This is a genomic window from Streptomyces sp. NPDC005266, assembly GCF_040607655.1.
GTDB lineage: Bacteria > Actinomycetota > Actinomycetes > Streptomycetales > Streptomycetaceae > Streptomyces.
Window position 1 is genome coordinate 141,010 of sequence record NZ_JBEXHC010000011.1, and the last position, 43,929, is coordinate 184,938.

A 43,929-nucleotide genomic window follows, 5' to 3' on the forward strand; every position below is an offset into this window, starting at 1 on the left:
CCTCTCCCGCAGGGAATCCGCACGGCTGAGTTACTTCTCCCGCTGCCTGCGCCAGCGGATCCCCGCTTCGAGGCTGCGCTTGCTGCCTCTCCCGCAGGAGATCCGCACGGCTGAGTTACTTCTCCCGCTGCCTGCGCCAGCGGATCCCCGCTTCGAGGCTGCGCTTGCTGCCTCTCCCGCAGGGAATCCGCACGGCTGAGTTACTTCTCCTGCTGCTTCCGCCAGCGGATCCCCGCTTCGAGAAAGCCGTCGAGCTCCCCGTCCAGAACCGCCTGCGGGTTGCCGACCTCGTGCTCGGTGCGCAGGTCCTTGACCATCTGGTACGGGTGCAGGACGTACGAACGCATCTGGTTGCCCCAGGAGTTGCCGCCGTCGCCCTTGAGCGCGTCCATCTTGGCCTGCTCCTCCTGGCGGCGGCGCTCGAGCAGCTTCGCCTGGAGGACGTTCATCGCGGTCGCCTTGTTCTGGATCTGCGAGCGCTCGTTCTGACAGGAGACGACGATGCCGGTGGGGATGTGGGTCAACCGCACTGCGGAGTCGGTCGTGTTGACGCCCTGGCCGCCGGGGCCGGACGAACGGTAGACATCGACGCGCAGCTCGGACTCGTCGATCTCGATGTGGTCGGTCTGCTCCACGACCGGCAGCACCTCGACGCCCGCGAAGGACGTCTGGCGGCGGCCCTGGTTGTCGAAGGGGGAGATCCGCACCAGCCGGTGGGTGCCCTGCTCGACGGAGAGCGTCCCGTAGGCGTACGGGATCTGCACGGCGAAGGTGGTCGACTTGATGCCGGCCTCCTCCGCGTACGACGTCTCGTAGATCTCGGTCTTGTAGCCGTGCCGCTCGGCCCAGCGCAGATACATCCGCTGGAGCTGCTCGGCGAAGTCGGCCGCGTCGACGCCGCCCGCCTCGGCGCGGATGTTGACGACCGCCTCACGGGCGTCGTACTCACCGGACAGGAGAGTGCGCACCTCCATCTCGTCCACGGCCTTGCGCACGGCCTCCAGCTCGGTCTCGGCCTCGGCGCGCGCGTCCGCGTCGCCCTCGGCCTCGGCGAGCTCGAAGAGCACCTCGAGGTCGTCGATGCGACCGCGCAGCTCCTCGGTCCGGCGCAGCTGCCCCTGGAGATAGGAGAGCTTGCTGGTGATCTTCTGTGCGTTCTCCGGGTCGTCCCACAGGGACGGGGCCGCCGCCTGCTCCTCGAGCACGGCGATGTCGGCCCTCATCTTGTCGAGGTCCAGGACGGCCTCGATCGACCCCATGGTCGAGGAGAGGGACTTCAGCTCTTCGGATACATCGACGACTGCCACGGCACCAGCGTAACCGCTATGGAAGAGTGACCGGCCCCGGTCATCGGGTACCGGCGTCCTGGGACGACGAGTGCTGGCCGCCGCCCGGGGCGTCGCCGCCGTCGTCACCGTCCGTCGCGAGCCATCCACCGACGCCCACGACGAGGAGCGCCGCCGCCGAGATCACCGCGACCTTGATCCTCCGGCGGCGCACCGCCTCCGAGGGCCGGTTACGGGCCGAGCCGGCCCGTCGCTGGCCGTGCACGCGCGGGGCGCGCGCGGTGCCGTGGGCGCCGCCCGCGAGCTCGTCCGCGCTGGGCACGCGCATGCTGGTGTGCGTCTCGCGGCTGGAGTCGGGCACCGCGCCGGGGACCAGGGGCACCGCGCCGCGCCGACGCCGGGAAGCCTCGGCGGAGGCTTGGGCGCGGTGGCCGGGCTCCTCGTAGGCGCTCTCGCGCTCGCCGTCCTGCTGCTCGTCCGGCTCGTCGATGTCCAGCGGCGGCAGTCCGGCCAGGCTCGGCAGCACCTCGCGCAAACGCGCCGCCAGCTCGGAGGCGCGCAGCCGGGAGGCGGGCGCCTTGGCGAGGCACTGGAGGAGCGGCTGCCACAGCTCGTCGGGGATCCCGGGCAGCGGGGCCACGGTCTCGGTCACATGGCGGCGCAGAATCGCGCCGGGGTGGCCGCCGCCGAACGGCGTGAAGCCCGCCAGCAGCTCGTAGAGGACCGTCGCGAGGGCGTACACATCGACGCTGGCCCGAGGCGGCAGTCCCTCGATGATCTCGGGGGCGAGATAGTCCGGGGTGCCGATGACGCTGCGCGGGTTCGGGGAGCGGCCCTGTCCCGGCTGCTGGGCGCGGCCGGGATGCGCCGCGCGGATCGGGGTCGGCTCGTCGACCAGGCGCGCGATCCCGAAGTCGGTGAGCAGGGCGGGGTGCGAACCGCCGGGGCCGAGCGGCCCCTGCATGTCCAGCAGCACGTTCTCCGGCTTGACGTCGCGGTGCACGACCCCGGCGGCGTGCGCGGCGGCCAGCGCGTCGGCGACGTCGGCGGCGATCGCCACCGCCGCCTCCGGGGAGAGCCGGCGCTCGCGGTCGAGCCGGGTGCGCAGATCCGTACCGCGGATCAGGTCCATGACGAGCGCGAGGTCATTGCCGTCGACCACGAGCTCGCGCACCCCGACCACCCGGGGGTGGTCGAGCCCGAGCAGCGCCGTGCGCTCCTGGACGAAGCGCTCCACGAGCTCCTGATCGGAGGCGAGATCCTCACGCAGAAGCTTGATGGCGACCGGGCCCTCGGGCCCTTCGCCCAGCCACACCGTGCCGGCGCTGCCGCGTCCCAGGAGCTGATGCGCGGTGTACCGACTGCCGATCTTCCGTGACAAGACTGCTCCGAATCCTCCGACAAGGGGGGCACGTTGGCGACAAAGCTACGCGGCTACCGGGGCGTTCGGTGCACCGGACGGCGTCAACTGTCACTTCTGCGGCGGAAAACACCCTTCGGATGTCGACAAATCGCCGGAGTCGGAGGCACGGAGGCAGGGACAACGGTGGACGCGGCGGTGGATCCGCCGGGCCACACCGCGACGGATCAGCTGGGACCGCCGAGGTCCGAGATGAACTTCTTGACGTCCTTGGCCCAGCCGGATACCGCGTCCCAGTAGCTCTGGCCCTCGGCGATCCAGTCCTTGAGCGGGGTCAGCTCCCAGACCAGCCACGAGCCCACGATCAGTATCACGATCATGAACAGGCAGCCCTTGAGGCACCCCAGGCCGGGGATCTTCATCCGGTTGGCGCTCCGCTGCCGCGGCTCGCTGCGGCGCGGCTCCGGCTGCTGGGGCGGCGGCGCATAGCGCTGCGGCTGGGGCTGCTGGGGGCGCTGCGGTGCCGGTGCGTACTGCTGCGGCTGCTGCTGCCCGTACGGCGGCGGCTGCTGGCGGCGCTGCTGGGGCTGCTGGTACGGCTGCTGGGGCGCCTGGCGGTGCGGGCGGCGGCGCAGCGGGTCCTCGCTCGGGTCGAGGTACTGCACCTGCGTCTGATCGTTGCGGTCGCGCGCCGCGCGCAACTGGTTCTGCCACGGGTGCGGATCGTCCTGGCCGGGCGCGCCGGGCGGCACGGGTGGCATCGCGCGCGTCGGGTCGGCGCCGGGGCCCTGGCCGGCGCCGCTGGGCAGCACCTGGGTGGGGTCGGCGTTCGCCCCGGTGGTCGGCATCACGTTGGTGGCCGCCGCCGGGTCGTAGGAGGGTGCGTTGGTCGGCAGCACCTGGGTCGGGTCGGCCGCGCCCGCGGGCGCGGTGTCCGGCACCGGAGCGGGCGCCGGGTCCGGCGCGAGCAGCGCGACGACGCCGAGCGCCGCCTCCGCCTGCGCGGGCGTGGCGTGCACCCCCACACCGGCCGCCACCACGCGCAGCGAGCGGGCCAGGCTCTCGGCGCTGGGCCGCTCTTCCGGCTTCTTGCGCAGACAGCGCTCTATGACGGTCCACAGCGGCTCGGGCACCGTCGAGGGGCGCCGCGGCTCCTCACTGAGGTGGCGGTGCAGCACCTCCAGCGCCGTGTTGCCCGCGAACGGCGGACGCCCGGTGACCAGCTCGTACAGCAGGATGCCCGCGCCGTAGATGTCCACCGCGGAGGTCTGCGGGCGGCCCTCGGCGGACTCCGGCGCCACATAGGCGGGGGTGCCGACGAACTCCTGGGTGCGGGTGAGGCCGGGCGAATCTGCAAGGCGCGCGATGCCGAAGTCGGTCAGCATCGGGTGCATCTCCTGGCCCTCGCCCGTGCCCGCGAGCAGCACATTGGCGGGCTTGAGATCACGGTGCACCACACCGTCGGCGTGGCTGGCGGCCAGCGCGTCGGCGATCTGCGCGGTGAGGAGGGACGCGGCGACCGGCGTGAACGGGCCGTTGCGGCGCAGATAGTTGTGCAGGTCCGGGCCGTCGACCAGATCCATGACCAGGGCGAGCAGATCACCCTCGACCACCAGGTCGCGGGTGCGGACGATATTGGGGTGGGTAAGGCGGAGCAGCACGGAGCGCTCGCGGAGGAAGCGCATCACGATCTCCGCGTCGTTCGCGAGCTCCTCCTTGAGGACCTTGATCGCGACGGTCTCGCCGGGCTGCCCGGCCACGGCCGCCTCGGAGCCCGCCGTCTCCCGCTGGCGGGCTCGCCAGACGGTGCCCGTGGCTCCGCGTCCGAGCGGCTCCTCGAGCAGGTACTTGCTGCCTACCGGCCGCACGTCATGCGCTCCCTGATCGTGGTCATATCACTTGCTGCGTCGTCGACTGCCTATGGTGCACGTCCGACCCACTCTAATGGGGACGCACGAGCTGCCCTATCCGATCACCACACGAGCCGGCCGGGCGTGCTGGTGGCCGCCTCGCTCGGGGGGAAGACGTGTGATCCGGACAGTTGGTTGCCGTGAGCCGGTCCCGTGCGCGCCGCACGGGACCGTCCGGTGTCACAACGGCGGCTGTTCCGGTCGCAAACAACCACTTTCGGCCGACTGGCCGACCAATCAAGATCATGTAGCGCCGGGTGGCGGGCGAAGTGTCAGTGGCAGGTGCGAGGATGCACGCAGCACGGAAGCGCCGAGCGTCGGGGGGCTCACGCTCCGTGACCCGTACGACCCCGTACGGACCTGTACGTGCCGAAGGGCCTGGGGGCGGTGGTGGGGCTGGCACCCCTGCCCGGCCCCCCGGACAGAAGGGACCGTTGACGGCGATGCAGATTCGGCTGACCGTCCTCGGGCCGCGCAGCGCCCACCCGGGCCGTTCCGGCCATCCTGCTCCCGCGCCCACGGGTGCGCTCGCGGATTCGCCCGCGGGCTCGCGCGCGCCACGGGCGCACGGTGTCACTCAGAGTGCGCACACCCGCGCCTGCGCTGTCGACGTGCTCGTGACCGCCCCCGTCGGCACGGCCCTCGCCTCGGTCGCGAGCGGGCTCTCCGCCGCGGTCGCCGCCGCCGGGTACGACGCGGGGGGCGGCAGCGGAGCGGTGGTGCTGTACGCGGGAGGCGAGCGGCTCGACCCCCAGCGCCGGGTGCTCGGCGAGCCGCCGCTGATCGACGGCGCGGTGCTCTCCCTCCACGCCCCGGCCGACGACGACCACTACCCCGGCTATCCGGGCTACCCCGGGCTGCCCGAGGCCGCCGTCTCCGACGCCACCGTCCACCTCGACGTGGTCGCGGGCCCCGACGCGGGCGGCGTCCATCTGCTCCACGGCGGCCAGGTCCGCATCGGCCGCTCCGCCGACGCGGACGTCCCGCTCGACGACCCCGACGTCTCCCGGCTGCACTGCGCGGTCACCGTCGCCGAGGACGGCCGGGTCACCATCGCCGACCTTGGCTCGACGAACGGCACCGCGGCGGACGGCGCCCCGGTCGGCCCCCACCCGGTGCCGCTGGCGCCGGGCGCGCTGCTGCGGATCGGCGAGTCCGCCCTGCGGCTGCGGACCCCCTCCGCGGCCCCCTCGTCCCCCGCCGTCCTCCCCGCCCACCCGGACGGCGAGGGCCACCTGCGCGTCACCCCCCGGCCCGACCCGGGGACGGTCACCCACACCGAGGGCCCCTGGACCGGCGCCCCCCGGTCCCCCCGCACCCACACCGCCGAGGGCACCTGGACACCCCCCGCCCACCCCCCGGGCACGGGCTGGACCCGGGTGACGGGCGCGGACACCCCGCCCGCCGCCCCGCCGTACGAGGCCCCGGCCGCCGCCCCCGGCGGCGGGGACCCTGGCGCGCAGCCGGCATCCGGTGCGCGCGGAGGGCCCGGCCAGGGGCCGGGCCACGACGCGGGCGGCCCGTGGCCGGGCCCTGGCCAGGGCCCCCGGCCGACCGGCGCCCGTCCCGCCGACGACGGGCCGGACCACCGGCACGCGGCCCACGGGCCGGGCGGCGGCGCGGCGGGCCCAGATCCCACGGGCTACGACGCCATGGGCTACGGCGGCGCCCCCGCGCGTGGAGAGCGCGCCGCCCGCCCCGGCGCGCAGCCCGGGGCCGGGGCGCGTGGCGAAGCGGGCGGATACCGGCCAGGGCAGGGTCAGGGCGACGCGGGCGGCCAGGGCTCCTGGGCGACCGGCGACGCACCGGACCACCGGGACGCGACCCAATGGCCGGGCAGCTACCCGGCGGACCCCGACGCCACAGGCCACGGCCGGGCCCCCGCGCGTGGCGAGGCGGGCGGATACGGGCCAGGGCAGGGCCAGGGCGGCGCGGGCGGCGGGGCCCCCTGGCCGACCGGCGACGGACCGGACCACGGCCGCGCCCCTGAGGGGCCGGGCAGCGGCCTGGCCGGAGGCCCGGCGGGCCGCGGCGGCGCGGCGCCGGGCGGCGGTCCGGCGGCCCACGGCGGGGCGCGGGCCGGGGCCGGGGGCGCGCCGTACAGCGGCCCAGCGCCGTACAGCGGCCCAGCGGCGGACTCCGGCCCGCGCGGCGAGCGGGACCGGCAGCCCGGCGCGCGGCCGGGGGCCGCGGCGCGTGGAGAGAGGGATCTCACGCACGCGCATCCACAGGCGTACGCCTACGACGCCCCCGGGGCGCAGGCCCGGCGGCGCGGGATAGGGGCCTGGATGCGGCAGCTCACCGGCGGGTGGGCCGCGGCGGAGCGGGGCGAGGGGCCGGAGGACGGTCTGGCCGAGGGCGCGGCGGAGCAGGCGGCCGCCGAGGCCGAGGCGTTGCAGCGGCGGTGGCCGGATGCCGCCACCGTGCTGATGACGGCGCTGGGGCCGGGCCCGCGGTTGTGGGAGCGATCCCAGGGGCATCCGGACGCGCTCACCGTGCGGCTCGGCTCGGCCGACCGGCGGGCGGCCGGCGGCGGGCTGCTGCCAGCCGCGCCGGTGACCGTGGATCTGCGGTGGGCCGGTTCGCTGGGCCTGGCCGGTCCGCGGGACCGGCTGGACGGGCTCGCCCGGTCCGTCGTGGCGCAGCTGGCGGCCCTGCACTCCCCCACCGCGCTGGAGATCGTCCTGCTGAGCAGCGAGGAGCGGCTCGCGGCGTGGTCCTGGCTCGGCTGGCTGCCCCATGTGCAGCCGTTGCGCGGGCAGGACTGCCGGCTGCTGCTCGCGTACGACGGGGAGCAGGCCGCGGCGCGTACGTCCGAGCTGACGCGGCGGATGGACGACGGGCCGCTGGGGCCGGGCTGGACGACCGCGTCCCCCGCCACGGTGGCCTCGGCCACGGCCCGGCACGCCGGGCCGTACACGGTGGTGATCGTGGACGGCGACCCGGCACCGGCCGCGCTGCGCGAGACGCTCGCGGGGCTGGCGGCGAGCGGCCCGGCGGCCGGGATCCATCTGCTGTGTCTGGCCGAGGTTCCCTCCGCCTCGCCCGCCTCCCCGCTGCCGATGAGCCATGAGGCGGCCTGCTCCGCGTCCGCCGCCTTCGCGGCATGCGGGGTGGCCGCCCTGCTGAGCGGCGATGTGGCCACGGGGCTGCAGATCGTGCGGCGGGACGCGGCGGCGAGCGGCACCAGCGGGGTCACCGGCGCGGCCGGTGCCATCACGACCGTGACCGTGGACGCGGTGTCGGCGGCGTGGGCCGCGCGGTTCGCGCGGGCGATGGCGCCGCTGCGCCCGGCCGCCTCCGCGCAGGGTGGGATGGGTGGCCCGGGGCGCCGGCCGGCCGCGCCGCTGCCGAACTCGGCGCGGCTGCTGGACGAGTTGGGGCTCGCGCGGGCCACACCCGCCTCGCTGATGGCCCGTTGGGCCGCCGCGGCGGACGAGGTCCCCGCCGGTGGCCGGGCGCTGGCGGTGCTCGGCGCCGGACCGCGCGGCCCGCTCGTGGTCGATCTGGCCGCCGACGGACCGCATGTGCTGATCGACGGCGCGGCGGGCACCGGCAAGACGGAGCTGCTGCGCTCGCTCGCCGCCTCGCTCGCGGCGGCCGAGCGGCCGGACCGGCTCGAGCTCGTGCTCCTGGAAGGAGAGGGCGCGGGAGGGGGCGCCGGCGCAGGTGCCGGTGCGGGCGCCGGTGGCGGTGAGGGCTTGCGGGTGTGCACCGATCTGCCGCATGTCTCGACCTATCTGACGGCCTCGGACCCGGTGCGGATGCGGGAGTTCGCGCAGGCGCTCAGCTCGGAACTCAAGCGCCGCGCCGAGGTGCTGGGCCGACTGGACTTCACCACCTGGCACAGCCGGCTGCTGAGCGGCGAGGCCGAGCCCGACGGCGGCCCGGCCCCGCGCCCCTCCCCGGGCGGCACGTCCCCGTCCACGGGCGGCACGGCGCGCGTGGTCGCGCCCCGGCCGCCGGGCGATATCGACCCCCCGCCCAGCGACACCCTGCGCACGCTGAATCTCCGCGCCCAGCGCTCGACGGGGGCCGCGGCGGCGCCGGAGGCCGCCTCCGGCGCCCGGCTCCGTCCGCTCCCCCGTCTGGTCGTCCTGGTGGACGACTTCGACGCACTGGTCGCCCCGGCGCTCGGCAGCCCCGGCCGCCCGGCGGCCGGTTCGGTGGTGCGTGCCCTGGAGGCGATCGCCCGCGACGGCGCGCATCTCGGGGTGCATCTGGTGGCTGCGTCCGGCCGCCCGGACCGTACGGCGGACACGGCGGCGGTCGAGCGCGCCGGGCTGCGGATCACCCTGGAGCCGCGCCCGGTGGGGACCGGTGGCACCGAGGCCTCCGAGCGGCCCGAGGAGCCCGAGAAGTGCACCGACCCGGGCGAGCCCGCTCCTGGCCGCGGCCGTCTCTTCCGTCCCGACGACTGCGAGGTGACCCCGTTCCAGGGGGGCCGGGTGACCGGGCGGATACCGCGGACCACGACCCAGCGGCCCACCGTCGTCCGGCTCGAATGGCAGCGGATGGGCGACCCGCCGGCCCGCCGGCCGCTGCGCGAGCTGGGCAACGGCCCGACCGATCTGGCCCTGCTCGCCAGCGCTCTGCAGCGCGCCGCGCAGTCGGCGGACGCGCCCACCGCTCCGGCGCTGATCTGACCGCCCCCGCCCTGCCCGGTCGCTGACCGATGCATCACGGCACGGTCACGATCCGTGAGTGAGTGACGACGGCGGTATTGCGACGTCCGGTGACCGGGCGTAGGACTACTCGCACGGGACACGGCCGCGCGGGGGCGGCCGACAGCGGAGGGGAACGGGGATGCAGGCATCGCTTCGTAGGAAGCGTTCCACACGGACCGCGCTGGCCCTGTTAGCGGCGGGATCGCTGATGCTCACCGCCGCGGGCTGCGGCAGCGACGACGGGGACACGGTGAGCGGCAGCCCACCGCCCCGCACCGTGCGACTGCCCGACTTATCGGGGCAGAAGCTTCAGGTCACCGCGGTCTGGACGGGCACCGAGCAGGAGAATTTCACCAGGGTCCTGGACGAGTTCGAGAAGCGGACCGGGGCCAAGGTCTCCTTCGTGCCCAGCGGTGACGACATGGCGGGCTTCGTCGGCTCGAAGGTCGCGGGAGGCGCCCCGCCCGATGTCGCGATCGTCGGCCAGGTCGGCGTGGTCCGGGAATTCGCCCAGAAGGGCTGGGCCAAGCCCTTGGGCGCCGCCGCCAAGGCACAGCTCGCCAAGAACTTCGCCAAGGGCTGGCAGGATCTCGGCTCGTACCAGGGCACGCAGTACGGGGTCTATTTCAAGGCCAGCAACAAATCCCTGATCTGGTACAACACTTCGGCGTTCGACTACGCGGGCGCCAAGGAGCCGAAGACCTGGAAGGACTTCCTGGCCCAGGCCCAACTGCTCTCCGATTCCGGCACCGACGCGATCGCGGTCGGCGGACAGGACGGCTGGACGCTCACCGACTGGTTCGAGAATGTCTATCTCTCCCAGGCGGGGCCCAAGAAATACGACCAGCTCGCCCGGCACAAAATCAAGTGGACGGATCCGTCCGTCACCCGGGCGCTCACCACGCTCGCCCAGCTGTGGGGCACCAAGGGCCTGGTCGCGGGCGGCCGTGGCGGCGCGCTGCAGACCGCCTTCCCGGACTCCGTCACCAAGACCTTCGGCAACGCGGCGGAGCCGGAGGCGGGCATGGTCTTCGAGGCGGACTTCGTCGCCGCCAATGTCGCCGACGCGGGCGCGGAGCTCGGCGCCGACGCCAAGGTGTTCCCCTTCCCGGCCGTGGGCGACAAGGCTCCGGTGGTCACCGGCGGCGACGCGGCCGTGGCGCTGAAGAACAGCAAGGCCGCGCAGGCGCTGCTGACCTTCCTCGCCTCGCCGGACGCCGCCCATATATGGGCCAGGGCCGGGGGATTCATCTCGGCGAACAAGTCCCTTGATCTCGGCGCCTACCCCAATGCCCAGCTGCGCGACATCGCCAAGGCGCTGATCGACGCGGGCGATGACTTCCGGTTCGACATGTCCGACCAGGCTCCGGCCTCCTTCGGCGGAAAGCCGGCCCAGGGCGAGTGGAAAGCGCTCCAGGACTTCCTCAAGAACCCGAGGAACGTCAAGGGCACGCAGGCCCAGTTGGAAGCCGACGCCGCCAAGGCGTACAAGAACTGACGACCCGACCGGGAGATCCCCTATGTCGACCGCGACAGCGGACGGCGCGGCCACACCTGGCCGGGCACCGTCCGTACCACCGGCGAACGCGACCAAGACCACCAAGAAGAGCATCCTGGGCACCCGGCCATGGCTGGTGGCGGTCTTTCTGCTGCCCGCGCTGGTGCTGCTCGGGGCGCTGGTCGTCTATCCGATCGGCTACTCCGTCTACCGCAGCTTCTTCGACGCGAGCGGCAACGGCTTCGTCGGCCTGGACAACTACCAGGAGATGTTCTCCGACGACGCCACCAAGACAGCGATCAAGAACAACGTCATCTGGCTGGTCCTGGCCCCGACCGTCTCCACCGCCCTCGGCCTGATCTTCGCCGTGCTCACCGAGCGGGTGCGCTGGGCCACCGCCTTCAAGCTGATCGTCTTCATGCCGATGGCGATCTCGATGCTGGCGGCGGGCATCATCTTCCGGCTGGTCTACGAGCAGGACCCGGACAAGGGCGTGGCCAACGCCATGTGGGTGAGCGTCCATGACTCCTTCAGCGAGTCACCGCCCTTCCCGGGCGCCCATCCGCGCCCGGCCGCCGGGCTGACCGAGTCCTCGAACGGCTCGTTCACCACCAAGGACACCGCCCGCACCGGCTCCCCGGCCGCGCTGCCGCTGGTCGCGGCCAAGCGCGACGACATCAGCGGGGCGCGGGAGGCCAAGGCCGCGCGACCCGAGCCCGGGAAGGTCACCGGCACCGTCTGGTTCGACTTCACCAAGGGCGGCCTCGGTGAACAGGGCGTCATCGACAAGGGCGAGAAGGCGATGGCCGGCCTCAGGGTCGAGGCGGTCAAGGACGGCAGGGTCGTCGCGAAGACGACCTCGGCGGCGGACGGTACGTACGCCCTCCCGAGCCAGGCCGAGGGCGCCCGGCTGCGGCTGCCCGCCTGGAACTTCTCCGAGCCGTACAACGGGGTGGAGTGGCTCGGCCCCACCCTCGTCACCCCGGCCATCATCGGCAGTTACGTCTGGATCTGGGCGGGCTTCGCGATGGTGCTGATCGCGGCGGGGCTCGCGGGTGTGCCGCGTGAGCTGATGGAGGCCGCGCGGATGGACGGCGCCAATGAGTGGCAGGTCTTCCGCCGGGTCACGGTGCCGCTGCTGGCGCCGGTGCTCTCGGTCGTCGTCGTCACCCTGATGATCAACGTGATGAAGATCTTCGACCTGGTCTACATCATCGCGCCCGGCCCCTCCCAGGACGACGCCAACGTCCTGGCCCTCCAGCTCTTCCAGTCGTCCTTCGGCACCGATGTCAACCAGGGCCTCGGCAGCGCCATCGCCGTACTGCTGCTGCTTCTGGTGCTCCCCGTCATGTTCGTCAACATCCGCCGGATCCGAAGGGAGAGCCGCCGATGACCAGCGCGGACACGGTCGTACAGGCGAAGCGGCCCCTCGTCGCGCGGATCGCGGCGCGCGCCGGCGGCGGGGTGATGCGGGTCGCCCTCGTCCTCATCGCCCTCTTCTGGCTGATGCCGACCGCCGGGCTGCTGCTGTCCTCGCTGCGCGACCCGGCGCAGGTGGACATCTCGGGGTGGTGGAAGGTCTTCTCCGACCCCGGGCAGCTCACCTTCAGCGGCTATGACCATCTGCTGAGCAATCAGCAGATCACCGACTCGCTGTGGACCACTCTCGGGATCACCGTCCCCGCGACGCTGCTGGTGGTCATGGTCGGGGCGCTGGCCGGCTACGCCTTCGCCTGGATGGACTTCCCCGGCCGCGACTGGTGGTTCCTGATCGTCGTCAGTCTGCTGGTCGTCCCGGTCCAGGTCGCGCTGATCCCGGTCGCCAAGCTCTTCGGCGAGATCGGGATCTTCCAGACCACGACGGGCGTGGTGCTCTTCCACACCGCCTTCGGCCTGCCCTTCGCGATCTTCCTGCTGCGGAACTTCTTCGCGGAGATCCCCCGCGAGCTGCTGGAGGCGGCGCGCCTGGACGGCGCGGGCGAGCTGCGGCTCTTCCTGCGCGTCGTGATGCCGCTGGGCGGCCCGGCCATCGCCTCGCTCGGCATCTTCCAGTTCCTGTGGGTCTGGAACGACATGCTGGTCGCGCTGATCTTCGCGGACAGCGGCAACCCGCCGATCACGGTCGCGCTCCAGCAGCAGGTCCGGCAGTTCGGCAACAACATCGACATCCTCGGCCCCGGCGCCTTTGTCTCGATGGTCATCCCGCTGGCCGTCTTCTTCGCCTTCCAGCGGCAGTTCGTGGCCGGTGTGATGGCGGGCGCGGTGAAGTAGGCGACCGCGTCATCCACAGGTCCTCAGCTGACGACCGGCCGCGGCCTCTGATCCGGCATGGCGGGCCTCGATCTGAACGGCGCGTACTGGCGCACGAGCAGCTACAGCAATCAGGCGGGCGGCAACTGCGTCGAGGTGGCGGGCCTCGACCTGGACGGCGCCGCCTGGCGCAAGAGCAGTTACAGCAATCAAGAGGGTGGCAACTGCGTCGGGGTGGGCGACATGGCCAGGGTGGTTCCCGTCCGTGACAGCAAGAACCCCGACGGTTCCGTGCTGGTCTTTCCGGTGGCGTCCTGGGCCGCATTCCTACGTGAGTTGAAGACCGACCACCGTCCCTGAGTCGGCCAGGAACCGGTCGGCGTCGTCGTTCCGGGCCCGCCGGACCCTCGTATGCGGGGGTCCGGCGGGCCACGAACTCCCCCAAAGAACCGGGTTGAAGAACTACCCGCCCACCCACCCTTCCGACTGGTCACCCGTACGAGTGACCAGCTTGCGGACGAAGCATGCCGGTCGTTACGTTCACGGCAACACAACCGCAAACAGACGACGGCCCCCGGCCGGGACGGCAATCCCGATCGAGGGCCTGACCGATCAGGAAGAAACAGGCTTCCCGATGGCTGACCCGCAGTCTAACGCGCACCCGTGCGCCGACGCCGGAGCTCCGACCTCCGGCGTGATCCACGTCCGCACCCGCCTCACCGCCGACTTCACGGTGATCGCCAACGCCCTCGCACAGCGACGCGGAAGCGCGGTCACCATCGGCGTCGCGGCCTACATCCTCTCCCTGCCCGACGGCGCGCCCGTGAGCATCGCCGCGCTGTGCGAGCACTTCACCGAGGGCGAGATCCTGATCTCCCGGGCTTTACGGGAGTTGGAGTCCGCCGGCTACCTGGAGCGGCGACGCGAACGCGGGCCCGGGGGCGTCATCCGTACCCGGACCTACTTTTACGACGTACCGGGCGGTGGCGTGCCCACCCCACCGCGTCCCCGGAGGCCCCGACCGAGCGTGGCGCAGGAGGCACCCACCGCGCGTACGGCACCGCAGACGCCCAAGCCCGAAGCCGCTGCCGACACCAGCCCCACCGCGCCCCCGCCCCCACCCCCACTCGCCGAGGCCGACGAGCAGGCCGTCGCCGTCCTCGCATCGCTGCGCCTCGCCGACCCCCGGCTGATCCTGTCCCGCCGGGACGTCGCCGAACTCGCGCCCGCCGTCGCCCAATGGCTCTCCACCGGGGTGGGGCCCGCGCAGATCACGCGTGCGCTCACCGCACGGCTCCCCGACCGCCTACTGACCCGCCCGGCCCGCATCCTGGCCTTCCGCCTCAGCGAACCTCCCCTGCCCGCACCCACCCCGGTCGCCCCACCCAGCCCACCGCCCGTCCTCCCCTGGCGGACCTGCGACGGCTGCGACCGCGCCTTCCGCTCCGCGGACGGCGGACGCTGCCGCGACTGCCGAGCAGCGTACGACGTACCCACGGCCACCGCCTCGGGCGAGGATCTGCGGACGGCCTGCTGAGCGGATCGAACTCTCCGCTGGAGTCACTTCAACTCACTGCAGGGTTTGTCATCGCCCCACCTACACGACCACCTACCCCGCCCGTAAGCGTGACCGCATACGCACCCGCATCGCAGGTCCCGGAAGGCGGGCAACAAGTGGAGCCAGGCCCAGCGAAGGAAGACCGGGCTGCATATATGTAGCCGGTCACGCAGCGACGGCGTGAACAAGGAGTGTCCCGATGTGCCCCAGGTGTGGTGCGTCGAGGACCCGCGCGTCGGCGGTACCGAACCCGGCTCGGGTGAGCAGGCGCTCCCACACGGCCGGTCGGTAGCTGTAGCGGTAGGTGAACATCGCCTTGCCGGCGAAACCTCCCTTGTACATGCCCTGCGGCCCGTACGCGCCGGGGATGGCCGGAGGCTGCGAGAAGGCGAAGACGCCGCCGGGATTGAGTCGCTGGCGGACAAGGGGGAAGAGACGGGCCGGGTCGGTGAACCAGGCGGCTCCGAAGATCGAGTAGACGGCATCGTATGTGTCCTCGTGCTCGCTCAGGTACTCCAGGACCTCGGCGCACACGACCTCCGCGCCGGTGCTGGCCCACTTCGCGGTGGTCTTCTTGACCATGACGGGAGACAGGTCCACGCCCCGAGCCGCGATGCCGCGCTGCGCGAGGAAGGCGAGGGCACGGCCGGTGCCGCAGCCGATCTCCAGGACGGAGCGCGGGTCGCCGAGTAGTTCCGGGCCGGGTCCGTGACCGGCGTACTGGGTCCAGCAGAAGCTCGGCTCCGCGTCGTCCTTGAAGGCGGACGCGGCGAAGGTGTCCCACAGCTCCGTCTCGGCGGCGATGTCGTGTTGTGCGGGCAAGGCGATTCCTCTTCGAAAGGGCTGGCCCCTGTCCTGCGGGGGGACCGAGGGCAGGGGCCAGGGTAGAACCGTTCAGTGGCTGTCGGGGACCTTGTTGTCGCACGGCGAGCAGTCCGTGCCGTCGATCGCCCACAGCTCCTCGTCGACGCCGAAGCCGATGAACTTCAGGAAGTCCGCCGTGCGCAGGCACAGGCCGTCGTGGCGGCGCTCGATGAACGGGGCGTGATGCTTGTAGGCGCCGCCGTTGTAGAGGCGGCAGATGCCGAACCAGACCGGGGTATCGAGGATCAGCTGATGGACGCCGATGTCGACGAGCTTGCCGACGCCCAGGTGAACCTCGGGGTGCTCGATGCAGCCGATGGTGTACATAACGGCGTTGCCGAGGATCCGCTCCGCCATGTCGCGGACCATGGTGTGGTCGCGGAGCAGGAGGGCGATCTCCCGGTCCCACAGGCTCATGCCGGAGTCGGAGACGTTGACGGTCAGCTCGGTGATGTGCGGGGCGACCGCGTTGAGGAGTTCCTTAGGATCCCGAGTGCGGGTGCTTGTGGGCTGTTCGAGAGTGACGGTCATGGACTTTCCCTTCCGGGGGTGTCGTGCCGTACTGAGGGGCCCGCCCCAGGCCTCGACCTGTCCAGGGTGTGCACCTGGGACGGGGGTTGGCACCCGTCCCGCCGGGCTTTCCGGAACGCCGGCAGGACGGGAGTCGTGGGTGCGGCCTGTCCGGAGGCGACCACCAGGAGGCCCTTTACGCCGGGGCGGGTGGGAGCGCAGCGGCGGGGCCGCGGCGGGCCTGCCGGTACTCCTGGTACAGCTGCTCGGCGATCGTGCAGATGTTGGTGGCCTCGCCTGCGTCGTTCACGGTCAGGCAGGTCCGACACGCTGCGCAGTGGACCATCAGGCGCCCGTACGCCGTGCTCTCCGAGTCGTCATCGTGGACGACGACGAGCTGTTTGTAGGCGGGGCCCGAGCCCCGGTCCTGAAACCGCCACTCGGTCCGGGACGCCATGTCAGCTGCTGCCCAGATTCTCGTAGTGGTCGCACAGGGCGTTGACAGAGCGGGCAAGACGCTGGGCGTGGGCAACGCCAGCGGGCAGGGTGCGGCCGGGTTCGAGGTTGAGGCGCATGCGGGCCTCGCCGACGCACGCGAAGGCGCAGGCGCGCGGGATGTCGTCCATGGGGAGCCTTCCGGCTGCGGCCTCGACTTCGGGGATGGCCAGCATGATGTGCTCACGCAGTTGGAGGGTGAGCGTCTCCAGTTCCTCGACGGAGGGCAGTTCGGCGTCTTCCGCTAGGAGCCGCCGCGCCCTGGCACGCATCACGTAGATGCCGAGGGGGAGTTGGCCCGGTTCTTCGCTGGCTGGCGGATGGGCTGTAGCTTGCCTCATGTTGGCGCTCCTCAGCAGCGTCGGCCACGCCCCGGGAGGCTCCGCCGCCTCGCCGGGGTTTCTCGTACCCGCCGACCGTAGGAACCCCCTCACCAACCTGGCTACGAAGTTGCACCGAATTACACGCCAGTTGGACGTCCCCGGCCATGGCCAACATGTGCTCTTGACCATGTGCCGCATAGGCGCGACGGTGGTGTAAATCGCTGCAACCGACTAGCGCGGGAGGCCAGCCAGCATGAACATTCACTTCGTCGGAATCGACCCCGAGACGGACGAGGACGGATGCCCCACAGTCTGGGTAGACGCGGACACGGAAGACCTGCTGATCCAGGGCTACCAGGCCGACGAGGAGACGACGACCACATGTGACGCGCTGTCTCCCGCCCGGGCGCCGATCCCACCCGGCGAGACCGTGGTCAGGATCCCGAAGCGAATGATCCCCATCATCAGGAAGGCATGCGATGAGCTCGATCCCGGAGTTCTCTGAACTCCTCGCCGTTGCCAGCAAGTCGGCTGTCCACCTGGAGATGCGGGACGCCTACTACAGCAACCCCCGCTTCGAAAGCTGGCAGCGCGGCCAGCGCGTCGACTGGGACGACCGCGCCTCCTGGTGGCGCCCCTTTCACCAGGACATCGCGGACGCCATCGCCCGCGGCGTCCAGGTGCGGCGGGCCCGGATCGTATCCGAGCCGGTGACCGACTACATCCGCTGGGAGCACTACCAGACCCGCGCCAACGTGGAGGCCGGGGAGCAGGTCCGCTGGCTGCCCCGACACCGGACCTGGGACCTGCTGCTGCCGGGCAGCGACTTGTGGATCTTCGACGGGCGGCTCATGCGCGTCCACCACTTCTCCGGAGACGGCGACTGGGTCAGCAAGGAACTGTGCGATGACCCCGCCGTGGTGGAGCAGCACGCGGCAGCGTTCGAGAAGATCTGGGATCGGGCCACCCCGCACGACCAGTACGAGGTCAAGTAACCAGCCATGCCCACGTTCCCCACGTCCAACGTGCAGGAAGCGCGCGCAGCTCTCGCATCACGTCTGCGCGAGCTGCGCCTGGACGCGGGCATCACCGGCAAGCAACTCGCGCGGCTGTGCGACTGGTCCGTCGCCAAGTCCTCGCGGATCGAGAACGCCGTCACTGCCCCGTCCGATGCGGACATCCGCGCATGGTGCACGGCCTGCGCTGCCGACGGCCAGGCGGACGACCTCATCGCGGCGAACCGGCAGGCCGACTCCATGTACCTGCAGTGGAAGCGGCTGCAGCGCACCGGCATGAAGCAACTGGCGGAGACGTCAGCCAAGCTGTACGAGCGTACGCGCCTGTTCCGCGTGTATGCCTCCCACGTGATCCCCGGCTACCTGCAGACGCCCAGCTACGCGACGGCTCTCATGCGCACGATCGCCGGCTTCCGTGGCACGCCCGACGATGTAAGCGAGGCGGTCGAGGTACGCATGCGCCGTGCCCGGGTCATCCACGAAGGAGACCACCGGTTCGCGACGCTCATCGAAGAGAACGTGCTGTACCACCGGGTCGGCGATCCCGAGGTGATGGCCGGTCAGCTCGGGAATCTCCTCGCCGCCATGAGTCTGCCGTCCATGTCGCTTGGGATCATTCCGGCTGCGGCCGCGCGGGAGCAGGTCATGTGGCCGCTTGAACAGTTCACGGTCTTCGACGACGCGCGCATCCACGTGGAGTTGTTGGCGGCAAAGGTGACTGTGACAGCCCCCGGGGAGCTGGACATCTACCTGCGTGCGTTCGCAAGGCTGGCAGAGATGGCGGTGTACGGCGCCGAGGCGCGTGCCCTGATCGTGAGGGCCATCGATGCCCTGCGGTGACCCCCGGCTACAGTAGGGGCGCCAGCTGCGCAGCGGTGCTGGCCACGGGCACAACTCCTTGATCGTTACTTTCCGTCGATGCTGCCGTTGATCGAGCCGTCGTCGTAATAGTCGAGGGTGTCCCGATCCTTCTTGGACATGTCGTCGAGCGCATGCTTCAAGGTCCAGTCCATCAGGAGGGTGCCGTAGTCATCCTGGCTCAGGCTCTTGCAGGCGTCGGGCCGATGGGTCTTGGTCGACGACGAGTTGAGGGCCTTCTGTCAGTCGGCTTGCTTCTCTGCCTCTGACTTGCCGCACGCGGTGGCGGCGAGGACTACGGCGACGATGGCGACGGCTCTGCGGGCGTTCATGATCCCCCCAGTGGTTCAGGTGCTGAGAGGCATCATGCGCCGCGTGATGGCTGCGTGTGGACGCTGTGTCGAGGTTGTGACCACGGATGGTCAACTGGCGCGGGTTCGGCCGTCTCGTTGCGGCCGTGCTCCTCTACCACTTCACTGACCGCGGCCAGTGGCCGCCGATACTTGGCTCCGGCGCCATCGACGCCACCTGGAAGCGATGGGAGGCAGCACCCCCAATCGTGAATCTCACGGAAGAGCGTCGGACTGTTCGACTGATCGCGATTGTGGCGACCATGGGTGTCATCGCGACGACCCTGGCTGTGATCGCCAGCGGCGTTTCTGTGAGGATCGGCTGACCGGCACCGAACCCGGAACTCGCCGTAGCGCCACACAGCACCTATACAGGGTCTCGGTCGAGTAGATCGGGACCCTTCGCTGCAGGCACAGCGCACCTCTACCCGAACACTGGACGAGAGCCGCACGAGCGGCGTGACTGAGGGGGATGCAGGGAGAAGCCGGGTGCGTTGCGCCGTACGGGGGTACTTTGCAGGGCACTCCGCCATGCCGCCATCCCATCCGGCGGGCGTTCAGATGATGGTGTGAGAAACCATCCGTGCCGCGTCGACCGATGGGATGCGCCGTGCCCCGGTTCAGCGTCATCGTCCCCGCCTACGAGGTCCAGCCGTACCTCCAGGACTGTCTGCGGTCCGTGCTGGACCAGGACTTCACGGACCTTGAGCTGATCGCGGTCGACGACCACTCCCCCGACGCATGCGGCGCCATCATCGACGAGACCGCGGCCCACGACCCCCGGGTGCGCCCCGTTCATCTGCCGGAGAACGCGGGGCTGGGCAGGGCCCGGAACGCCGGGATCCGCCGCGCCACCGGCGACTATCTGCTCTTCCTCGACGGCGACGACACCCTCGCCCCCGGCTCCCTGCGCGCCATCGCCGACCGGCTCGCGCACACCGAAGACCCCCAGGTGCTGGTCTACGACTATGCGCGGGTGGACTGGACGGGCCAGGCCGTGCGGAACGTACGTGCCGGGCTGCTCCGCCACGGCGACGGCCCCCAGGTGTTCCGGCTGGACCAGCGGCCCGAGCTGCTGCGGCTGCTGATGGTGGCCTGGAACAAGGCCTACCGCCGGGACTTCGTGCGCCGGGAGGGCTTCGCCTTCCCGCCCGGCTTCTACGAGGACACCCCCTGGACCTTCCCCGTGCTGCTGACCGCGGAGTCCATCGCCGTGCTGGACCGGGTGTGTGTGCACTACCGGCAGCGGCGGCGCGGTGGGATCCTGCGCACCACCAGTCGTCGCCATCTGGAGGTGTTCGACCAGTACGACCGGGTGTTCCGCTTTCTCGACGGCCGGCCCGAGCTGGCCCGCTGGCGCCCGGCGCTGTTCCAGCGCATGCTCGACCACTTCGTGGTGGTCTACTCCGCGCCGGGCCGACTGCCCCCCGGGGCGCGCGCCGAGTTCTTCCGCCGGGCGGGCGCACACCACCGCCGCTACCGGCCCCGGGACGCGACCAGCCCGTCCGGGCGGGCCCGGTGGCGCTGTCTGCTGCTGCGGCTGGGCGCCCACCGCGTCTTCCACCTGCTGCGCGGCGCCGACCGGCTGCGGCGCCGGGCCGCCGGAGCCGGTGCGGCCGGGTACGTCCGGGCGCGCGGCGCCGCGCTGCGGGTGCACTACCGGCTCCAGCGGTGGCGCCGTATCGACCCGCACCTCGCCGTGTTCACCGCGTACTGGCACCGGGGCTACGCCTGCAACCCGGCGGCCATCGAGGCCAAGGCCCGCGAACTGGCGCCCTGGCTGCGCACCGCCTGGATCACCACCCCCGGGTACGCCCACACCCTGCCGCCCGGGGTGCGCCGGCTGCATCCGGGGTCGGCCGCGTACTGGACCGCGCTGGCCCGCGCCCGCTTCCTGGTCAACAACGTCAACTTCACCCACGCGATGCGCAAACGGCCCGGCCAGATCCACCTCCAGACCCACCATGGCACCCCGCTCAAACACATGGGCCTGGACCTGATGGACCGTCCGGCCGCCGCGCGCGGCATGGACTTCGGCAAGCTTCTGGAGCGCGTGGACCGCTGGGACTACAGCCTCTCCGCGAACCGCCACACCACCCTCGTCTGGGAGCGGGTCTACCCCTCCGGCTACCTCACCCTCCCCTACGGCTCGCCGCGCAACGACATCTTCCAGCGCGCCACCGAGGACGATGTGGCCCGGCTGCGGGCCCGGCTCGGCATCCCGGCGCAGACGCTCGCGGTGCTGTACGCCCCCACGCACCGCGACTACCAGCGCCGCACGGTGCCGCGCCTGGACCTGGAGCGGGTGGCCCGCGCGCTCGGCCCCGGCTTCACGCTTCTGGTGCGGCCGCACTACTTCTCCCACCGCTTCTCCGCGGCCACGGAGACCGGGACGGCCACCGGCCGGGTCATCGACGTCTCGGACCACGACAGCGTCGAGGAGCTGTGCCTGGCCGCCGACGCGCTGCTCACCGACTACTCGTCCATCATGTTCGACTACGCGAACCTCGACCGCCCGATCGTCATCCACGCGGACGACTGGGACGCCTACCGGGCCACCCGCGGCGTCTACTTCGACATCACCGCCACCCCGCCGGGCCCGGTCACCCGCTCCGAGGCCGAACTCATCTCCGTCTTCACCACCGACGCCTGGTACGGCCCGCGCTCGGCCGCGCTGCGCGCCGCCTTCCGGGCGCGGTTTTGCCCGTACGACGACGGGCGGGCCGCCGAGCGCGTGGTGCGGCGGGTCTTCCTCGGCACGCCGGATGAGCACCTCCCGCCGGTCGTACCGCTAGCCGAGCGGCGCCCTGCCCCGGCCGCCGTGGCCGTCCCGGCATCCCCCGCCGCCACAGGCGCCGCGCGCGCGTCGGGCACCCCGCGCGGGTCGGGCGCCCCGCGCCCACCGGCGACCCCGCGCGCACCGGCGACCTCCGTCGGCCAGGCCGCCCCCACCACCCCCGTCGAACCCCGCATCGCACCGCTCTCGCGAATGTCGCCGACCCAGGCACCGGCACCCTCCCCGGCCGGCGCGCCCCTTCCCCACCGGAGCCGTGCGCTGCCCCACCGGAGCCGCCCCCACTAACCCCCACCCAGGACGCACGATGCCCGTCACCGCACCACCCGCCGCCCCCCGCCCATGGCTCGCCGACCCGCCGCCCCTGGTGCGCGGCTACCGCCGCACGGTCCCGCTGCCGGTCCGCCGCGCGGTCGTCGCCGTCACCGGCGCCGGACTGCGCCGCGCGGCCATGCGGGGCCTTTGCGGTCTGTCGGCCGCCTCCGGCGCGCTACGGCTGCGCTGGGCGCGGCGGCGGCTGCGCCGGGCGGGCGTGGCCGGCGACGGCCGGATCGTGATCGCCGACCGGTACGGGGCCAGGGTCGCGACCCTGGCCCCCTCCCCCACCCCGCTGTTCGCGCGCGCGGAGAATCTGCGGCTGGTGTGCGAGGCGCTGGACGCGGCGCGGCTCGACCACTTCGTGGTCCGCTGCTACAGCAACGTCGCCTCCGCCGTGGGCGTACGGGCCGATCAGCGCGGCGCGGTGGTCGCGGCGCTCAGCGCGCTGTGCGCCCGCGAGGCGGGGTATGTCTCGCTGCCGGGGCGTCGCCTGCGCGCCGGGTCACGGCTGCGGCCCGGCGGTACGCGCCGGGCCTGGCGGCGGCTGGCCGACGCCCCCGTCGTCCGCTTCACCCGCTTCCACGCGAGCCCCGGCGCGGGCCTGGTCCTGGGGGTGGCGCACGGCTGCGACATCGAGTTCTGGGAGCCCGGGACGCTGGGCGGGGAGCGGCTGCTGCTCGCGCCGCGCTTCAACCGCACCACGGCGTCGGTGCCGCTGGTGGGCGAGCCGGTGCGGGCGTCCGACCAGCTGTTCACCCGGCTCGCCCCGGCCTCCGGCTGGCGTCCCGGGCCGCTGGTGCGCACCCGCCCGGAGTTCCTCACCCGGCTGCCGGACGAGGTCCGCTTCCCCGTCGACGTCGTCTACACCTGGGTGGACGGCTCGGATCCGCAGTGGCAGCGCCGCCGGGCCGCCGCCGCGGGCGAGGGCTACCACGCGCAGGCGGACAACGCCGCCCGCTACGCCAATCGGGACGAGCTGCGCTACTCCCTGCGCTCGCTCCATCTGTACGCCCCCTGGGTGCGCCACATCTACATCGTGACCGACCGTCAGGTCCCCGACTGGCTCGCGGAGTCCCACCCCGGTATCACCGTCGTCGACCACCACGACATCTTCGATGACCCCAGCGTGCTGCCCACCTTCAACTCCCACGCCATCGAGACCCGGCTGCACCACATCGACGGCCTGGCCGAGCACTTCCTCTACTTCAACGACGACGTCTTCCTCGGCTCGCCGGTCACCCCGCAGGACTTCTTCCTGGCCAACGGCGTCTCGAAGTTCTTCCCCTCCCGCGCGCTGATCCCGCTGGCCCCCGTCGGCACCTGTGACGTGCCGGTATCGGCCGCCGGGAAGAACAACCGGACGCTGCTGGAGGGCCGGTTCGGCACGACCGTCACCCAGAAGATGAAGCACACCCCGCACGCGCTGCGCACCAGCGTCCTCGCCGAGATCGAGCGGGAGTTCCCCGAGGCGGTCAGCGCCACCATGGCCAGCCGGGTCCGCTCCACCTCGGACATCTCCCTGCCGTCCTCGCTCCACCACTACTACGCGTTCCTCACCGGCCGGGCCGTCCCCGCCCAGCTGCGCTACGACTACTTCGACCTGGCCCAGCCCACCATCCGCGCCCGGCTGGCCAGGCTGCTGCGGTCCCGGCACTGCCAGGCCTTCTGCCTCAACGACACGGTCTCCTCCGACCACGACCTCGCGGACCAACTGGCCCTGCTCCACCCCTTCCTCGACGCCTACTTCCCCCTCCCCAGCCCGCTGGAGCGGGCCGTCACCCGACAGGAGACGCGGCAGCCATGCCCCTCGCCATCACTCTTCCCCTGAACCCGGAGGTCCTCGACGCCCAGGGGCCGTATCCGCGCGCGCTCAATGTGCTCAGCCGCAAACAGACCGCGGTGCAGCGGCAGTTGCGGCGCGCCGGGCTCGCGGGCTACGAACCGACCACCCAGGCCACCCTGCTGGCCCTCGCCCAGCAGGCCCCCACGGGCGGCGCGGTGTACGACGTCGGCGCGCACATCGGCCTGTACTCGGCGCTGATCAGCGCGGTGTACGGGCCCCGCGGGCCGCGCGCGGTCGCCTTCGAGCCGACGCCGCAGACGGCCGCGCTGTGCCGCCGCATCCGCGAGTGCAACCGCCTGGGCTTCGAGGTGCAGCAGACCGCGCTCTCCGACGAACCCGGCACCGCCGAGCTCTACTTCTCCCACAAGTCGGAGTCGTCCAACTCCCTCAACCCGGCCCACCGCCGGCACAGCGAGTCGGTGACGGTCCCGGTCACCACGGTCGACGCCTTCACCGAGGAGCGGGGACTGACCCCGTACCTCATCAAGATCGACGTGGAGACCTACGAGCCGGCCGTCCTGCGCGGAGCGCTCACCACCATCCGGCGCCACCGCCCCTGGATCGTCTGCGAACTCCTCCCCGGCGCCGACCACGACGCCCTGTGCGCCGCCCTGGCCCCGCTCACCGCCATGGACTACGGGCTCCACCCCATCAGCCCCGAGTCCCCCTGGCACCGTTACGACGAGACCACCTACCGCCCCGCGGTCAGCGCCCAGTCCCGCGACTGGCTCCTCGCCCCCCGCCCCCTGACGCCCGCCTTCCACCGGGCCGTACGCCAGTGGCTGATCGCGATCCTGGCGTGCGACGAGACCACCAATCTGCTCACCCCCGACAAGGCGTCCTTCCCCTACGGCTGGAATGCCCCCTACCGCCCCGCCCCGGCCCGGCTCAGCGAATACGCCACCCGCAGATGGCTGGCGGGCGCGGCGGCCTTCGCCCGCCGCGCCTTCGGCCCCGTCCCGGTACCGGCCCGCCGGCCCAGCCCGGACGCCCCGGCCCCGACCCGTTAGCGCGCCCCGACCCGTCAGCGCGCCCCGACCCGTCAGCGCGCCCCGACCCATCAGCGCGCCCCGACCCATCAGCGCGCCCCGACCGTGTTCCGGCGTACATACCGTTCCAGCCGGACGCCGGGCAGGCAGAGCGAGTACGCCAGCCGGAAGTGGCCGGTGAGCACGGCCGTCTTCGCCCGGCGGGACTTCGGCTCATCGGCCGCGACCACCCATGCCCCCCGCGCCGTGCCCAGCCGCCGCAGCAGCTCGGACGGGCCGACGTCGATCCCGTAGAGCGTGCCGGAGGCGGGGCCGGGCACGGCCAGGGCCACGTCCCGTAGGCCGGCGAGCGGGCGCGGGTAGGCGATCGCGATCCGCCGCTCCTTGGGCGGGTCGTACAGCACCGGTTCCCCCGGCCGGGTCAGCCGCCCCACCGCTTGGGCGAGGGCGGCCAGATCGTCCTGCCGGCTCGCCGGCGCCCGCTCCCAGGCGTGCAGCGGCAGCTGCCAGAGGAAGGCGCCGCCGACCGCGATGGCCCCGGCCGTGGCGACGGCGGTGTGACGGTGGTCCGTCACCGCCGTCACCAGCCGGTCCGCGCCCGCCGCGGCCAGCAGGGGGACACCGGCCAGGGCGAAGAGGAGATAGCGCTCCTGGAACAGCGGGCGGTACTGGGAGAGGGCGAAGAGCAAGAGCGGCGGGGTGAGCGCGAGGGGAAGGGCGACGGCGGTGAGGGAGGGGCGACGCGGGCGGGTCCGGCGGGGGCGGGCCAGGGCCACCGCGATCAGCAGCGCGTTGATGGCGAGGATGAGCCCGCTGGGCCCGGCGAAGTGGTGGGCCAGGGCCCAGAGCCGACCCGGGCCCGGCTCCGGGATCCAGGCGATCTGCGCGCTCTGCCGCCGGGCGAGCCGCGCCAGCGGCGCGACCGCCGCCACGGCCCCCGTCGCCGCGAGCCCCCAGCCGCGCCAGGCCCGGCGCGGGGCGCGGGAGGCGAGCAGGGTCAGGGCGTGCGCGGCGAGCAACAGCACCGCGAAGACGTGCAGCAGCGCGGTCACGGTGACGACGGTTCCATAGGCCACCCATGACGCGGCGGAACACCGCTCGACCGCCCCCACCAGCAGCCAGGTGGCCCAGGCCGCGCCCGCCGCGACCAGCGCGTAGGAGCGGCCCTCCTGGGCGTAGTGGCCGACCATGGGCGTGGCGGCGTAGAGCAGCCCGGCCCACAGCCCCGCCCTCGGGCGCGCCAGCCGGCAGCCGAGGGCCGCGACCAGGCCGGTGGCGGCCATGGACGCGAGGAGCGACGGCAGGCGCAGGGCCACCTCGGAGGGCGAGGCGGCCAGCACCGGGTGCATCAGCAGGTAGTAGAGGCCGTGGACGGCGTCCACGCCGCCCATGGCGCGCAGGATCTGGCGGAGGGTCCGCTGGGTCATCTGATACGTCGCGGACTCGTCGCGCCACATGGTGCCCCGCTCCAGCCCCCACAGCCCGAGGCAGAGCATGACGGCCATGGGGGCCAGTACGACGCGGCGCGGGATCCTCACGCTTCCCCCAATGAGAAAGGGCATAAATAGGACTATTCGCCTACAGTGTGCAAGCAGTACGAACCACCAGCCGCGAAGGGCACGCGTCATGAACCGCCTCGGTATCCGAAGTCCCCGCGGCCTTGTGGCGTTCGCCGTGATGGCCGGGTGCCTGGTGACGATGGCGGTGGCCGCCATCACCGGGGCCGGCGGGGTCTTCGCCGCGGCCGGACTGGTAGGTTCCGGATGCGATCTGCTGCTGCACCGCACCGAGCCGGGGCTGATGACCCGTCTGGGGCGGCTGCACATGGGCGAGACGCTCCGCTTCGAGCTGCGCTGTGTGCTGCTGCTACTGCTGCTCGGACGGCTGCATGTGACCGGCCCGATCGGGCTGGCGGCGGCCATGACGGGGGTGCTGTGTCTGCTGGCCGGCCAGGCGCTGCACGCCGCCACACGGACGCTGATCCGCCGGCGCCGCACGCTCGCGGTCGCGGCCCGCAACATCGATCTGCGCCGGCTGGGCATCAGCGACCGGCCGCCGCGCCGGCTCACCGAATGGCCGGGCCAGCGGATGCTGGCGTACCAGCTGTCCGCCCTGCTGGGCCTGACCGCGTCCCTGGTGACCGGCGACGCCCGCTGGGTGGTGGCGGGGCTGGCGCTGGCAGCCGGGGCCTGTCTGGTGACGGTGCTCGCGCTCGTGCCCTACCTCGTCCAGGCCATGCGGCTGCCCGGTCCCGCCCAGGTGCTGGCGGAGGTCAACGTCTGGCTGAACCGCCACCGCCCGGAGACGGTGCTGTACTTCTCCGGCTCGCGCGACTGCGCATACCAGGTCACCATGTGGCTGGAGGCGGTGGCGGCGCTGCGCTCCCCGTCCCTGGTCATCCTGCGCGAACGGCATCTGCTGGAGGTGCTGGGGCCGACCCCGCTGCCGGTGCTGTGCGTGCCGGACGCGGTGCACCTGATGAACGTGGACCTGAGCAGTGTGCGCGTCGCGCTCTACCCCGCCAACGTCGGCAAGAACATCCATCTGCTGCGGGTGCCGACCATGCAGCACGTCTTCCTCGGCCACGGCGACAGCGACAAGGTCGCCGGCGTCAATCCCTACAGCAAGGTCTACGACCAGGTGTGGGTCGCGGGCGAGGCGGGGCGGCTGCGCTACGCCGAGGCGGCGGTGGGCGTCGAGGACGCCGACATCGTCGAGATCGGCCGCCCGCAGCTGGACGGCGTGGCCGTCGCCGTCGGCGACCGCGCGCCCGGCCCCTTCCCCACCGTGCTGTACGCGCCGACCTGGGAGGGGTGGACGGACGAACCGGGCACCACCTCGCTGACGCTCGCGGGCGAGCGGATCGTAGGGCGGCTGCTGGACGGCGAGCGCCCCGTCCGCGTCCTCTACAAGCCACATCCCTGCACCGGCCGTCGCTCCCCCGAGGCCCGCGCCGCCCACCAGCGCATCGTCGCCCTGATCGACGCCGCCAACGAGCGCCGCGCCGCGGGCCCGCTCGCCGAGGAGACCGAGGAGGAACGGGCGCTGCGCGCCGAAGCCGCCCACTGTCGCGCCGAACTGACGAAGCGCATCGCCGCGCTGGACGCCCGGCTGCGTCGGGACCACGCCGACGAGGCCATGCTCACCCGCGACAGCGCCGAGCCCGACCCGGCGCTCCTGGCCGAGGCCGACGCGCTGTACGCCGGGTGGCACCAGGCCCACCGGGCGGCCGAGCCGCCCTGGCTGCACCAGGTGATCGAGGGGCCGGCGCCGACCCTCTACCACTGCTTCGACCAGGCCGATCTGCTGATCGGCGACATCTCCGCCGTGGTGTCCGACTTCATCGCCAGCCTCAAGCCGTACGCGCTCATCGATACGGCGGGGCTCGGCGAGGAGGAGTTCCGGCGGCAGTACACCGCGGCCCGCGCCGGGTACCTTCTCGACCCGGAGGCGAACGGCGTGGACCACCTCCTCCGGCTGCTCTTCGACCCCGCGCGCGACGAGCTGCGCACCGCCCGCCACCAGCTGAGGGAGTTTCTGCTCGGCCCCGCCGTCCCGCCGTCCACCCAGCGCTTCAGCGCCGCGGTCGACGCCCTGGCCGCCAAGGGCGAGGCGGTCATCCGGCTGCGCGAACTCCACCCGATCCACAAGGGAGCACTGGATGAACATCATGGTCAGCGTGGCCGTCCCGGTGCGCCACCCGGGGAAGAGGGCCATGGGCGGGTGGACCTCCTCCCCTGAGCGATCCCGCCGCCGGCGGGTGTCCGACACCGCCTGAGCCACCACCTCACTCCCGGAGCCAGCATGCCGCGCACCCCCCGCCCCGGCCCGCGCCCCCGCGTCAGCGTGATCGTCCCCGCCCACAACGCCATGCCCTCGCTCACCCGGGCCGTCACCTCCGCCATGGAGCAGACCATCGGGCTCAGCCGCCTCGAGATCATCGCCGTGGACGACGGCTCCACCGACGGCACCGCCGAGGAGCTGGACCGGCTCGCCGCCGACTGCCCCGCCCTGAAGGTCGTCCACCAGCAGCGCAGCGGCGGCGCCGGCGGCCCCCGTAACACCGGGCTGGACCTCGCCCGCGGCGACTTCGTCTTCTTCCTCGACGCCGGCGCCCATCTCGGGCCCGACGCGCTGCGCCGGATGGTGGCGATGGCCGACCAGAACGGCACCGATGTGGTGCTGGGCAAAATGGTCTCCCCGGACGGGCGCGGCGTCCCCCAGGCTGTCTTCCGCCACAACCAGCTGCGCACCGATGTCTACAGCTCCCGCGCCTACTCCACGCTCGGCCCCGCCAAGCTCTTCCGCCGCTCGTTGATCGAACGGTTCGACCTGCGCTTCCCGCTGTGCCGCGACGGCGAGGACAAGCCCTTCACGGCCGTCGCCTACCTCAACGCCTCCGGCATCTCCGTCGTCGCCGACTACGACTGCTATCACCTCCCCCACCGCGAGAACCGGGGCACCGGCCGGCAGCCCACCGGCACCACCACCGGTCTCGCCGACCGCATCGACGCCCTCCGGCTGCTGTTCGAGAACGCGGCCCGCTACACCGAGCCCGGCCCGCGCCGCGACCAGATCATGCGCTGCCACATCCAGCGCGAGCTGTGCGACGCCCTGCGCGCGCTGCCCCGGGAGAACGAAGCCGAGGCCCGTGGGCGGTTCTTCCCCGAGCTGCGCGGGTGGGCGCTGACCCACTGCTCGGACGCGCTCTTCCACACCCTCACCGCGTCCGAGCGGCTGATGGTCCACCTGCTGCGGGCCGGCCGCTTCGAGGACCTGATGTCCGTCGTGCGCAACGCCGAGGAGGACGCCGGCCGTGGGCACCTCATCGACAAGGGCCGCGTCTACTGGCTCCATCCCTTCTTCCGCGACCCCGCCGCCGACGTCCACGACGCCTGCTTCGACATCACCGACCGGCTGCCGGTCCACCACCATCTGGCCGGCGCCGGCTGGCACGGCGGCTCCACCCTGCGGGTGCGCGGCCGGGCGGCCATCGACGGGCTCGTCCCCGGCCCCGAGGACCGCACCGAACTGGTGCTGCGCAGGCGGGAGACGAGCGACGAGCTGCGGATGCCGGTCACGCCCGTAGCCGAAGGTGAGCCGGGAAGCGGGGAGTTCGAGGCGGACATCGACATCGCCGCCGCCGACGACGGCGCACCGCCGCGGCCCGGCGTCTGGGACGTCTTCCTCGACGTACGCGCCCAGGGGGTCAGCCGCACCGTACGGTTCGGGCACCGCCACGACGAGGGCCTCGACATCGGCACCGCGCGCCGGGTCGTGACCGCAGGCCCCGGCCTGCGCGCGCGCGTCACGCCGTACTTCACCACCCCGTACCGCAATCTCTCCCTCGACATCGGCCCGGCCCCGCGCCGGGCGCCCTGCGAGGTGACCGAGGCCGTGTGGCATCCGTCGGACAAGGGCACCCTCGTCGTCGCCGGGCGGCTGCTGCCTCCCGGGACCCCGGTGCGCGACCGGGTGCTGCGGCTGCGCGCCGAGCACAGCGACGGCCGGGTGTCCGACCATCCGGTGCGGTTCGCCGCGGGTCATCCGGCGGGCGCCTTCACCGCCCGGCTGCCGGTGCGCGACCTGAGCCGCGGCCGGTGGACGGTGACGCTCGCCCTCCTGGGGCCCGGCGGCCACGCCGACGGCCCGCCACCCGCCGCGCCCGTGCCGCCGCCTCCCCGGCTGCCCGGCACCCGCTGGCTGCGCTTCGGCCGTCCGTACTACGCCAAGCCGCTCATCGGGCGCGGCGAGCCGACCCTGGAGCTGCGGGTGGCCCCAGTACGGCTGATCGCGGCCGTACGCAACCGACTGCGACACTGACAGGCGGGCGGCGAGCCGACCCTGGAGCTGCGGGTGGCCCCAGTACGGCTGATCGCGGCCGTACGCAACCGACTGCGACACTGACGGGCGGGCGGCGCACCACCGGTCGTCGGGCGGCTACCCGCGGGCGCGGCCCCACAGGCGCCACAGGCCCCGGCCTCGGCCCCGGACCCGCCGCAGCCGCCGTCGCACGCCCAGGGCGATGTTGAGCGGAGCCACCTCCAGGCCGAGTGCCACGGCCGGGCCCCAGGCCAGCGGCTTGGCGTAGTACGGGCGGCCGAGGCGCAGCCAGCGGGTCCCGGTCAACTGACCGAAGCGAGGCACCATCGCGGTGCGGGACGGCACCTCCCCACTCGGGCCTTCCATGATCAGCGTCAGCGTCCAGCGGCCCTTGCTCAGCCTTCTGACCGGCAGCCGCGCGGTGAAGTCGCGGGAGGCCCCCGGCTCGTACCGCGCCGGTACCTCGCACACCGCGCCCGCTCCGCCCTCGGCGCGCAGCCGCAGCCTCCCGCCGGGCTCCCGTGCCGCCTCACCGGTCAGCCGTCCGCCGACGATCAGGGTGCTCCTGCGGACGGCGTGCCAGGCGGTCCGGGTCACCTGGCACGGGGCGTCGAGGGGGTGGGCCACCTGGCCGACATCGAGCGAGAGGTTGCTGTAGGGGGTGTAATACGGCACCACGACCAGTGGGCGGCCCTGCGGCGTGGTGAGGCTGCGCCGGGTCGGGTGGGTGGCCTCCCCGTCCTCGCGGCTGCTGCCGAACCGCACGGTACGGCTGACGCCCTGGGCCCGGACGTCCAGGTAGAGGTTCCACAGGCCGCGTTCCAGCGGGGCCCCGCCGTCGGCGGTGGCCGGATCGATCTCGGCGATGAAGCCCGACCGCTCGTAGCGCCCCTCGCCGGGCAGCGGGTGCGCGGCGGGGCGCGGCGTGACGGGCAACCGGACCTCGGGGCGGTCGGACTGGTAGCGGCGCAGGACGACCTCGGTGCCGGGGTCGAGGGTGTCGACGTCCTCGATGTAGGCGTGGCCGGTCAGCCGGAGCACTCCGCCCTCCCAGCGCGCCGTGTCGAGGTGGTGGTGGACCGGCAGCCGGTCGGTCACGTCGAAACACGCGTCGGGGACGTCGGCGGTGTGGTCGCGGAAGAAGGGGTGGCGCCAGTAGACCCGGCCCTTGTCGATCAGGTGGCCGCGCTGCGCGTCCCGCCCGGCGTTCCGCGCGACCGTCATCACGTCCTGGAAGCGGTCGGCGCGCAGCAGATGGACCAGGAGCCGGTCCGGCGCGTCGATGCGCTGGAAGATGGCGTCGGTCACCCAGGTCCGCGCCCAGTGCCGGAACTCGGGGAAGAAACGCTCGCGCGCGTCCTGCTCGCTCTCGCGGGGCAGCAGGGCGCGCAGCGGACCGCACAGCTCCCACTCCACATGGCGGCGCATGATCTGGTCCCGGCGCGGGCCTGGTTCGAGACAGCGGGCCACGGTCTCGAAGCACAGCCGGGTGCCGTCCATGCGGTGGATGAGACCGGCGGCGGTGAGGGTGAGGTTGGAGCGGTTCTCGCGGTAGCGGACGTAGTAGCAGTCGTAGTCGGCGACCACGGATATGCCGGAGGCGTTGAGGTAGGCGGCCGCGGTGAACGGCTTGTCCTCGCAGTTGCGGTAGGGCGGAAAGCGCAGACGCAGCCGTTCGATGAGGGAGCGCCGGAACAGCTTCCACGGGCCCAGGGTCAGATAGGCGTGGGAGGAGAAGACATCGGTGCGGGGCTGGTTGTACTGGAAGACGGCCCGGGGTACGGCGCGTCCGCCCACCGAGGCGATCCTGCCGAGGACGATGTCGGTGCCGTTCTCGTCGGCCATGGCGACCATGCGGCGCAGCGCGTCCGGCCCCAGATAGTCATCGGAGTCCAGGAAGAAGACGAAGTCGCCCCGCGCGTGGTCGAGACCGGTGTTGCGGGGAGCTCCCGCGCAGCCGGAGTTCTCCTGATGGATGACCTGCAGTGCGGGGCAGGAGCGGGCGAGCCGCTCCAGCTCCTCACCGGTGCCGTCGGTCGAGCCGTCGTTCACCGCGATGATCTCGAGTCGGTCCAGCCCCAGTGTCTGGTCCCTCGCGGAGGTGACGGCCCGGGTCACCTCCGGCATGGCGTTGTAGGCGGGAATGATGACACTGACGCGGGGAGGGGACACAGCGGGCATGGCGGGCTCCGGACTTCCGGGTTCGAGGGGGTGACGGGCGGGATCAGTCGTCCCCGGGGGACAGATGGAGGGGCTGCGTGGTGTGCTCCGGAACAGTGCCTCCGCCCCGCCGTACGGTGCTGACACCGCCGCGCGGCCGCGCCGTACCGCTGTCCGTCGCCACTCCCGCATGCGCCGGGAGCGTGGACGCCGTGTCGTCCGGGGGGAGCATGAGGGTCCGTACCACCCGCTCGGCCGCGTGGCCGTCGTCGAACGGGCAGAAGCGGGCCCGGAAGGCGGCACGCAGCGCGGTCGCGTCCGCATCGCACCAGCGGCCCTCCTCGAAGACGGCGGCCAGCTCCCGCTCGGTGCGGGCGACGGCCCCCGGAGTCTCGCCGGGGTGCCCGGAGAGCAGGTCGAAGTAGACGCCGCGGGAGGCCCGGTAGGTGTCCCAGTCGTCCGCGTAGATCACGATGGGCCGGTCCAGCACGGCGTAGTCGAACATCACCGACGAGTAGTCGGTGATCAGCGCGTCGGCCGCCAGGCACAGCTCCTCCACCGACCGGTGGCGCGAGACATCGATCACCAGCCCGGCCTCCTGGAGCCGGGCCAGGCCGGCGTCCGGCCGGTAGGAGTAGTGGGCCCGCACGAGGAGCGTCGTCTCCGGGCCGAGGGCACGGCTCAGCCGCTCCAGATCCAGGCGGGGCGTGAAGCCCTTCTGGTAGTCGCGGAGGGTGGGCGCGTAGAGGACGGTGGTGTGCCCCGCCGGGATCCCCAGCGCCGCGCGTATCCGCCGGATGTCGTCATCCGATGCCGAGAGGAACACGTCGTTGCGCGGATATCCGTATTCCAGCAGCTGATACGAGGCGGGGTAGACCCGCTCCCACACCTCGCTGGAGTGCGGGTTGGAGGAGAGGGCGAAGTCCCAGCGGTCGATGCGCTTGAGGAGATTGCCGAAGCTCATTCCCGCCGCCGCGGCGGGATAGCGCTGCTGGTCCAGTCCCATGCACTTGAGCGGCGTTCCATGGAAGGTCTGCACATGCACGGTGCCCGGCCGCTTCACCAGGTCATTGGGGAAGTTGACGTTGTTGATGAGGTATTTGGCGCGGGCCACGGTTCGGTAGAAGTCCCGGGTGCCGGTGACGACGTAGTCGACGTCTTCCGGAAGTGACGCGATCTCCGACTTCTTCACCACCCACACCCCGTGGATATGCGGCGCCAGCTCCCGGGCCTTGTGGTAAATCGCCGCCGGATTGCACAGCACCCCGCGGCCCCAGTACGCCGAGTAGACCGCCAGGTTGGGATCCACCGGCCGCTGCCGGTGGATCCGGTACAGGTTGCGCTTGGCCCGTGCGGCCAGGCGCGGCCGGACGATCCGCCTGAGCTTGCGCGCTCCGGCCGCGGCCCGCACCGACAGCTCGTGCTCCCGGTAGCGGAGGAAGGAACCGGCTGCCAGCGCCTCGAAGCGCCATCGGGCCTCGACCGGCGGGGTGAATCCCTCCGGGACATGGCGGCGATACCACTCGGCGGCATGGCCGAAGAAGCGGGGCCGGTCCGCCGCCGCCACCCGGGAGGGGCGGTCGAGGCAGAACAGGAAATGCGAGACGGCCCGTTCGAAGAGCAAGGGGCGCAAGGGCTCGAGATGCGGCCGCGCGTCCAGGAAGTCGAAGAGGCGGGTGTACTGCCGGAAAATGGCGAAGTGCTTCTCGCCGGGACTTCCCGTGTGGGCGCCGACCCTCCGCTGCCGGTACTCCAGGCCGACCAGATCCACACAGGCGATGCGCCGGGCCGTCAGCATCGTGATGTACGAGAGCAGGGCGTCCTCGTAGATCCCCTCGCTGAAGGAGAAGCCGTGACGGGTGTAGAAGTCGCGGCGGTAGACGCGGTTGGACGACATCGCGAAAAGCCGCAGGAATTCGGGGCGTTCGAGGATCGTGAAGACATCGGTGCCCGGCGAGGCCAGCAGCTCTCCGAAGAGGCTGGGTTCCCTGCGCTCCGACCAGTAGGTCCGCACGTGGTTGAAGTACAGGATGTCCGGGTCACCGCCCCGGGCGAGCCGGTCGGCGAGGCCCTGGAGGGTACCGGGGGCCAGCGTGTCGTCACCGTCCAGGAAGAGCAGATAGTCACCGGTGGCCCGGGCGACTCCGGCATTACGGGCGGGCCCTGGCCCGGAGTTGACCGGCTGGTGCACGGGGACGACCCGGCTGTCGCGCGCCGCGTACGTGTCGATGATCGCGCCACAGTGGTCCGGGGAGCGGTCGTCGACCGCGACCACCTCGATGTCGCGGAACGACTGGTTCAGCGCGGAGTCCAGGCAGGCGCTCAGATACCCCTGCACACGGTAGGCGGCGATGACGATGCTGAAGCGTGGCATGAGGCTCCTCGGGACGCGTGGAAGGCGGGTCGAGGCGCGAAGCGCTCACTGACTGCCCACCCTAGAGCGGTACGTCCCGTTATGCCCGATAAGCCGATGGAGGAGCGGCCAGTCGGGTGACGCCCGGCCCGCCCCCACGGCGGCGGGCCGGGCGGCCCCGGTGACACGGAGACCCGCGGCCCGTCGCACGCGCGCCCGGCACGGGGCAGGCGGCAGCACGGCGTGCCGCGGCCGGCGGACGTCAACGCCAACAAAGCCCGTCGCCGGGCGTCAGCGCCCGGTGGCAGGCGCGGCCAGCCCCCAGACGCACGACGCCGCCCCGGGGCCAAGGCCCCGGGGCGGCGCGACGTCAACGGCGGGCGGCGGCTCAGCTGTGGGTACGCAGCATCGTCCGCATCGTCCGCATCGCGACCGAGAGATTGGCCAGGTCGAACGTCTCCGAGGACTGGATCTCGTCCAGCGTCGTGCGCGCCCGCTGGAGGAGCGCGGCGTTCTTCTGCTCCCATGCCTTGAAGCGCTGCTCGGGCGTCGAGCCACCGTTGCCCACCGACAGCACATCGGCCGTGAGGGCGGCGTGGGCCGCGTACAGGTCCTCACGGATGGAGACACGGGCCATGGACTGCCACCGGTCGGCGCGCGGCAGCTCGATGATCCGGTCCATCAGCTGGCTGATCCGCAGCCGGTCGGCCAGGTCGTAGTAGACCTCGGCGACCGCCAGCGGCTCCTTGCCGGTCCGGTCCGCGATGGCGACGATGTCCAGCGTCGGGAAGGCGGAGGAGAAGCCCGCCACCGGGGTGGCCAGGTCCTCCGGGACCCCGGCGCCGGTCAGTTCGTCATGGATCCGCTGGTACCACTCGGCGTCGGAGCCGCGCAGCAGCTTGGGCAGCTCGGCGCGGACCCCCGCGACCCGCTCGCCGAAGAACTCGATGGTCTCGGCGAGCTCCAGCGGCTGCGGGCGGTTGTTGAGCAGCCAGCGGGTGCCGCGCTCGACGAGCCGCCGCGAGTGCAGCCGCATCCGGGTCTGGATGTCGGCCGCGACGACCGTGTCCAGCGACTCGACCTCGTCCCAGATCTCATTCAGCTCGAAGATCGCGCGCGCCGCCGTCTGGGCGCGCACGACCTCTTCGGTGGAGGCCCCGGTCTCCTCCCGCATGCGGTGCAGGAAGGTCGTACCGGCGGTGTTGACGGTGTCGTTGACCAGCACCGTGGTGATGATCTCCCGACGCAGCGCATGGCCGTCGATGTGCTCGGGGAACTTCTGGCGCAGCGCCTGCGGGAAGTACGCGTGCAGCAGCCGCTGCAGATACGGGTCGTCCGGGAGCCCGGTGTTGATCAGCTCATCGGCCACCGTGATCTTGACGTAGGCGAGCAGGACGGCCAGCTCCGGCTGGGTCAGCCCGCGCCCGGCGTTCAGCCGCTCGCGGATCTGCCGGTCGGTGGGCAGGAACTCCAGCGCCCGGTCCAGGCGCCCCTCCCGGGTCAGCCGGCGCATCAGCCGCTGGTGGGCGTGGAGCAGGCTGGGGGCCTGGGCGGCGGAGTTGGCCAGGGTCACGTTCTGCGCGTAGTTGTTGCGCAGCACCAGCGCGCCGACCTCGTCGGTCATCTCCGAGAGGATCTTGTTGCGCTGCTTGATGGTGAGATCGCCCTCGGTGACCAGCGCGTTGAGCAGGATCTTGATGTTCACCTCGTGGTCGGAGGTGTCCACACCGGCGCTGTTGTCGATCGCGTCGGTGTTGATCTTGCCGCCGTTGGTGGCGAACTCGATGCGGCCCAGCTGGGTCAGGCCCAGGTTGCCGCCCTCGCCGACGACCTTGACCCGCAGATTCTGGCCGTCCACCCGGATCGCGTCGTTGGCCTTGTCGCCGACGTCGGCGTGCGACTCGGTGGACGCCTTGACGTACGTACCGATGCCGCCGTTCCACAGCAGATCGACCGGCGCCTTGAGGATGGCCTTCATCAGATCGGCCGGGGTCATCTTGGCGACCCGGGTCTCGATGCCGAGGGCGGCCCGCACCTGCGGAGTGATCGGGATGGCCTTGGCCGAACGGGGGTGGACGCCGCCGCCCGCCGAGATCAGCTCGGTGTTGTAGTCCGCCCAGGAGGAGCGCGGCAGCTCGAACAGCCGGCGGCGCTCGGCGTAGGAGGTGGCCGCGTCCGGGTTCGGGTCGATGAAGATGTGCCGGTGGTCGAAGGCGGCGACCAGCCGGATGTGCTCGCTCAGCAGCATGCCGTTGCCGAACACGTCGCCGGACATGTCGCCCACACCGACGACCGTGAAGTCCTCGGTCTGGGTGTCATGGCCGAGCTCGCGGAAGTGCCGCTTGACGGACTCCCAGGCGCCGCGGGCGGTGATTCCCATGCCCTTGTGGTCGTAGCCGGCCGAGCCGCCGGAGGCGAAGGCGTCGCCGAGCCAGAAGCCGTACGCCTGGGCGACCTCGTTGGCGATGTCGGAGAAGGTCGCGGTGCCCTTGTCGGCGGCGACGACGAGGTAGTTGTCGTCCCCGTCGTGGCGGACCACGTCCTTGGGCGGCTCGACCTGCCCGGCCACCAGGTTGTCGGTGATGTCGAGCAGACCGGAGATGAAGGTCTTGTAGCAGGCGATGCCCTCGGCCATCCAGGCGTCGCGGTCCACGGACGGGTCCGGCAGCCGCTTGCCGACGAAGCCGCCCTTGGCGCCGACCGGCACGATGACCGTGTTCTTCACCATCTGTGCCTTGACCAGGCCCAGGATCTCGGTGCGGAAGTCCTCACGCCGGTCGGACCAGCGCAGACCGCCTCGGGCGACCTTGCCGAACCGCAGATGGACGCCCTCGACGCGCGGCGAGTAGACCCAGATCTCGTACGCCGGGCGGGGCGCCGGCAGATCGGGGACGGCCTGCGGGTCCAGCTTCATCGACAGGTAGTCGTGCGGCTTGCCCTGCCCGTTCTTCTGGAAGTGGTTCGTACGCAGCGTCGCCTTGATGAGGGTCAGGAAGGAGCGCAGGATGCGGTCCTCGTCGAGCGAGGCCACCTGGTCCAGCGCCGCGTCCAGCTCCTCCATCAGGGCGTCGGTCAGCTCGGTGCCCGCCCGCTGCCGCTCGGGCGACATCCGCGCCTCGAACAGGGAGACCAGCAGCCGGGTGGTGTGGACGTTGTTGCGGAGGGTGTCCTCCATGTACGACTGGCTGAAGGTCGAGCCGGCCTGCCGCAGATACTTCGCGTAGGCACGCAGCACCATCGCCTGCCGCCAGTCCAGGCCCGCGCCCAGCACCAGCTGGTTGAAGTTGTCGCTCTCGGCCTGGCCGGTCCACACCGCGGCGAACGCGTTCTGGAAGCGCTCGCGGGCGTCGTCGGCGAGGGCTTCGCCCTCACGCAGGGGCAGCCGCAGCCCGAAGTCGTAGATCCAGGCGGTGGTCTTGTCCGAGCAGCGCAGCTCGTACGGGCGCTCGTCGACCACCTCGACACCGAGGGTGTTGAGCACCGGCAGCACGGCGGACAGCGATACCTGGGCCCCGGCCCGGTAGATCTTGAACCGGCGCTCGGCGTGGGCCGCGCCGACCGGCTCGTAGAGGGAGAGCGCGAAGTCCTGCTCGCCGTCCTTCAGCCGCTCCAGATGCTGGAGGTCGGCGACGGCGCCGCGCGGCGAGTGGTCCGCCTTGTAGCCCTCGGGGAACGCGTGCTGATAGCGGCGGAGCAGCTCGGCGGCGCGCTCCTCGCCGACCTCGGAGACCAGCGCCTCGGAGAAGCCGTCGGCCCACGAGCGGGCGGCCTCGATCAGCCGGTTCTCGATGCGCTCGACCTCGGCGTCGGTGAGGTCGGGCAGCTCGGTACCGGGCTGCACCCGGACCACGAAGTGCAGCCGGGAGAGCACCGACTCGGTGTGCAGGGCGGTGAAGTCGACCGGCGGGCGGCCGTTCAGCTCCTCCAGCAGAATGTCCGTCAGCCGCAGCCGCACATCGGTGGTGAAGCGGTCACGCGGCAGATAGACCAGCGCCGAGTAGTAGCGCCCGTACTCGTCCTGACGCAGGAACAGCCGCAGCCGACGGCGCTCCTGGAGGTAGAGCACGCTGGTCACGATGGAGCGCAGCTGATCGACCGGGGTCTGGAACAGCTCGTCGCGCGGGTAGGTCTCCAGGATCTGCAGCAGATCCCGGCCGTCATGGCTGTTGGGCCCGAAGCCCGCGCCCGCGAGGACCTCCTGGACCTTGCGGCGGATGACCGGGACACGGCGGACGGACTCGGTGTACGCGGCGGACGAGAACAGGCCCAGGAAGCGGCGCTCGCCGATCACATTGCCCTGGGCGTCGAACTTCTTCACGCCGATGTAGTCGAGGTACGAGGGGCGGTGGACGGTGGCGCGGCTGTTCGCCTTGGTGAGAACGAGCAGCTTGTGCTCACGGGCCTTGGCCCGGGCGTCGGCCGGAAGCCGGTTGAAGGACGGCGACACCGGGGCCGAGGGGCCCGCGTGGGCGCTCTCGCCGGCGTCCTTGTGGTGCGGATCGGAGCGGAGGATGCCCAGGCCCGTGCCGGGCACGGCGCTCAGCACGTCCTCCTCGCCACCGGCCTCGGTGGGCGCCTGCGTCAGCTCGTACTCGCGGTAGCCGATGAAGGTGAAGTGGTCGTCCGCGAGCCAGCGCAGCAGCTCACGGGCCTCCTCGACCTCCTGCTCGCGCACCTCGGCGGCCTTGGGCTCCTCCGGCAGCGCCTCGGCCAGGCGCAGCGCGGACTCCCGCATCTTCTCCCAGTCCTCGACCGCCTCGCGGACGTCGGACAGCACACGCAGCAGATCGGAGGTGATCTGCTTCAGATCGCCGCGGTCGGTCTCGCGGTCGGTCTCGACATGGATCCAGGACTCGACGAGGGCGTCGTGCGGAAGCTTCTTCCCGGCCTCGCGGTCCCAGGACTCGTCCAGCACCTCGATCAGCTTGCCGGTGATGTCACGGCGGACGATCATCTGCGGGTGGATCACGACATGGATGCCGCGGCCTTGGCGGGTGAGCTCATTGGTGACCGAGTCGACCAGGAAGGGCATGTCGTCGGTGACCACCTCGACGACGGAGTGGCTGCACGTCCAGCCGTGCTCCTCGACGGTCGGGGTGTGCACCCGTACGTTCGCCGTGCCCTGCGGCCGCACCTCGGCGAGCCGGTAGTGGGAGAGCGCCGCGCCGAAGACGTCGACCGGGTCGCGGTCGGCGAGATCCTCCGGGGGCGTGTGCAGGTAGTAGTGCTGGAGGTAGGCGGTCAGAGCCTCGGGTCCTAGCCCCTTGACCGGTGTTTGCCCCCCGGCCGGGCTGTTCTCAGCTACCCGGGCAGCCCGTGCGAGCAGCTCGGCCTTGGCTTCGTCCAGCTTGGTCTGCATGTCCTCTGGCTCCTGTCGCGCGCCGTTGCGTGACATCGATGGGTGTGGCATGACGCCGCGACGCGGAAAATCCGGTCTCAGACGACGGTATGCCGGATCGGGGCATGGCCGGGGCGTACTCGGCCGTAAGTGACCTAGAACCCACACGGCCAGGGTCAGCGGCGGCTCTGGCCCGGTGGCTGAAACGCCCCGGGCGCGGAGCGAGGGCCTCGTTGCCCTCCCGGACTATCGCGCTGATCACGCAGTAAGGCTATCGCTCCTCCCCAGGGGGGCGTCATGAGCCAACCGTGTACAAAACCGGGGCGTGAAGTTTGACGAAATGGACAGCGACGGGAGGGGCGCGCGGTGTTTGGCCACCGCGCGGGGCGTTGTCGCCGCGCCTCCGGCGCGCCGGGGGCCCTCTTGGCAAAGCGGTGGAGGCGGAGGCACCGTGATCTGGACGGCGAAACGCGTGGGACCCCGTTGAGTGCACCCCGTTGAGTGGACCCCGTTGAGATGGCGAGACGGGCGCGATGGGCGAGGAGGGAAAGGTGAGCGGCATGGCTGCGAAAATCCTTCTGGTGGCCGGCGACGCGGCCGAGTCACTGGAGGTGCTCTACCCCTACCAGCGGCTGCGCGAGGAGGGGTACGAGGTGCACATCGCGGCCCCGACCGCGAAGAAGCTGCGCTTCGTGGTCCATGACTTCGAGGACGGCTTCGACACGTACACCGAGAAGCCCGGCTACAGCCTCCCCGCGGACCTGGCCTTCTCCGAGGTCGACCCGGGCCGCTACGCCGCCCTGGTGATCCCGGGCGGGCGCGCCCCGGAGTATCTGCGCAACGACCCCGAGCTGCGCAAGATCTGCAAGGCGTTCTTCGACGCCGACAAGCCGGTGGCACAGATCTGTCACGGCCCACTGCTGACGGCGGCGGTGGGCGTCCTGCACGGCCGGCGGGTCACCGCGTATCCGGCGCTGGAGCTGGACATGCAGGCGGCGGGCGCCGAGTACCAGGACGCGGAGGTCGTGGTGGACGGGACGCTGGTGTCCTCGCGAGCGTGGCCGGACCATCCGGCGTGGATGCGGGAGTTTCTGTCGGTGCTGCGGGCGAAGGCGCCGGTGATCTGAGGGCCGGCGGGCCGTCCGGCCGCGCCTCAGCCGCCGCCGGCTCCGGCCATCGGCTCCGGCCATCGGCTCCGGCCCTCAGTCGTTCGCCAGGCCGTCCGCCAGCGCCTCGGCCTCCCGGACGGCCTCCGTGAGGGTGTCCACCACGGGCACACCGGCCGCCATCAGGCTGGCCCGGCTGTGCGAGCCGCCCGTGTAGAGCACGGCGCGGGCCCCCACATGCTCGGCAGCCACCGCGTCGTCCAGCGCGTCCCCGATCACCACGATCCGGTGCGGCGGCACGCCCTCCAGCGCGGCGATATGCCGCAGCATCTGCTCGGCCTTGCCCGCGTTGCTCTGGCCGATGCGGCCGTCGACCCGGACGAAGTGATTCTCGATGCCGTGCGTACGGATGAGCGGCACCAGATACTCGTGCGGCGCGAGGGAGCACAGTGACTGGGTGAGCCCGGCCTCCTGCCACTCGGTGAGCAGCTGCCGGGCGCCGAGCGCCAGCCCCGCGCCCTCGGCCAGCGCCCAGTAGTGACGGTGGAACGCCTCGTCCATGACCTCCCACTCCTCATCGGTGGGCAGCCGCCCCATCAGCCGCTCATAGAAGAGCGGCACCGGGACGCAGTAGAGATCGCGGTAGCGCTCCAGGGTGATGGGCGGCAGACCGATCTCCGCGAACGAGGCGTTCGTCGCCGATATCACGGCATCGATGTCGTGAAACAGCGTGCCGTTCCAGTCCCACACGAGGTGGGTCACGTGCTTCTTCCCCATCCCTCGACGGTACCGAGAGGTCATCCGATGAGGTGGGGAATTTCCTGCCGGTCGTACCAGAGCAGCTCATGGTCCTCGGCGCCGTCCACCGTGAACTGCGCGTCGTCGTCACCCAGATCCGCCGCTCCCAGCGCCTCGGCCGCCGCCGCGACGTCCCGCTCGGCGTCCGCGCCGTCCATATGGACGGCGGCGGCCTTCTCCAGCGGCACGGCCGCCGCGATCCGCACCTCGCCCAGCGCGGACTGGTCGAGCCCACGGTCCGGATCGGCCACCGCCTGCCCGTCGGGCACGTCCACCGCCACCACGACCCGCCGCCGGGGCGACTGCGGGTCGACGGCGACCGACCGCAGCGACGCCTGCGCGGCACGGCTCAGCGCGGCGTACTCCAGCTCCTCGATGTCATCGGACACGTACCACTCGCGCAGCGCGGGGGTGACGGCATAGGCGGTCAACGGCGCCGGCCCCAGCTCGCCCGCCTTGTACGCCTCGGCGAGAGCGGACAGGGTCAAGGGGACGTAGACGCGCATGGCTGCCGCTTTCGTGAGAGACCAATAGGCCACCAGCATACGTTTGCCGCCCGTTCCGGTGGCCCCCGCCCACAGCCCCGATGGTCCCCTTTCGAAGGCCCCACGTAGCTCCGCTCCCACCCCACGCGGGCGGCCCGAGCCGCCGAGCGGCGGGGCGACACGGGGCGGTGCGTACCCCGGATAGGTGAAGCTCGGCGGGGCCGCGGGGGCGGGACGCCGTTCGTTGCGGAGGGCGGAAACGGGTCGGTAGAAGACGTCCCGACGCAAGCTACTGCCCGGTATCACGACCGGGCCGCAGAGAGTGGGGGCGACGCGAATGGGCAAGACGATCCGACCACCGGACCGACCCGACACGGCCGAGGCCGTACGACGACGAAGCGGTGCGGCCGAGCCCGTACGACGACGAAGCGGCCCACCAGGCCGACGAGACCCCCGCCGCCCAGCCACCACCCCCCGCCCGGCACACGCCACGGCCCCGCCACCGGCCACTGTGGCCGCCCCCGGCTCGGCACTGGACGCTCCGGCCGACGCGCCCGCGATGGGCCCCACACCGGCCGCTGTGCCCGCCACCGGCCCTGCCGTCGGCGCCGAGCCCACCACCGCACCCGCAGCGCGCCAGATGCCCGCCACCGGCCCCGTATCCGCCACCAGCCCGGCAGCGGACGCCGCATCCGCTGCCAGTCCCGCACCGCGCACCTCACCCGCCGCCGGTCCAACGCCGCGCACCGGGGCAGAGGCGCGCAGCGGCCCGCCGGGACGACACGACTCCCACCGCCCAGCCACCGCACCCACCCCGCGCCCGGCACACGCCACCAACCCGGCAGCAGGCACCGAGACACCGCCGCGCACCGGGACACCAGCGCGCACCGGGGCAGAGGCGCGCAGCGGCCCGCCGGGACGACACGACTCCCACCGCCCAGCCACCGCACCCACCCCGCGCCCGGCACACGCCACCA

29 protein-coding genes are annotated in these 43,929 nt (G+C 72.3%); 16 read left to right on the forward strand and 13 right to left on the reverse strand.

The window, feature by feature from the left end:
- Positions 1-200 precede the first annotated feature (200 nt).
- From prfB to ABZU99_RS21250, 3 genes are all read right to left on the reverse strand, one after another.
- Entirely contained in the window at positions 201-1,307 is a 1,107-nt protein-coding gene (prfB, locus tag ABZU99_RS21240) for a peptide chain release factor 2 (RefSeq protein WP_355945193.1), read from the reverse strand.
- Positions 1,308-1,347: 40 nt separating this feature from the next.
- On the reverse strand, positions 1,348-2,667 hold the full coding sequence (locus ABZU99_RS21245) for a serine/threonine-protein kinase (RefSeq protein ID WP_355945196.1): 1,320 nt from the start codon (positions 2,665-2,667) through the stop codon (positions 1,348-1,350).
- Positions 2,668-2,873: 206 nt separating this feature from the next.
- Entirely contained in the window at positions 2,874-4,514 is a 1,641-nt protein-coding gene (locus ABZU99_RS21250) for a serine/threonine-protein kinase (RefSeq protein ID WP_355945199.1), read from the reverse strand.
- 653 nt (positions 4,515-5,167) lie between these two features.
- On the opposite strand from ABZU99_RS21250, the gene ABZU99_RS21255 reads away from it, so the two are divergent.
- The 6 genes from ABZU99_RS21255 to ABZU99_RS21280 all read left to right on the forward strand — a co-directional run bounded on the left by ABZU99_RS21255 (position 5,168) and on the right by ABZU99_RS21280 (position 14,508).
- Complete coding sequence (locus ABZU99_RS21255; RefSeq protein ID WP_356227938.1) at positions 5,168-9,202, forward strand: FHA domain-containing protein; 4,035 nt, start codon at positions 5,168-5,170, stop codon at positions 9,200-9,202.
- A gap of 160 nt (positions 9,203-9,362) precedes the next feature.
- Positions 9,363-10,721: an extracellular solute-binding protein gene (locus ABZU99_RS21260; protein WP_356049120.1), complete on the forward strand. Its 1,359-nt coding sequence runs from the start codon at positions 9,363-9,365 to the stop codon at positions 10,719-10,721.
- Positions 10,722-10,743: 22 nt separating this feature from the next.
- Entirely contained in the window at positions 10,744-12,114 is a 1,371-nt protein-coding gene (locus tag ABZU99_RS21265; protein WP_356049119.1) for a sugar ABC transporter permease, read from the forward strand.
- On the forward strand, positions 12,111-12,992 hold the full coding sequence (locus tag ABZU99_RS21270; protein WP_356049118.1) for a carbohydrate ABC transporter permease: 882 nt from the start codon (positions 12,111-12,113) through the stop codon (positions 12,990-12,992). The genes ABZU99_RS21265 and ABZU99_RS21270 overlap by 4 nt, the downstream gene beginning before the upstream one ends.
- Positions 12,993-13,049: 57 nt before the next feature.
- Positions 13,050-13,331: a DUF397 domain-containing protein gene (locus ABZU99_RS21275; protein WP_356049117.1), complete on the forward strand. Its 282-nt coding sequence runs from the start codon at positions 13,050-13,052 to the stop codon at positions 13,329-13,331.
- Between the two features lie 274 nt (positions 13,332-13,605).
- On the forward strand, positions 13,606-14,508 hold the full coding sequence (locus tag ABZU99_RS21280; protein WP_356049115.1) for a hypothetical protein: 903 nt from the start codon (positions 13,606-13,608) through the stop codon (positions 14,506-14,508).
- Positions 14,509-14,694: 186 nt separating this feature from the next.
- Here ABZU99_RS21280 and ABZU99_RS21285 read toward each other — a convergent pair whose 3' ends face one another.
- The 4 genes from ABZU99_RS21285 to ABZU99_RS21300 form a co-directional block, all read right to left on the reverse strand.
- The gene (locus ABZU99_RS21285) at positions 14,695-15,351 is read right to left on the reverse strand and encodes a class I SAM-dependent methyltransferase (RefSeq protein ID WP_356049114.1); all 657 of its coding nucleotides are present in this window, start codon (positions 15,349-15,351) and stop codon (positions 14,695-14,697) included.
- Positions 15,352-15,423: 72 nt separating this feature from the next.
- Positions 15,424-15,924: a hypothetical protein gene (locus ABZU99_RS21290; RefSeq protein ID WP_356049113.1), complete on the reverse strand. Its 501-nt coding sequence runs from the start codon at positions 15,922-15,924 to the stop codon at positions 15,424-15,426.
- A 175-nt stretch (positions 15,925-16,099) separates the two neighbouring features.
- Positions 16,100-16,360 (reverse strand): hypothetical protein, encoded by a 261-nt coding sequence (locus tag ABZU99_RS21295; RefSeq protein WP_356049112.1) that lies wholly within the window; start codon positions 16,358-16,360, stop codon positions 16,100-16,102.
- 1 nt (position 16,361) lies between these two features.
- Positions 16,362-16,739, reverse strand: coding sequence for a DUF6415 family natural product biosynthesis protein (locus ABZU99_RS21300; RefSeq protein ID WP_356049111.1), 378 nt, complete (start codon positions 16,737-16,739; stop codon positions 16,362-16,364).
- Between the two features lie 235 nt (positions 16,740-16,974).
- Here ABZU99_RS21300 and ABZU99_RS21305 point away from each other — a divergent pair, with 235 nt between their 5' ends.
- From ABZU99_RS21305 to ABZU99_RS21335, 7 genes are all read left to right on the forward strand, one after another.
- The gene (locus tag ABZU99_RS21305; protein ID WP_356049110.1) at positions 16,975-17,226 is read left to right on the forward strand and encodes a hypothetical protein; all 252 of its coding nucleotides are present in this window, start codon (positions 16,975-16,977) and stop codon (positions 17,224-17,226) included.
- Positions 17,201-17,716 carry a DUF6879 family protein gene (locus tag ABZU99_RS21310; RefSeq protein ID WP_356049109.1) on the forward strand — a complete coding sequence of 172 codons (516 nt, stop codon included), beginning with the start codon at positions 17,201-17,203 and terminating at the stop codon, positions 17,714-17,716. Before ABZU99_RS21305 ends, ABZU99_RS21310 begins: the two co-directional genes overlap by 26 nt.
- A gap of 6 nt (positions 17,717-17,722) precedes the next feature.
- Positions 17,723-18,577, forward strand: a complete 855-nt coding sequence (locus tag ABZU99_RS21315) for a helix-turn-helix transcriptional regulator (RefSeq protein ID WP_356049108.1) — start codon at positions 17,723-17,725, stop codon at positions 18,575-18,577.
- Between the two features lie 436 nt (positions 18,578-19,013).
- On the forward strand, positions 19,014-19,271 hold the full coding sequence (locus tag ABZU99_RS21320; protein ID WP_356049107.1) for a hypothetical protein: 258 nt from the start codon (positions 19,014-19,016) through the stop codon (positions 19,269-19,271).
- 284 nt (positions 19,272-19,555) lie between these two features.
- Complete coding sequence (locus tag ABZU99_RS21325) at positions 19,556-22,027, forward strand: bifunctional glycosyltransferase family 2 protein/CDP-glycerol:glycerophosphate glycerophosphotransferase (protein WP_356049106.1); 2,472 nt, start codon at positions 19,556-19,558, stop codon at positions 22,025-22,027.
- 19 nt (positions 22,028-22,046) lie between these two features.
- On the forward strand, positions 22,047-23,885 hold the full coding sequence (locus tag ABZU99_RS21330) for a stealth family protein (protein WP_356049105.1): 1,839 nt from the start codon (positions 22,047-22,049) through the stop codon (positions 23,883-23,885).
- Positions 23,858-24,910 (forward strand): FkbM family methyltransferase, encoded by a 1,053-nt coding sequence (locus ABZU99_RS21335; protein WP_356049104.1) that lies wholly within the window; start codon positions 23,858-23,860, stop codon positions 24,908-24,910. The genes ABZU99_RS21330 and ABZU99_RS21335 overlap by 28 nt, the downstream gene beginning before the upstream one ends.
- Positions 24,911-24,978: 68 nt before the next feature.
- Here ABZU99_RS21335 and ABZU99_RS21340 read toward each other — a convergent pair whose 3' ends face one another.
- Complete coding sequence (locus tag ABZU99_RS21340) at positions 24,979-26,427, reverse strand: glycosyltransferase family 39 protein (RefSeq protein WP_356049103.1); 1,449 nt, start codon at positions 26,425-26,427, stop codon at positions 24,979-24,981.
- A gap of 88 nt (positions 26,428-26,515) precedes the next feature.
- Here ABZU99_RS21340 and ABZU99_RS21345 point away from each other — a divergent pair, with 88 nt between their 5' ends.
- Positions 26,516-28,630, forward strand: a complete 2,115-nt coding sequence (locus tag ABZU99_RS21345) for a hypothetical protein (protein WP_356049102.1) — start codon at positions 26,516-26,518, stop codon at positions 28,628-28,630.
- A gap of 63 nt (positions 28,631-28,693) precedes the next feature.
- Positions 28,694-30,712 (forward strand): glycosyltransferase, encoded by a 2,019-nt coding sequence (locus ABZU99_RS21350; RefSeq protein ID WP_356049101.1) that lies wholly within the window; start codon positions 28,694-28,696, stop codon positions 30,710-30,712.
- Between the two features lie 117 nt (positions 30,713-30,829).
- On the opposite strand, the gene ABZU99_RS21355 is transcribed toward ABZU99_RS21350, so the two are convergent.
- The 3 genes from ABZU99_RS21355 to ABZU99_RS21365 all read right to left on the reverse strand — a co-directional run bounded on the left by ABZU99_RS21355 (position 30,830) and on the right by ABZU99_RS21365 (position 40,584).
- Positions 30,830-32,893 (reverse strand): glycosyltransferase family 2 protein, encoded by a 2,064-nt coding sequence (locus ABZU99_RS21355; RefSeq protein WP_356049100.1) that lies wholly within the window; start codon positions 32,891-32,893, stop codon positions 30,830-30,832.
- A 43-nt stretch (positions 32,894-32,936) separates the two neighbouring features.
- Positions 32,937-35,246 carry a CDP-glycerol glycerophosphotransferase family protein gene (locus ABZU99_RS21360; RefSeq protein WP_356049099.1) on the reverse strand — a complete coding sequence of 770 codons (2,310 nt, stop codon included), beginning with the start codon at positions 35,244-35,246 and terminating at the stop codon, positions 32,937-32,939.
- A gap of 367 nt (positions 35,247-35,613) precedes the next feature.
- Positions 35,614-40,584, reverse strand: coding sequence for an NAD-glutamate dehydrogenase (locus tag ABZU99_RS21365; RefSeq protein ID WP_356049098.1), 4,971 nt, complete (start codon positions 40,582-40,584; stop codon positions 35,614-35,616).
- Positions 40,585-41,123: 539 nt separating this feature from the next.
- Between ABZU99_RS21365 and ABZU99_RS21370 the strand changes: the two genes are divergently transcribed.
- A complete protein-coding gene (locus ABZU99_RS21370) occupies positions 41,124-41,690 on the forward strand; it encodes a DJ-1/PfpI family protein (RefSeq protein ID WP_355945286.1) in 567 nt (188 codons plus the stop codon).
- Positions 41,691-41,765: 75 nt separating this feature from the next.
- On the opposite strand, the gene ABZU99_RS21375 is transcribed toward ABZU99_RS21370, so the two are convergent.
- A complete protein-coding gene (locus ABZU99_RS21375) occupies positions 41,766-42,446 on the reverse strand; it encodes an HAD family hydrolase (protein WP_355945288.1) in 681 nt (226 codons plus the stop codon).
- 20 nt (positions 42,447-42,466) lie between these two features.
- Positions 42,467-42,973 (reverse strand): hypothetical protein, encoded by a 507-nt coding sequence (locus ABZU99_RS21380; RefSeq protein WP_355945290.1) that lies wholly within the window; start codon positions 42,971-42,973, stop codon positions 42,467-42,469.
- Between the last annotated feature and the right edge of the window lie 956 nt (positions 42,974-43,929).

Excerpts from the sequence above, each read along its gene's own strand:
- ABZU99_RS21265 (WP_356049119.1), top strand. The coding sequence starts at position 10,744 with ATGTCGACCGCGACAGCGGACGGCGCGGCCACACCTGGCCGGGCACCG.
- ABZU99_RS21335 (WP_356049104.1), top strand. The coding sequence starts at position 23,858 with ATGCCCCTCGCCATCACTCTTCCCCTGAACCCGGAGGTCCTCGACGCC.
- ABZU99_RS21290 (WP_356049113.1), bottom strand. The coding sequence starts at position 15,924 with ATGACCGTCACTCTCGAACAGCCCACAAGCACCCGCACTCGGGATCCT.
- ABZU99_RS21355 (WP_356049100.1), bottom strand. The coding sequence starts at position 32,893 with ATGCCCGCTGTGTCCCCTCCCCGCGTCAGTGTCATCATTCCCGCCTAC.
- ABZU99_RS21380 (WP_355945290.1), bottom strand. The coding sequence starts at position 42,973 with ATGCGCGTCTACGTCCCCTTGACCCTGTCCGCTCTCGCCGAGGCGTAC.
- ABZU99_RS21270 (WP_356049118.1), top strand. The coding sequence starts at position 12,111 with ATGACCAGCGCGGACACGGTCGTACAGGCGAAGCGGCCCCTCGTCGCG.
- ABZU99_RS21280 (WP_356049115.1), top strand. The coding sequence starts at position 13,606 with ATGGCTGACCCGCAGTCTAACGCGCACCCGTGCGCCGACGCCGGAGCT.
- ABZU99_RS21295 (WP_356049112.1), bottom strand. The coding sequence starts at position 16,360 with ATGGCGTCCCGGACCGAGTGGCGGTTTCAGGACCGGGGCTCGGGCCCC.
- ABZU99_RS21350 (WP_356049101.1), top strand. The coding sequence starts at position 28,694 with ATGCCGCGCACCCCCCGCCCCGGCCCGCGCCCCCGCGTCAGCGTGATC.
- ABZU99_RS21370 (WP_355945286.1), top strand. The coding sequence starts at position 41,124 with ATGGCTGCGAAAATCCTTCTGGTGGCCGGCGACGCGGCCGAGTCACTG.
- ABZU99_RS21310 (WP_356049109.1), top strand. The coding sequence starts at position 17,201 with ATGAGCTCGATCCCGGAGTTCTCTGAACTCCTCGCCGTTGCCAGCAAG.
- ABZU99_RS21330 (WP_356049105.1), top strand. The coding sequence starts at position 22,047 with ATGCCCGTCACCGCACCACCCGCCGCCCCCCGCCCATGGCTCGCCGAC.
- ABZU99_RS21345 (WP_356049102.1), top strand. The coding sequence starts at position 26,516 with ATGAACCGCCTCGGTATCCGAAGTCCCCGCGGCCTTGTGGCGTTCGCC.
- ABZU99_RS21360 (WP_356049099.1), bottom strand. The coding sequence starts at position 35,246 with ATGCCACGCTTCAGCATCGTCATCGCCGCCTACCGTGTGCAGGGGTAT.
- ABZU99_RS21260 (WP_356049120.1), top strand. The coding sequence starts at position 9,363 with ATGCAGGCATCGCTTCGTAGGAAGCGTTCCACACGGACCGCGCTGGCC.
- ABZU99_RS21275 (WP_356049117.1), top strand. The coding sequence starts at position 13,050 with ATGGCGGGCCTCGATCTGAACGGCGCGTACTGGCGCACGAGCAGCTAC.
- ABZU99_RS21365 (WP_356049098.1), bottom strand. The coding sequence starts at position 40,584 with ATGCAGACCAAGCTGGACGAAGCCAAGGCCGAGCTGCTCGCACGGGCT.
- ABZU99_RS21300 (WP_356049111.1), bottom strand. The coding sequence starts at position 16,739 with ATGAGGCAAGCTACAGCCCATCCGCCAGCCAGCGAAGAACCGGGCCAA.
- ABZU99_RS21315 (WP_356049108.1), top strand. The coding sequence starts at position 17,723 with ATGCCCACGTTCCCCACGTCCAACGTGCAGGAAGCGCGCGCAGCTCTC.
- ABZU99_RS21305 (WP_356049110.1), top strand. The coding sequence starts at position 16,975 with ATGAACATTCACTTCGTCGGAATCGACCCCGAGACGGACGAGGACGGA.
- ABZU99_RS21375 (WP_355945288.1), bottom strand. The coding sequence starts at position 42,446 with ATGGGGAAGAAGCACGTGACCCACCTCGTGTGGGACTGGAACGGCACG.
- ABZU99_RS21320 (WP_356049107.1), top strand. The coding sequence starts at position 19,014 with ATGGTCAACTGGCGCGGGTTCGGCCGTCTCGTTGCGGCCGTGCTCCTC.